Here is a 44508-nt window from a genome sequence, read left to right as displayed (position 1 = left end):
TGAAATACGGTATTCTGATGTGACAAAACCTGAATCCTGGTCGTTAAAGTGTTTGTTTGCACTCATATTTTAACTGTTAGGACTCAGGTTTTTTTATTTAAAGCAAACTATGGGACAGCAGTGGCCTGAAGATGCTTTTTTACAAGGGGAGAATTAACGACGACGTTTTTTCTTCCATTTACGTTCCTGGTAACGGTCGTATTCTTTATCTTTGGAAATCTTGTTACCCAGCGCTGCACCACCGGCTGCACCGAGCGCTGCACCAATATAACCACCATTCGTACCGCCCATGTTCTGACCCACGGTATAACCCGCACCGCCACCTAAGGCACCGCCAATGGCAGATTCAGTACGATGGCGTTTGTTACTGGCTACAGCTGCGCCACCTGCACCACCTAAAGCCGCACCAATGGTTGCACCCGTGGTACCGCCCATGTTTTTACCTAAGGCTGTACCTGCGACACTACCTAAGGCACTGGCTGCAGCTACACGGGTCGCATTGTCAGCATGTGCATTCACCGTCATGAAAGAAGTGGCAGCAAGCGTTGCACTTAATAAAACAGCATTGAGTTTCATATTCACTCCATGTCCAAGAGCGGACTTTTTAATGTCATTTGATGGCAGTAAATGTAACAAAAGGATTCCCTGCAAATATGGAGAGGCACCTTCATAATTCAGTGCTTTGGTTTCGGCTTTGTATAAGTTGTATTAAAACTGTCGATTTTATCGGCAGCCCAGACTTTAAATTGAAAGAGGCAGGATGCATCTCTTGCACGCTGTAGCGTATTTGCCGGATTTGGCCATCAACCACGCAGTTTCTGCTACGAATAAAGATGTTATTTGCTGGCCAGAATCGTTAAACTATGGCAATTTTTTGATTTCGCTGGCCTTATTGAATTAGGGCGACAGCCTGTATATTGAGATAATTTGCACAATGAAAGAATCGTTACGTTTACGATTAGATCAACTTTCTGACCGTCACGAAGAATTAACAGCACTCTTGGCCGATGCTGAAGTCATTTCCGATAACAAACGCTTTCGCCAGCTGTCGCGCGAACACAATGACCTGAGCGAAATTACCGAAGTCTGGGGCAAATATACCCAGGCCGAAGCCGATATTGAAACGGCTGAAGCAATGCTGTCCGATCCTGACTTTAAAGAGATGGCGCAGGAAGAGATCAAGGAAAACAAGGCACTGATTGAACAGCTGGAAGCGGATTTAAACATCCTGATGATTCCTAAAGATCCGAATGATGCCAACTCGGCCTATCTGGAAATTCGTGCCGGCACCGGTGGTGATGAAGCAGCAATTTTCTCCGGCGATTTATTCCGCATGTACAGCAAATATGCCGAATCTCAAGGCTGGCGTATTGAAGTGCTGTCAGAAAACGAAGGCGAACACGGCGGCTATAAAGAAGTGATTTGTCTGGTTAATGGTGACGGGGTCTATGGCCGCCTGAAATTTGAAAGTGGCGCACATCGTGTCCAGCGTGTTCCGGCAACTGAATCGCAAGGCCGTGTACATACGTCCGCCTGTACCGTGGCTATTTTGCCTGAAATTGATGTCGATACCACGGTGGATATTAACCCGGCAGATTTACGTATTGATACCTACCGCGCGTCGGGTGCCGGTGGTCAGCACGTCAACAAAACTGACTCTGCGGTGCGTATTACCCATATTCCAACCGGAACGGTAGTGGAATGTCAGGAAGAACGTTCGCAGCACAAGAACAAAGCCAAAGCCATGGCCTTATTGGCCTCACGTCTGGAAAATGCCAAACGTGCTGCAGCAGATGCTGCCACTTCGGAAATGCGTCGTGACTTGGTCGGTTCCGGTGACCGTTCCGAGCGTATTCGCACCTATAACTATCCGCAAGGGCGGATGACCGATCATCGTATTAACTTAACTTTATATAAGTTAGATGCAGTGATGGAAGGTGATTTAACCGAATTGCTGGACAGCCTGCACCGTGAATATCAGGCCGATCAGCTGGCTTTACTTGCCCAGCAAAATGGTGGCTAATGAAAATTGCCGATGCACTGACCATTCGTGGCGTAGCAGACAGCTACGAACGTCAGGAAAATCTCTGGCTACTGGAGCATATTCTAGGTTTATCTGCCTTGACGCTGAAATATCAGGCCGATCGTGAGCTAAGCCCAGAACAGGAACAGCAATATCTTGCGGGTATTGCCCGGATTGAAGCAGGTGAACCCTTGGCCTATGTCACCGGTTCACAGCCATTCTGGACACTGGATTTAAAAGTCACACCAGATACCCTGGTGCCAAGACCAGATACCGAAGTACTGGTAGAAAGCTGTTTGCAACTGGATTTACCGGCACAAGCGGCGATTATCGACTTGGGTACCGGCACCGGTGCGATTGCCTTGGCCTTGGCATCGGAACGTCCGGATTGGCAGGTGACTGCAACCGATATTTATCCGCCGACTCTGGCGGTTGCCAAAGAAAATGCGCAGACGCATAACTTGGAGCGGGTAGAGTTTAAGCTGGGCGCCTGGTTTGCTGCTTTAGGCGTTCCTGCCGAGCCGAGGTTTGATCTGATTGTGTCGAATCCACCGTATATTGCGGCTGATGATGTACATATGAAAGATTTGGCCACCGAACCTGAACGGGCCTTAGTGGCGGCCAAGCAGGGCTTATCTGATCTTGAGATTATTATTCAGCAAGGCAAGCACTGGTTAAAACCGCAAGGCTGGATTGCTGTAGAGCATGGTTATGATCAGGCAGTAGCTGTGCAAAATATCTTTAACGATGCCGGTTTTGTTGCGGTACGCACCATTCTGGATTATGGCGGTAATGATCGGGTGACTATCGGCCAACTCGGCGATTAAGTCAGGTTGTCTTTAATCGCCTGAATGGCCGGAGGTAATTCTTCACCCAAGGCACTCAGCATTTCCCGTTCGATTAGCCGGACCATGGCACTCAGTGGCAGGTCATTGTCTTGCAGGCCAAACGGTTCTTCCAGCTGTTCGCTTAAGGCATCCAAGCCCAAAAACAGATAGGCAATCAATCCCACCAAAATGGGGGTCCAGATACCTAAATTCGCCTCTAAACTAAAAGGCAGAATAAAGCAGAAACAGTACACGGTGCGGTGTAGCAATACCGAATACGAAAAAGGTAACGGCGTGGTCAGAATCCGGTCACAACCGGCCTGAATATCCCCTAAGCTGATAATGTGCTTGTTCAGGCCATGATAGACAATATCTGACAGTTCGCCGCTGTGCAGGGCCTTGACCAGATCTTTCTGAATCTGTTCCAGAATAAACTGGGCGGCATTAATATGCCCAAACAGCGCCTGATAATCGGCCGGGCTTAAATTGACCTTGTTATGATAAAAATCAATCGGCTCATTCTGGGTGCGCAGCCGGTTTTTCAGTAAATTGCTAAACAGCATTACTCGATACATCAGCACCTGACGTTCGGCGGGCGGCAACACATAGGAATCACGGGTAAGATGGCGTGAGGTGGCAATCAGCTGCCCCCATAATTTGCGGCCTTCCCACCAGCGTTCATAACTGGCAGTATTTCTGAAACTGAGGAAAATCGACAGGATAACCCCGAAAATGGTAAAGCCAATCGCGGGCACGGCCGGCGCCTGTACATAATGATGCGAGGACAGATAGACCAGCACGGTGGAAATGAACACCACCATCATTAAGGCCGGCATGACCTTGGGCAAGATGGTGCCTGACCATGCAAAAAGTAATGCGAAACTGTTGCTTTTATCCCGAATAATCATAGTGCTTCTGCGCGGATGCTCAGCCGTAGTGTTCCATAGCCGGACAAGGCAATGCAAGCCGTATACGTTGGGATGATTCAGTATAATCCAGTCAAAAAAAGTGACGCCGTAGCGTCACTTGAATAAGGCGTTGGGTAACTGCTCAAGATTTACATTGGATAATCTTGCAGACAGTCAGATACTTCCACTTGAGCCAGGCTATCGGTTTCTAAAGCCAGACACAGCGCTACAATTTTTGCCGTTTCGCTCAGGTTTTCATCTTTAAGTGCTAAGCCTGCTTGTAAGGCGTGCAGATCTTCCTGAGGAATATCTAAGGCTTGTGCCGCTTCTAGCGCATCTTCACGATCAAAAAATGCCGCCATCGCATTACGTAACTGATCTTCAGAGGTGTTGAGAATGCCTTGATTCAGCAATTCATCAAGTTGCTCTGAAGGAGTAGAAAGTGCGTGATTAAAATTTTGAACCAGATTTTGTGCAAGCACATCAATCATCTTAAGCATGGGAACCTCTAAAGATGGAGTACAACAAGGAGGAGGAGGGATTACAGCCAAAATTGCATAGAATCTATGCGATAAATTGAGTGAAAATTAATCTATTTTGGTGTGATTGGCAATGCTGTTACGATGAATGACCGGTTCAAATACTGCACTTGAAATGCCAAGTGCTTCATATTACAACTTATATTTAAAAGTTCTGAGTTAAAAATATCAGCATAAATAACGGCTAGCTTTGATTCTGCCGGTAGGCCCCCGGATTTAAGCCAGTCCACTTTTTAAAGGCTCGGTGAAAGGCACTTGGATCATGAAAATTCAGCCGTTCACTAATATCTTGTAGCGATAGCTCGGTTTTCGAGAGTAGTTCAATCGCGGTATCGCGGCGGATTTCATTTTTCAGTAGCTGATAGCTGGTACCTTCCTGTTTTAAACGGCGCTGAAAAGTGGCGCCTGACATATTCAGTTGTCGGGTCAGTTCATGCAGTTCCAGCCATTCACTTGGCGGACGCTGCATCAGTTGTTTGCGAATCATCGTGCTTAACGCATGCGGATTTTTAAAACGCACCAGCAGGTTATACGGGGTTTGCTGTAAAAAGCGTTTCCAGCTGCGCTCATCCTGCTTGATTTTTAGACCCAAAGCCTGCGCATCAAAATAGATTCGGTTGTCGGGTTGTTCATAGCGAATGTTTTCACAAAAGCGCACCCGATAATCTGCATCATCGCTTGGAGCCGGGCATTTTAGTTCGATTTTTTGAATGGCAATGCGCTGTCCACTGAGCCAGCAGATCAGGCTATGCACCAGCATTAAATAAGTCGCATAACTGAACATGGCTTTGGGCTGCGCCCGATCATGAAGGGTCAGCACAGCAGCATCTTTGTTGAGCTGCAGTTCCCCGCGCAGATCATCCAGAATCAGGTTGAAAAACTTTAGAATCTCTTTCAGTGCGGTTTCAATGGTATCGGCAGAGTAGACCCATTTGGACAATAAACGATAACTGCCACGGCGCAGCGGATGGCTGTCCATACCAAAAAACTCATCATTCATGGCATCGGCCAGGGCAATCCACAGCTGCCCATATTGCAGCACCGACACCCGCGCTTTGGCCGAATGCATCAGCTCCAGCGGAATACCGGCCCGGGTCAGAATGGAGTGAATTTCCACCCCTTGCTGCTGGGCGGCTTGCAGTGCTTCATGCACCAGTGCAATAGAAATGGTGCCTTTACTATAATGCAAATGGGATGGCGTCATCGCGTGTCTATTCAATTTAAAATTATGTTAAAAATGCTATTGTTCAAAGGCATCATGCAGGATGCTGTATTTGGAAATTGTACTCAAGCTGGAGTCTGATTACTCTGCATCTTAAGTCGAGTATGTGTCATTGATAACAAAACTATTTGGGAAAATAAAATGAAGATTCAAGGAAAAGTATGTGTGGTTACCGGTGGTGCATCTGGTTTGGGCGCTGCTACTGCACAGTATCTGGTGGAGCAGGGGGCCAATGTCATTCTGGTCGATATGAATCAGGAGCTGGGTACGCAAATGGCACAGCAATTGGGTGAAAAAGCCCAGTTTAAGGCGCTGGATGTGACCGATGAAGCCGCGGTAGAGCAATTCTTTGCCGAGATTGAGCAGCACTATGGCCAGTTAAATGGTCTGGTCAACTGTGCCGGCATCGCACCTTCAGCCAAAGTGCTGGGCAAAGAAGGCTTACATAGCTTAAGCATGTTCCAGAAAGTGCTGGACATTAATGTCAGTGGCAGCTTTAACATGATTCGTTTTGCTGCGCAGCTGATGGCCAAATATCAACTGCAAGCTGGTGAAGAAGAGCGCGGTGTAATTGTCAATACCGCTTCAGTGGCGGCGTATGAAGGACAGATTGGTCAGGCGGCCTATTCTGCGTCCAAAGGTGCGATTGTGGCGATGACCTTGCCGCTAGCGCGTGAACTGGCCCGTGAATCGATCCGCGTGATGACCATTGCACCGGGGATTATGGAAACACCAATGCTGAAAGCCTTTCCACAGCATGTGCAGGATGCTTTGGGGCAGATGGTGCCATATCCACCGCGTCTGGCTAAGCCACATGAGTTTGCCCAGTTGGTAGGACAGATTTTTGAAAATGGCTATTTGAATGGTGAGGTGATTCGTCTGGATGGTGCGATCCGGATGCAGCCTAAATAAGTACAATGCTTAAAAAAGCAGCCCTTTGCTGGGTTAAATAAATAGCCTAAGTAAATAAAAATAAGATAAACCCATCTGGTCTGGTTGTCGTGCTGATGCTGCAGCTAGACCATCCCCCAAGTTTTTAGATCAGCCAGCGTACTTCAGCCGAATCCAACGTAATGAGAACGAGAAAGCAATGATTTTAAATGAACAACAAAAAATGGTTCAGGACATGATGCGTAGCTATGCGCAGGAGAAATTGAAACCGACCGCAGCCGAACGCGATAAAACCGCACAGTTTCCGGCACAGGAACTGAAAGAGCTGGGCGCTTTAGGTGCACTGGGTATGACTGTATCGGAACAGTGGGGTGGTGCCGGTCTGGATTATATCTCGCTGGTGCTGGCTTTAGAGGAAATTGCCGCAGGAGATGGTGCGATTTCGACGATTGTGAGTGTGCAAAACTCTTTACCGTGCGGCATCATTCAGCGTTATGGCACTGAAGCGCAAAAACAGCATTATCTGACCAAACTGGCGACCGGTGAATGGTTAGGCTGTTTTTGCCTGACCGAACCGCAAGTCGGTTCCGATGCTAGTGCCATCGAATGCAAGGCTGAACGTGATGGTGACAGCTGGATATTAAATGGCACCAAGCAGTTTATTACCACCGGTAAACACGCCCAGCTGGCTTTGGTCTTTGCTGTGACCGATAAATCTGCTGGCAAAAAAGGCATTTCCTGCTTTTTGGTCCCGACCGAGAACCCCGGATATATCGTATCGCGTTTAGAAGACAAAATGGGGCAGCATTGTTCCGATACGGCGACTATTGTGCTGGATCAATGCCGTATTCCAGCTGATCATCTGCTCGGTCAGGAAGGCGAAGGCTATAAAATTGCTTTGTCCAATCTGGAGTCAGGCCGGATCGGGATTGCTGCCCAATCGGTGGGGATGGCGCGTGCTGCTTTAGATGCCGCCGTGGAATATGCCAATGAACGTAAAGCCTTTGGGGTTGAGATCGTGCAACATCAGGCAGTGGCTTTTCGTCTGGCCGATATGGCCACGCAAATTGAAGCGGCGCGTCAGTTGATTTTGCATGCAGCCAGCTTAAAAGATGCCGGTTTACCGTGTTTAAAAGAGGCTTCGATGGCCAAACTGTTTGCTTCAACCATGGCAGAGCGCGTCTGCTCCGATGCCATCCAGATTCATGGCGGTTATGGTTATGTGTCCGACTTCCCGGTAGAACGGATTTACCGCGATGTTCGGGTTAGCCAGATTTATGAAGGTGCTTCGGATATTCAGCGTTTGGTAATCGCCCGGGCTGTGACCCAGCCTTAAACCGGCGTTGATACAGCAATATGTCCAAACACGGCATCACGATTGAGGCCAATGGAAATTGCAGTCGCGCTGTCCTTATGCTGAACTGAAGCATAAGATGCTATTCATCATCTAACCCATCTCCCATGTGAAGACCACTTTGCATGGGTACAATCTAAAAATAGCCGTATAAGAAATAACCCTGCAGTCGGATGGACTGCAGACCATCAGCCCGATGGCATGAAAACAACAAGGAACACGTTCTGCAATACGGATGTTTTTGCAGATCAATCGCCCCGAAGGATAAGAGGTTGCCCCCATGAAAACGTTGCAAGACGCCTATCAAGATTTTAATTTGGAACAACTGATTGCTACCCAGTTACAGGGAACGGCACAGGCACTGAATGCCTATACCGAATGCTGTGGCCGATATTCTGGACAGCAGCACACCGCTTTGATCTGGGAAGGTAAGCAGGGTGAATCAGCTCGTTGGAGTTTTGATCAGCTGGCTGAGGCTTCAGGCAAGCTGGCCAATTATTTTCAGGCCATGGGTTTAAAAGCAGGCGACTGTATTGCCGGTCTGCTGCCAAGAACTCCGGAATTGCTGATTACCGTATTGGCCACCTGGCGGATGGGCGCGGTCTATCAGCCGCTATTTACAGCCTTTGAATCGAAAGCGATTGAACACCGGCTGGAGGCTGCCAATACCCGGTTTATTGTGACCCATACCGAGCAACGCGCCAAACTCAGTTCATTGCAGCAGATTGGTATATTAACCGTCGGTGCTGAAGCGGCTGGAACAGGTGATGCCGATTTCTGGCAGCAGCTGAATCTGCATTCTGCCAGTTTTGAGCCGGTACTGCGCAGCTTTGAAGATGACTTCCTGATGATGTTTACTTCCGGTACCACGGGTCTGGCAAAATCGGTGCCGGTGCCTTTAAAAGCCTTGCTGGCCTTTAAAGGTTATATGCAGTATGCGGTCGATTTACGTGCTGAAGATTCGTTCTGGAATCTGGCCGATCCGGGCTGGGCTTATGGGCTGTATTATGGCATTACCGGGCCGCTCAGTCTGGGGCATAGTATTATCATGGATGAACGACCATTTAGTGTCGATCATGCACTGGAAGTCATTCAAAAATATCAGGTCAGCAATTTGGCCGGTTCGCCAACAGCCTTTCGTATGTTCTTTGGCTTTAAAGAAAAATTTGCCGGTGTACCTAAAACCTTGCGCGTGGTCAGCAGTGCCGGTGAGCCACTAACCCCAGAAGTTATTCACTGGTTTAAACAGGATCTCGAGGTCAATGTTTACGATCAGTACGGACAAACTGAACTGGGCATGGTGATTGCCAATCATCATGCGCTGGAACATCACAAAAAAGTGGGCTCGGCCGGTTATGCCATTCCGGGACATCGTTTTGCGGTATTAAATGCACAGCATCAGGAAGTTGCCGCGGGTGAAATTGGCACGCTGGCGCTGGATGAATCACAATCTCCATTAATGTGGTTTAAAGGCTATGCCGGACATAACCGTAAATCCTTTGTGGGCCAGTACTATTTAACCGGTGATACGGTGCGTTTAAATGAGCTGGGCGGAATTGATTTTATTGGGCGTGCAGACGATGTCATTACAACTTCAGGTTATCGGGTCGGACCGTTTGATGTCGAAAGCACCTTGCTGGAATGTGAGGAAGTGCTGGAATCAGCGGTTGTCGGTAAACCGGACCCGGCGCGTACTGAAATCGTTAAAGCCTTTGTGGTGCTAAAAGCACAATTTGCTGCAAGTCCGGCACTGGAACAAAAACTACAGCATTATGTGCGTTCACGTTTATCCAAACATGCTTATCCGAAAGAGATTGAATTTGTCGAGGCTTTACCCAAAACCTCCAGCGGCAAGATTCAACGCAATATCCTTAAGCAGCAGGAAATTGATAAACAGATACTGTTGGAAAAAGTCAGTTAAGAGGAGATAGAAGACAATTAAAATTATTTAATTTATGTAATTTGTATGTCATTACATTTGGTTTCTTGATATTGATTTTTATCAGTTTTATTTTTATCTATAAAAAGTCACGCAAGAATCTGCAAAATACAGGTCAAAGCGTGACTTTTTTTATGGCTATTTCAAGGTGTATATGTGGCTGTTATAAATCCATTTTCTGGTGTTCAGAATTGGGTTCACCAGTTTTACCGGTCAGATTGCCTTTCAGTACTTTAAATAACTGGGTGACTTTATTGTCGGTGACATTCCAGTATTCGGCACTAATCGCTTCTGCCACCAGAACACGCACCGAAGGATCATCCTTGCCGTTAAACCAGTTTTCCGCCCATGGATTCCAGAGCTGATCAATCAGGGCACGATCTGTACTGATTTGCGCATGTGCACTCATCGACACATAAATCCCGTCTGAGGGTTTGGAAAACGCCAGACCAATCTGGTTACGGCCGCTGGTCACTGCTGTAACCAGATCATTGCTGTCACGCAAAATAAAATACAAATTCTGACGTTCATGCAGCTTTTCAGAATTGAGCATGGTCATTGGCTGTGCATGAATTTCTTGGGTTTCGGTGTGGTGACTGATCATGGTGAAGCGTACATCTTTAATCAGTTCCCATAATTTGTCGCGGTTATGTTGATCGTTCATGTGCTCTGCTCCTGATGTCAGTAAATGCGCTTTTACGCAAAAGAACTCATTCACAAGCAGAGTAAAACGATTTTTGTGCTTCGCGTAGCGCTCTCACCTAACTCATACAGATTCAGGGTAAAACAATATCTGCGCTCAACAAAAGCGCATCAGGCAAGACAGTTGTTTACATATCATCCAGACCAAGAGGTTATACATAAAACGAAGGGCGGCGAACACCGAAAAAACAGCGGGTAAGGCTGTTAAAAAAAATCAATCGAATTACACTATAGCCAGCAAAAAACAGGAAGATAAATGGTGACACTTGAGGATAACTGGCAGGAACTGAGCGATGCAGAAATGCATTTATATAGTCGCCAGATTTTGCTGGATGGCTGGGATATCGAAGCGCAGGAAAAATTAAAACTGGCCAATGTGCTGATTGTCGGCTGTGGCGGTATCGGCTGTAGCAGTGCTGAACTGTTGGCGCGCGCCGGGGTCGGAAAAATCACCCTTATTGATGCAGATACGATTGAAGTCAGTAACCTGCAACGTCAAATTGCCTATAGCGCAGAAGATTTAGGCTTCTATAAGGCCGACATTCTGGCCAAGCGTCTGCAAAAGATTAATCCGCATATTCAGGTACATGCCATCACAGCCAAACTGGATGACAGCAATGCCGCCGAACTGATTGCCCAGCAGGATCTGGTTTTAGATGGCTGTGATAATTTCAGTACCCGTTATCTGGTCAATCGTGTTTGTGTGCAGCATCAGGTGGCGCTGATTAGTGCCTCGGCCATTGGTTTTCAGGGCCAGTTGTTTATGGTAGAAGGTGATTCGGCCTGCTATGAATGCCTGTTTCCAAAAGAAGATCAGGCCAATGAAAGCCTGCGCTGCGCCGATTCCGGTGTGCTGGCCACGACTCCGAATGTGATGGCCAGTTTACAGGCGCATCATACCTTGATCTATTTAGGTCTGGGAATTGCTGCGTTAAAACAGAAGCTGCTGCTCTGGGATGGGCTGAGTTTAAAACAGCGCCTGCTGGCGTTTGAAAAAGACCGAAATTGCCCATGCTGTCAGGCAAGATAAATCTATCTGACATCAATTTTTTGCTACACTGACTCAAATTTAATTTCATCGAAGACATTATGAAAAACAATATCTGGTTAGATGGCCTTCGTTCCGTGGCGCGTATGGGCGAAACGGCGGTCGTGGCGGCCAAAGCCGGCCTGAAATATGCGACTGAAAAACCCAGCAATGCCAAACTGATGCGTGAAACCTTTGAATCGCTCGGTTCAACCTATATCAAGCTGGGACAGTTTATTGCCAGCACGCCATCTTTGTTTCCACGTGAGTATGTGGAAGAGTTTCAGGGCTGTTTAGATCAAACTCCATCATTGCCGTTTAGCTATGTACAGCAGGTGCTGGCTTCAGAATTCGCCGGGCGTGATTTAGGCGAAATTTTTGCCTCGATTGATGAAACCCCGCTGGCTTCGGCTTCTATTGCCCAAGTGCATGCTGCCAAGCTGGTCTCGGGCGAAGATGTGGTGATTAAAGTCCAGAAACCGGGTGTGGAAACCATTTTATATACTGACCTGAATGTGCTGCACTGGGCCACCAAGCTGCTGGAAAAAGCCGTACCAAAAGTAAAATTCGCCTCTCTGGCCGATATTGTCGAAGAAATTAAAGTCCGTATGGTGCGCGAAGTCGACTTTATTGAAGAAGCCAAAAACCTGGATGATTTTGTCAATTATCTGAACCTGACCCAGAATCAGGCTGCAACAGCGCCGAAGGTTTATCATCAGTATTCCACTCGCCGGGTGTTGACCATGCAGCGTCTTTTCGGGGTGCCTTTAACCGATTTTGAAGTGGTAAAACAGTATGCCAAAGACCCGTCGCAGGTGTTAATTACCGCCATGAATACCTGGTTTGGCAGCCTGATGATGTGTAACAGTTTCCATGCCGACCTGCATGCCGGCAACCTGATGCTGCTGGAAGATGGCCGCGTTGGTTTTATTGATTTTGGTATTGTCGGGCAGCTGAAGCCTGAAGTCTGGACGGCCTGTATCGCCTTTATGGATGCCTTGCAGAATACCGACTACACGCTGATGGCGGAAAACATGCTGAAAATGGGCATGACCGATACCCAGATTAACACCCAAGTGCTGGCGCAAGATTTGGAACGTCTGTTTAGTGGTGTACTGCTGGCCGATCCACAGGAAATCCTCAGTTCAAATCCGGCCGATTTAAATGACATCATGATGGATATGGTGGCGGTTGGTGAACGTCATGGCATCCGTTTCCCGCGTGATTTCGCGCTGCTGTTCAAGCAAATGCTGTACTTTGACCGTTTCATGCGTATCCTGGCGCCGTATACCGACATTTATGCCGACCAGCGCTTGCAGATGGTACAAAGTATGGACCCAAATCTGCTGCTCAAACATTAATTTATAGACATCGCCCAGCTTTTATATAACAAGCTGTTGCTGCTACATCGCAAAGCAACACACGTGATGCTGATGTAGCAAGCAGGTGATGATTCACGTTATACACGCCCGAGTAATCCGATGGACGCAATTATTATTGAAGGCTTAAAGGTCGAAACAGTGGTGGGCTGTTTTAACTGGGAGCGTCAGATTATCCAGCCTTTGCTGCTGGACTTAAGCATTCAGTGCAGTCTGGAGCAGGCTGCCTGTTCTGATGAACTGGAAGATACCCTGAACTATGCCGAAATTTGCGAAATTTCTGCGCAAGTGATTCAGGCCGCTCAGCCAAAATTGATTGAACATGCAGCAAAGCTGGTGCTGGATGCACTTTTTGCTCACTATCCTACAGTTGAATCGATTATGATTAGCATCCGCAAGCCTGCCATTATCCCGCAAGCCCAATCTGTAGGAATTCGTCTTGAGCGCCACCGAAACGATTTTCGCCCTAGCACTGGCGAGTAATTCTCATCCTGAACAGCATTTTCAACAGGCATTTGCTGCGCTGTCGCGTTTGGGGCGTTTACAGTGTTCCTCGATTTATCTGATTCCGTGCCGGGATGGGATTGGTGCGGATTACTGGAATGCCGCTTGTCTGCTCAAGAGTGAACACAGTGTCGAGCAGATTCTGGCCTTGCTAAAACAGTTAGAAGCAGATTCCGGGCGGGTACGACCTTCACATCAAATCAGTTTAGATGTGGATTTAATTGCTTGGGGGACAAGCCTGGAGCAAATGCAATTTAATCCAAAGAAATTACCGCTGGCGCTGGATGTAAAAATCCCGATGTTCGAGCTGTGGCACAATGCGGCATTTGCTCATCAGCCCCATCCATTTCCTGTAATTCAATGTTCAGCGTGAAGATGACATGACGCATCAGCAAGCCCGGTTTTTATACCGGGCTTTTTTATTTTACATAAGTTGGATTGGCGGGTACGTGGGTGTGCTATCTGAAATTTTTTCCCAAATTGCGCCTGTTGATAAATCGGCAGATTTGAGTTTGAACACTCCCATAAATCGGTACATTGCCCGGCTATTTAAATTATCCTTGACCCGTGCGAAGACAATGCGTTTTTGCTTGCCATTTTTCCATTCATTTATTTTAAGCTGAGTAATCTTTTCATCCGTAGATTTTTCTGTAATACACAAACCATCTGAAGAAATAGAGTTTATCCATTTATCATTAGGGTATAAGCGAGGAAACCAAATTAAAGTATCTGGTTCATGAGGATGATTAACCCCACCACGTTGCCAGCCTTTATAGGTATATCCAAAACAATTACAGGCATCAACTTGGTTTTTAAAAACCACATTGTCAGCCAAACTGATATAGCCTAAATTGATATAAGTTTGTGGTAAAAACTCCTTTTCAGGTTCCCATGGTTTAAAGGTGCCTTCAATCAGCATTTTCTTCTTTTGAGCTTTAATTTTTTCAACGACATCATCAATCTGAGCGTGAATATTATCTAAAGTAATTGATTGATTATCTGTACCTTTAAATACATTAATTCGTAAAATGAGGTGGCCTGTTACATTGATAATATCCTGCTCACGTATTGCATCATTTTCGGAGTGTTGAAGATGATACAAAGGTTGATCAGATACATGTGAGCTATAGTTTAAATTCTTTCTCGTAATAAAATGATGACCTTCATCGACTTCAACATGAATGCCTAATTGAGGGAAATATAGATCGGTTAGGGCAATTTGAGTATCCGTACGTCTTACATATTGCTGTGTGACAAATTTTAAGCTGAAGTCATCTAATAAATGGATAATACGGCTGATGACATATGCTTCGTAACGTTTATTTTTGGTTTTACCAAGCTGGCGAATGACGTAATCGCTAAGATCAAATTTTTCTGTAGTTTCGGTCAGTTTTTGCAGTTGTTTAATTGCCGTAAAGACATAGTTTTGTTTCAGATGATCATCAAGTAAACCATCCATAAATCTGTCCATACGGATGGTATAGGTTAGATACGCGAGTATCTCATCAATATTAAAGGTTTTAATCAGGCTGATACTAAAATCATCAACTTCGAAGATACTTCTATGATAATCAGAGATCATATGTTCGCGCATTGCCAGACTAAAATCTTTAGTCAGTTGCCATACAGATGCATCATCAAGATTTTGAAAGTTTTCTAAATTTGGAATGAGTTTGAACAGTGAATTATATGAAGTCATTATAAAGTACCGTGTATTTCTTAGATCATAAATCTATATGAAAATTAACGGTTTATCATTAGCTTGGAGAGCAAGATTGAATTTATTGCGACAGATTTTGTCGTGGTGAGTTTCTTTATAAGAAAGCCCACAATAATGTGGGCTTTTAACTCAAGTCCTTTAAATATAATAACTAGTCTTGGTCATCAGTTTTGAAATACCGGTCATAGCAATACGTACAGGCGCAGGGAGATCAACCCCGCCTGCATTTAGCGCCGTATCACGATGATGCAGCTCATCCTCGTTCATTTGTTCCAGAATTTTGCGCGAGCGTTCATCATGTGCTGGCAATTGACGAATATGATCTTCTAAATGCAGGCTGACCTGACGCTCAGTTTCAGCGACAAAACCTAAACTGTATTTGTCCCCGGCAATTCCGGCAATAGCGCCCATGCCAAAAGATAGTCCGTACCAGACCGGATTGAGCAGGCTGGTATGGCTATCCAGTTCTTTTAAACGGTCTTCACACCAGGCCAAATGATCCTGTTCTTCAATGGCGGCCTGTTCCATTTCGCGGCGTACATTGGGGAGTTTCGCTGTCAGTGCCTGACCATGATACAGCGCCTGCGCACAGACTTCACCGCTATGATTGACCCGCATTAATCCCGCCACATGACGCGCTTCACTCACTGCTAATTGAGTTGGAGCATTTTGCCCAGGATTATCGCGCTGAGCCGAAGTGACGCCCGGAACCAGGCTGCGTAAGGCCTGATCAAATGAATGAATAAACTTGTCGAGACCGGTGTAATGACGCATGAATTTAATCCTCCAGAGAGTCTGCTGCAGTATCAAGCATAGACTTGAGTTTAAACAAGAGCCAGATGGTGAATATGGCGCTTAAAACAGCAGTAATGCAAAACAGAATTTTAAGGTCAATTTGCAGCACGCTTAAAATAATAATCGAGAAGATGGCCGAAGAAACCATAAAAATCGCATTTAAAATGTTATTGGCTGCCACCACCCGGGCACGATGCGAGCGCGGTGAATAGGCCTGCATCATGGCATATAGGGGCACAATATAAAAACCGCCACTAATACCGAGCAAGGTCACGGCCAGTATCACATGATAATAACTCCAGCCTTGCTGAAAGACTTCACTTAAGCCCAGCAGTTCGCCAGTTTGTGGTGGTACAAAGGCCAGGGCGGCGGCCAGATAAAATGCAAATACGGTTAAACCGACTGCACCAATCGGCACCATCTTGATATTTACCTCGGTGCCGCCAATTTTACGACAGAGTAATGAACCGACACCAATCCCGACCGAGAAGAAAGTTAGCAATAAGCTGACCACATTTTCAGAAGCATGCAGATTTTGCTGGGTCAGCTGCGGAATTTGGGTCAGATACGTCGCGCCATAAAACCAGTACCAGGAATTACCGAGTAAAATCAGAAAAATCAGCGGCAGGTTTTTGGCATATTTTAAGGTTTGAATACTGGTACGGAAAAAGTTCCAGTCCACCTGTAACTGCGGTGCAGCAATCGGCTGTTTTAAAATAAAACGGCTGGCAAGATAACCGACCATGGCAATAGCCAGCACGGTCAGGCTGATCCAGAGTAAATTACCAGCGGAGAGGGAAATCACCGCGCCGCCTAGAATCATCCCGACCAGAATGGCAATTGAGGTGCCGGACTGGAACAGCGCATTTCCCGACATCAACTCATTCGGTTTCAGGATTTCTGGCAAAATCGCATATTTGATGGGACCAAAAAAGGTCGACTGGGTGCCCATTAAAAACAGGGCAAACATCAGCAGCCATAAGTTGCCAATCAGGAAGCCGACGGTGGCCAGTAACATCACCGCAATTTCCAGCAGTTTTAAATAACGCACCAGCTGCGAGCGTTCATATTTATCGGCAATTTGTCCGGCTGTGGCCGAGAAAATAAAATAGGGCAAAATGAACAGCAGTGCTGCCAGATTATTCAGGGTGCTGATACTGCCAGATTGCTGACTGATCCAGCCATAGGTAATCACCAGCAGCAAAGCCTGCTTAAACACGTTGTCATTCAGCGCGCCCAGAAACTGGGTACAGAACATGGGCAAGAAGCGTCGTGTGGCTAGCAAATTTTCATTTTTTTCCATAAGAAGTGGACTTCATTAGTTTTATTAAGAAATGTGACCAATTGATATAATTGCCCGAAAATCATGTATGATATTTTGCAGTGTTTTCACTGTTGAAAAAATCCAATAAATTAGAGTCTGTTAGCGAACATTTCATTGCGGATTTTTCCATTAAAAAGATTAAATTTAGAGTTTTCTATGCTTGTGAACCGAACTTTTAAAAAGTCTGCGCTGTCTAACAGTCTGCATGCCATAATTCAGTGGAGGCATTCCAGACAACTTTGTCTGAGCATCTTTTTAAGTTTAGTCGCACAGCAGGGCTTTAGTCAAAATCCTCCCGCAGTGACAGAACCTGCGAGCGATCCGGTCGCATCGGCCGACATGAAACAGGAAATTCGCGATCTGGCGCTTAGCCAGGGTAAAGATACCCCTGAAGAATTAGAAAAAATTGAAAATTTTCAGGCGTCCAGCACTGAGCCGGACAGTCTGGAGATGTTGCAACAGCAGCAAAATAGCAGTGAACCGATAGCCGCGTTTCAGCCAATTGAACTGGAAAATCTGGATGATTTACCGGTAATGCCGGTCGATGCCAATATGGCCGCAGAAATTTTCCAGATCGCTGAACAGGCCAAACAGGAAGCACGCCAGTATCGCGCCGAGCAGAATACTGAAGTACTAATTAATGATGCCACCCAGCAGGAACTGGCTGAAATTAACCAGTCTCCGGTCAATGTCGACCAGCTCATGGACAGTATCCGCGCTGATAGCCAGATTGTGGTGGAAGCCAATACCTCCGGCAGAACCCTGACGGAGTTGGGCCTGAATACAGAAGTGGCCGATGCCGATAAACCGGGCTTTTTCCGGCGCTTGCTGTATAAGGTACGTCCACCGCGTGAGTTAAATACTGCACGGGTGCCCCGGATTAGTGCCGATGTGGTGATTACCGGCGCCGAAAATAGTGGTGAAGTTTCCGCAGAGGCCTATGCCACGGCACTGGAAAATCTGCGTGCCAATGTGCGCGGCAAACTGTCCAGTTTTACCCAGGAATCTTTTGCCGATTTTCCCTCGGCTTTACCACAGCTGCGTTCTTTATCTAATCAGGCGGCACAGGCCGTCGGCTTTTATCATGCCGAATTCAAGTTTGAAAAGCTGAATGACAGCCGGGTGCGGGTTCTGGTCACACCAAATACACCGGTGCGTGTGCAGGAGCAGAATATTGAATTTAGCGGCCCAGGTGAGAATCTGGCACAGTTCCAGGTAATTCGCGTCCTGCCCGATCAGGATGTGGGCGATGTGTTTCACCACGGTCTGTATGAAGAGACCAAAACCCGGATTAATGATGCTGCCTCCAATAACGGTTTCTTTGATGGCTATTGGCGCCTGCATGACGTGAAAGTGGCGCAGCCGCAAAATACTGCCGATATTAATCTGCGCTATGAAACCGGCGAGCGTTATACGTTGGGGCCGGCCCAGTTCCGGATGAGCGATCCGAGCAAAGAATTTCCTCTGGATATGGATATTCTGGAAAGCATGGTGCCGTGGGAAGATGGCGCCGATTATACTTTCTGGCGGGTCAACGGTCTGGCCAATAACCTGACCAACTCACGTTATTTTAACTATACGTTGGTCGATACCATGCGTCCCGATCCGCTGGAACGCCCAACAGAGTTGCCACCGGATATTCAGGCCCTGGTTGATCAGCGCAAACTTTCCGCTGAAGACTTCCAGCCGGTTCAGGACCAGAAAGATTTAAGCTCGACTGAAGAAGTGACCCAGTCAGTGGTGGATGAAGACCAGTTTGCCGGCACTCAGGAAGCCGAGCAGAATGAAAACATCCGTCAGCTGCGGGTCGAACAGGAAACCCAGCAATCAGAAGAAGAGCGGCTAAAAGAACAGGCACGTCTGGAAAAGAAAATTCCGGTGATTGTGACTTTGAACGCCGACAAGCTGAACAGTGCAGAAGTCGGTGCCGGTTATGGCACAGATACCGGAATGCGTGTACGTGGCCAGTATCGCCGGGCCATTGTTAACCGTCGTGGTCATTCCTTCGATGCCAACCTGGAACTATCTGAAATCCGCCAGTCTTTAGATGGCCGCTATAGCATTCCCTATAATCATCCACTGAATGACTATATTACTTTGGTGGCCGGTTATGAGCGTGAAGAGCGTAGCGATGTTTCTGCCGGCAATGACCTGTTAATTGAATCGGCAGTGGCCGGCGCCGACCGGATTATTAAAAACCCGCGTGGCAGCTGGCAACATGCTTATGGTCTGCGTTACCGTCTGGACCGTTTAACCCAGAACGGTGTGGTCGATATTGACAGGATTCCTGACGCCTTTATTGGTAATGGTTCCACCGAACAGCAGTCTTTACTGTTCGGTTATGAACTGTCGCGCACCGACAGCAGCCCGCGTGTCAATCCGACCCGTGGTTTCAAGCAGATTTATAAAGTTGAACTTGGCAGTGAAAGTCTGTTGTCCGATGCTGATATGGCAATTTTGAATGCCGGCTGGCGTTTTATTTATTCTCTGGGTGAAAATAACGATCATCAGTTTGTCGGTCGTGCCGATTTGGGTTATATCGTGACCGAAGATTTTAGCAAAGTGCCTTATAATCTGCGTTACTTTGCTGGTGGGGATCAGACCATTCGCGGTTTTGACTTTAAGAGCCTGTCTCCGCAAATTGATGGCTTTAAAATTGGTGGACAAGCACTTGGGGTGGGCTCGCTGGAATATAACTATCAATTCAGGGAAGGCTGGCGCGCCGCAATTTTTAGCGATTTTGGTAATGCCTATGATGCCGATTTTAGCAATCCGACCGAATACAGTGTCGGTTTAGGGGTACGCTGGGCATCACCGATTGGCCCAATTCGGGTCGATGTTGCTTCGGGCATTTCGGATGAGAATCATCCAATTCGTCTGCATTTCTTTATTGGCTCGCAATTATAAAATTAAGATTTAGAGAGAACTATGGCTGAAGTTGAACAGCAACCAAATACACCCGCGCCTGTACCCAAAAAGCGCAGAATAGTCAGAAGTGCCTTGTTGTCACTGCTGTTTATGGTGGTGTTGCTGGTATCGGCTTTGGCAATCATGTTCTCGACCGACCGTGGCAGTAAATTCCTGCTCGACCGGGTGCTGGAACGTCAGCAGATCATTCAGTATGAATATGAAGGCGGAAACTTATTACGCGGTATTATCCTGCGCAATATTCTGGTTACGCTAAAATCAGTCGATGTCAAAATTGACCGCGCTGATGTCATGCTGGGCTGGCGCGCCGTGCTGAATAAGGAAATCCATTTTACCCATGCCGATGTGCGTAATCTGCAAATTACCACCAAAGGACCGCCAAGTGATGGACCATTCAAGTTTAATGAAATCCGTCTGCCTTTTGTACTCCGGCTTGATCATGCCGATCTGGACCGTTTGCTGATTCAGACTTCAGGTGGCAGCAAAGTCAATTTTTATGATGTGATCCTGAACGATGCGCTGTGGTCGGGCACCAAACTGGAATTTGAAGATTCCAGTATGCGTATGGATTATCTGTCGGTCAAAAATGCCAGCGGCGATATGGATTTTTATGGCAAATATCCGCTGAATGCCATTGGTGATGTGAATTTACCTTCGTTAAACAACAGCCTGAATATTCATGATATTAAAGTCGTCGCCAAAGGGTCTTTAGATACCGTTCAGGCCGGGGTGGCGACCTATACGCCCGATTTGCTCACCGGTTGGGTGGTGCTGCATCCAATGCGTAAAAATGTGCCGATGTTTGGCGAGCTGCAGTTCAATCAATACCATTGGCCGCTGTTACAAGACTGGGAGCTGTATACAGAAGACGGCACAGCCAAGTTTAAGGGTGATATCAAGCGTCTGGATTTAGATGTCGCTACCGATCTGACAGGTAAAGATATTCCAAAAGGACAATATACCGCGCTCATGCATACCGATCTGGTCAATCAGCTGAACATCAGCAACTTAAATGGCCAGCTGATGCAGGGCGCCGTGAATGTGGCTGGTGTGGTCGGCTGGAACGAGCGCGTCAGCTGGGATATTACCGGTCGCCTGGACAAGATTAATCCGAAAGACCCACTCATTCCGCAAGTGGTGCAGGATTTTCTGCCGCCAAGTCTGGATGCTCAAATTGCCTCTAAAGGCCATTTAGAAAATGGAACTCATCTGACGGCGCAGGTCGATTTCGACCGCTATGAAACCTGGAACCTGAAACTGGATCAGAATGCGCCGAAAAACCGCCAGCCAAACCCCATGGTACTGGATGTGCGCTGGAACAATATTGACCGCGCGATGCCTTATATTGGCTGGTTATCCAGTGAATCGGGTGATGTGCAGATGGCCCTGGTCGAAGGCCAGCAAAAGATTTTTGTCGCAACCCAGGTGGCGCAGCATGAGCAGGGTGCTTTACCAGCGGGCATGTATAAGGCTGAGCTGAATCTGAAGAACAATAATCTGGATGTACCAAGCTTTAGCTATAACGCCGGCGCCAGCACCTTGACGGGCCGTGCGCTGATTGAACTGCCAACCGACAAACGCCAGCTCAAATGGAATGCTACCTTAAACGCGGACAATTTTAATCCGAAAATCATTGCTGATGCTGCTCCGGTCAATCTGCTGAATGGCCGTTTGCAGGCCAATGGTTTTGCCCGTCCAAACCAGCAGATTATTCATTTAAACAATATTGATTTACGCGGTCGTCTGGCCGAGCAGGATGAAACGGTGCATCTGACCGGGAACAGTACCGTGGCCTTGCTGTTTCATGATGAGCGTGCGGGTGGCGGCTTCAAGAGCTTTGCGGTCAATTATGATGGCGCACTCAACAGCAGTCTGCTGCAAGCCAGTCAGGGCAGTTTAAAGCTGAAACTGTCCGGTACACCGGAGCTGATCAAGATTTCAGACCTGCGTCATGACGGTGTGGCCGGGCAGATTCTGGCCAATGGTATGCTGAACCTGAAAAATAGCATTGGCTGGAACCTGAACGCCTCTTTAATCCGCTTTAAACCGCATTATTTTGTCTCGAGTGTGCGCGGCGAGCTGTCGGGCAATGTACGTACCCAAGGGGTTTGGTCAGATCAGCTTAAACGCATCAATATTGAAAAGCTCAATCTGGCCGGCATGATCAACAATAAACCGGTACGTGGTACCGGTAATCTGGCCCTGTTGATGGATGCCAATCAGCAAGGTTTCCTGCCGCAGCAGTTTGAGGCCAATAATTTATATCTGGCCTATGCCAAGAACCAGATTCAGGCTACTGGTAATGCACAAAACCTGAGAATCAAACTGAATGCACCAGCACTGTATGAACTGTATGCCGGTTTGCGTGGCCGTGCTTATGGCTATTTAAATGTGCAGTCGCAACCACGTTTGCAGGCCACCGCCAATCTGGTGGTCGATGATTTTGGTTTAAATAACCTGTTTAGCGTGCGTAAAATGCGTTTACGCGGTGAATTGCCGACCTCGGAAAATACCCCAACCTTGCTTACGGCCAGTCTGGAAAATTTACGTAGCGGCAACCGTGAAATTCAAAAAGGCGAGATTTCACTGGCCGGTACCCGCCAGGCGCATCTGCTGAAAGTGAAAGCGGAAAACCGTTTAAGTAGCTTCTATGTGCAGCTGGCCGGCGGCTTTAATGCTGAAAATAACTGGCTGGGTCAAATCCAGAAAGGTGATTTTGACTCCTTAAGAACCCGTCTGGTGCAGCGTCAGAATGCCTCGGTCATCTTCCAGACCAAAACCAGCGATCTGTTTGTGGGTGCGCATTGCTGGATGAGCCAGCAAAGCCAGTTGTGTTTTGACCAGCCAATTCGGGTCAATAAAAACCGAGGCAATCTGTCCTTTGTAACCCGCAATGTCGACCTGAACGATTTTGCCGCCTTTATGCCGGAAGGTCTGGCGATTACCGGTAAAGTCAATGGACATGCCAAAGCCTCCTGGGCACAAGGCCAACGTCCAAAAATTGATGCACGTCTGGTAACCCGTAATGGGGTCATTGGTCTGGCAGGTGATGACCCGCAAGAGCTGGGCTCGACCTTAAGCTATGATCAGGTGGCTGTGGTGGCTAAAAGTATTGCCGAAGGTCTGCAAATTCGACTGGATGTGAAAACCCCGGAAATTGGTGCCGGTTATGCCAATGTTATTATTGATCCATATACCGAGCGTAAGCCGATGCGCGGTGAAATTGCCTTTAATGAAGTGCAGTTAAAAGTCTTTAAGCCGTTTATTGCCGATGTGCGTTCTATGGCCGGGGTATTGTCCTTTGCCGGTAAGGTCGGTGGTACGTTAACCCAGCCATTACTGACCGGTGAAATGCGTCTGAAAGATGGTGCCATCAGCATGATTTCCCTGCCGGTGAACCTGACCAATGTGCAGCTGTATTCCTCGATTCGACAGGATTCGGCCACAATTAATGGAGCATTTAACAGTGGTCAGGGCGTGGGACATTTAACCGGTCATGTTGACTGGAAAGGCGTACCGAAAATTCAGCTGAACTTAAAAGGGGATAATCTGCTGGTGCGTCAGGCGCCGCTAATTACTGCCATTGTGACGCCGGATTTATCCATGGAGGTTTTCCCGACCCAGAAACGTTTAAGCTTAAATGGCAAGGTCGATGTGCCGCGTGCGTTAATTTCCATGCCTGAGGCTTCCGATCCGGTGGTGAATCTGTCTTCGGATGTGCGTGTGGTGCATGAAGGGCAAGACCAGCTGGCGGTATTACGCTCTGCGCGTCCTTGGGATATTCGTGCCGATCTGGAACTGAATCTGGGCGATCAGGTCATCTTCCAGGGCTTTGACAGCCGTATTCCACTGGTGGGCCGTCTGTATCTGAGTCAGCGTGGTCTGGAAACCGCCATGCGCGCCAATGGTGCAATTGGGGTTAGCCAGCGCGTCAAGATTGAAGCCTATGGCCAAAGTCTGGATTTAAACCGTGCCATCGCCCGTTTTAATGGACCATTAGCCAACCCGAGTCTAGATATTGATGCCAACAAGAGCGTACAGGGCAGCGTAGTCGGGGTGCGGGTGACCGGAACGGCTTCTGGTCCGAATATTCAGGTCTATAACGATGCCGGCTTGTCCGAGCAGGAAGCACTAAATGCCCTGATTACCGGCCGGATTAACGAAGGTGCCAGCGGTTTAAGCCAGACCGACAGTTTCCGTTCCGATGTCAACAATACCATTGCGGCGGCAGGTATCAGTCTTGGTTTAGGCGGCACGCGAGCCCTGACCAACCAGATTGGGCGTACCTTTGGTTTAAGTGGGTTGGCTTTAGATGCACAGGGTACGGGGGATGATACCCAGGTCAGCCTGACCGGTTATATCACTCCGGATCTGTTTATCCGTTATGGCGTGGGCGTGTTTACCCCGGTGAACAAGCTGACTTTGCGTTATCAGATGAACAAACGTTTGTATCTGGAAGCCAGCCAGTCGCTGGAACGTGCCGTGGATATTTTCTATAACTGGCGTTTCTAAGCCGTCTAATCTGGACTATAAAATGCGCTCAACCCGGGCGCATTTTTTCTGGCCGATTTCTCATTCACGATAACTTTGATTATCATAGCGGAAATAGGAGAGTATGCATGAACAAACTATTCGCTTTGGCTGCCGTAATTGCATTGGCTGGCTGTGCAGAGAAAAAGCCCTTAACCCCGGAAGAGCAATGGAAAGGTTACTGTACCAGTGTTGGCAATGCAGCACGAACCATCATGCTGGATCGTCAAAATGCCATTGAAAAAGATCAGGCACTGGCTCATGCGGACAAAGTGGAAGATGAAACCACACGTAAATTTATTTTTGAGATTATTGAAACGGTCTATGCCATGCCTGAACAGGAAGTGAAGGGCGATGTAGATGCCGCGCGTGAGAAAATTAAAACGCAATATACAGAAAAATGTCTGGCTACGCCGTATGACGAAATGCCGGATTATCGACGTTTTTAAGTCATGAACCCAAAATGCCAGATGACATATTTGTAATCTGGCATTTTTTTGTGCTTAATATTTCTGCACATGAATAACAATAATCAAAATTCACTGCGATGATCTATATTTTAAGCGGATATTGAACTTACTTTTCCTTCCTCTACTTACTCCTAAATAGCCTAAGCAATATAAATATATATTGTGACACTTTTCTTTAGCACCAATATAGAAAAGCTTATCTTTTTAATGAATAATGGATTTAACAATAGCCAGAATAAAGGAGCGCATCATGGACGTGATTGGTTATCTGCATCATGCAGATTTGCTCTTGGAAGATGAACAGGGCGTGACCATTATTGGCAATAGCAACTATGTGCTCAGTATTGGAGATAAAGTCTATTTTCAACAACTTATTGATGCTGACAGCAAGCGTTATCAGGTCAATATCTCCTTTGCCAGTGCCGGGCATAGTACCCTGCATGAAGATCAAATTCAGGTCAAATTTGAGGGCAGTCGCGAACATCTGCAGCAATATTTAAACAGTACAACGGTACACTAAGGTTGAATAGTAATTGGAACCCGGAAAAGGCAGCATAGTGTTGCCTTTTTTCTATTTAGAATTCGGTTAAAGTGGATTAAAAGCAGCAATGACGGGTCTAAACGTGCTCCGCTTGATTATTGTATAAACAATATGAACATCATTTAGTTATAAAATAATGAGCATCACAAAGAAACACCTTCCTTGCATTAACTTTTAACTGGAATTTTAGTAAAATTTTGCAGTCCATATTACTTGTGAAGCTTTGAACAAGCTGGAATTCACAGGTAATTTTTTAAAAAAGAGGAATAACACCGTGCTAGAAGCTTACCGCCAACACGTTGAAGAACGTGCCGCACTCGGAGTCCCACCGAAGCCACTTGATGATGCTCAAACCGCTGCATTAGTTGAATTATTAAAAAACCCGCCAGCTGGTGAAGAAGCTTTCTTGGTTGATTTGCTTGAAAACCGTGTTCCAGCGGGTGTAGACCAAGCTGCTTATGTAAAAGCTGCTTTCCTGTCTGCTGTTGCAAAAGGCGAAGCGACTTCTCCATTAGTTTCTAAAGAACGTGCGGTTTACTTACTAGGTACTATGCTTGGTGGTTATAACGTAGCGCCTTTAGTTGAACTTCTGGAAAATGCTGAACTTGGTGGTTTAGCGGCTGACGCTCTGAAGAAAACCCTGCTTGTATTTGATGCATTCCACGACGTTGCTGAAAAAGCAAAAGCGGGTAATGACAATGCGAAAGCAGTACTTCAATCATGGGCTGAAGCTGAATGGTTCACTAGCCGTCCAGACGTTCCAGAAGAAATCAAACTGACTGTTTTCAAAGTAACAGGCGAAACGAATACTGACGACTTGTCACCTGCACAAGACGCGTGGAGCCGTCCAGACATTCCATTGCACGCAAATGCAATGCTGAAAAACGTTCGTGATGGTATCAACCCAGAAGTTCCTGGTGAAGTTGGTCCATTAAACCAAATTAAAGAACTGATCGCGAAAGGCAACCAGGTTGCTTACGTTGGTGACGTTGTTGGTACAGGTTCTTCTCGTAAATCTGCAACGAACTCTGTGCTTTGGTTCTTCGGTGACGAACTTCCACACATTCCAAACAAAAAAGACGGCGGTTACTGCTTAGGCGGTAAAATTGCTCCGATTTTCTTCAACACCATGGAAGATGCGGGTGCATTACCAGTTGAGATCGATGTTTCTAACATGAACATGGGTGATGAAATCACTCTGAAAATCGATCACGCTGCTGCAAAAGTAACTGCGTTCAAAAACGGCGAACAAATTGCTGAATCTGAACTGAAAACTCCAGTGCTTCTAGATGAAGTACGTGCCGGTGGCCGTATTAACCTGATCATTGGTCGTGGTTTAACTGGTAAAGCACGTGAAGCTTTAGGTCTTGAGCCATCTTCTTTATTCCGTACTCCAGTACAACCTGCTGACTCTGGCAAAGGCTTCACTTTAGCGCAGAAGATGGTTGGTCGTGCATGTGGTCTTCCAGAAGGTCAAGGCGTTCGCCCTGGTACTTACTGCGAACCTAAGATGACCACTGTTGGTTCTCAAGATACAACTGGTCCTATGACTCGTGACGAGTTAAAAGACCTGGCGTGCTTGGGCTTCTCTGCTGACCTGGTAATGCAATCTTTCTGTCACACAGCTGCGTATCCAAAACCAGTTGACGTGCAAATGCAACACACACTACCTGACTTCATCATGAACCGTGGTGGTGTATCTTTACGTCCAGGCGACGGTATTATCCACTCTTGGTTAAACCGTATGCTTCTTCCAGATACAGTTGGTACTGGTGGTGACTCGCATACTCGTTTCCCAATTGGTATTTCATTCCCGGCAGGTTCTGGTCTGGTAGCGTTCGCTGCTGCGACTGGTGTTATGCCACTGGATATGCCTGAATCTGTACTTGTGAAGTTCAAAGGTAAAATGCAGCCTGGTATCACTCTACGTGACCTGGTACACGCGATTCCTTACTACGCAATTAAAGAAGGTGACCTGACTGTAGAGAAGAAAGGTAAGAAAAACATCTTCTCTGGTCGTATCTTAGAGATCGACTTAACAGAAATGGAAACAGACTTAACTGTTGAGCAAGCATTCGAATTGTCTGATGCTTCTGCTGAACGTTCTGCTGCAGGCTGTGCGATCACGCTTTCTGAAGAGAAAGTTGCTGAATACCTACGTTCTAACATCACCATGCTGAAGTGGATGATTTCACAAGGTTATGGCGATGCTCGTACTATGGCGCGCCGTGTTGAGAACATGGAAAAATGGTTAGCAAACCCATCACTGCTGAAAGCTGATGCTGACGCTGAATACACTAAAGTGTATGAAATTGACCTTGCCGACATCAACGAACCTATCCTGTGCTGCCCGAACGATCCAGATGATGCGAAACTGCTTTCTGACGTTCAAGGCGACAAGATTGATGAAGTATTCATCGGTTCTTGTATGACGAACATCGGTCACTTCCGTGCAGCTGGTAAACTTCTAGACAAAGTTCCTGGTGGTTCTTTATCTACTCGTCTATGGTTGGCTCCTCCAACGCGTATGGACGAACACCAGTTAATGGAAGAAGGTTTCTTCAACATTTATGGTAAAGCTGGCGCGCGTACTGAAATGCCAGGTTGTTCATTATGTATGGGTAACCAAGCACGTGTTGCTCCGAACACGACTGTAGTGTCTACCTCTACACGTAACTTCCCGAACCGTTTAGGTCAAGGCGCGAATGTATACTTGGCTTCTGCTGAGCTTGCATCTGTTGCTGCGGTTCTTGGTAAATTACCAACTCCAGAAGAGTATCAACAATACGCTTCTCAAATCGACAGCATGTCTGCTGACATTTACAAGTACTTGAACTTTGATCAAATGTCTGAATACACAGATGCTGCTGAAAATGTAGATACGAAGAAAATTGCTGCTGCTCAATTAACCTAATTTATTGAAAAATAAATTAAATTGAGTTAGAAATAAGGGCCGAGAAATCGGCCCTTATCTTTTTAGTTATATAGACAAAATGCACCTAAATTTCTAAAATCATTTAATTTTATAAAAGATTTATCTGTATCAGATATATCTTTTACAATACCTTCAAAAGCAGGGTGTAAAGCTTTTAAAGTTTCAAAAATAACTGCGTTATCTAGTTTTAATGTATTTAAAGTACTATGATAAACTTCTCGTAAATCATCATTATTGTGTAAATTAAATATTAAAAGAATTCCTAGAATTACTGCATATTCGGAAGAAATTGGCCATAAATTTGAAAAAACTACGAACTGATTTTTTAATAAATTTGATGCGATACCCTTATGGAAAAAGTTTAAATTAATTCCTTGATGTGCCCCTGAACATGCATTTAGGATAATAATGCGCTGATATTCGCTCGCATTATCAAGATTGTCAAAAACTGAGACAGGTATTATATTTCCTTGGTTGAATTCTAAGCTATCTATTTGTCTTGATGAGTGTTCATAGTTTCCATGTGCAGATATATATATATGTGTAAAGCTAATATCATTAAGAATTTCTTTTATTTTGGATTCTGATGGGTTTTCAATGATGAGTATGTCTTCCTTAAAATAATTTTTAATAAAGTTTTTTTCAAAATCTGGCATTAAAGAGTTCTCACTTAACAAAAATGCAAATTTCTTACTGTGATGGAAATCCTTCATTTCCTTTAAAGAATAATTTATGATTGGGGCTAACTTGCCGAGATGGTTGAGAGAAGCTTGAAGTGGATGACTATGAGAAGGTACTATCGTTAAATAGTTGAGCTGCTCGTAAATATCTGAATTAAGAGAGTAACAATCAATAGTCGAATCTAAAAATTTAGAGAAATCAAATTCGTTATTAGGAAAACCATATGGTTTTCCTTTATTTTGATATAGTACATTTAAAGGACTGTCTTTTAAAATGGTAGATAAAGTTAAAGCTTGATTTTCTATATCTATAATTTTTTGGTACTTAGGGTATTGATCTAAAGAAAAATAATTAAGCTGTTCATTATTTGTCAATAAAGAAAATTTTTGATAATTTGGAATCAAGATTCCATGCTGGCTACTAAATGAAGCTAGATTTTCATTTTGATTAATTAAATTTAATAATGTTAAACATTTAGGATAATCTCCTTTTTTAAAAATTGTTGCGAAAATATTTTTAAGAAACTCTGTATTTCCTGATTTAATTGTATTAATTATATCCTCTTCAGTTAAAATTTTGGTTAGCTCCTGATAAGAGTATTCGTAGTATTGTTCATGGAAGAATAATTTGAGTAAAATTTGAATTTTTCCTTCATGAGTGAAATTTTCAGATTCTTCGTCGTATATAGTTTTAATGCTCTGAATATTTTTTATTCGTATGTCATTATTTTCTTTAGTATTTGGTTTTTGAGATAAAATAAGATCCTGTGTAAGTAAAATAGGTAGTTCCCATTCTAATTTATTTTCAGACTCTTCCTCACTGGGAAAGTATTTAATAAGAATCATATGAGCTACATCTAGAAGTGGATCTTCATACTGAATTAGATAATGAATCACGGATTGTAATGTGTGTAATTGATAAAGAAAGGTAATAGTTCTAGAAGGCTTAAGAAAATGTTGAATTAATGGGAAAATTAAAGACCCTAATTTGCACATAGGATCATAAGTTGTCCAATAATAGTAACAAGCACGTAACCATTTATAGAAAGGTTCCTGATTTTTTCTTATAAAATGTACAAAATTTTCATGTGTTAGGAAATAGAAAAGGTGTCCTTCTGATAAAAGAGTTGGGTTATATTTATCAAAATGCTCTTTGGTTAGTTCCTGTCCACTGAAGAAACTGTAAATTGGGTCTCTTAATAAAAATAAGTTAGATGTTTTATTGTTATAAATATCCAAGGCATTTTTTATCTGATTTGTATAAAATAAAAAATTATTAAAAGTAATTTCATATTCAACAGTTTGATTCATTTTTTTCTCGCTAATTTCGAAAGTATGGTTCTATGAATTGAATTTATAATAACTTATTTAAGCTTGGGTTTAATGATTATAGTCTGTGGTATAAGATATATATTATTTATATTATAAATTTATTGAATGCCCAAACAATCCCGATTCCTCTGTATTGGTGGTTTCCTTAATGGAACACAAGTCAAAGACCAAGGCGACAGCTTTGTCTGCGTCGAAAATGGTAAACAGGTGAATTACCATAAAAAGGAAATCTTCCATCAAGATGCTTGGGATCATGATTATTATGTTTGTGAAAGTACGACAGACCAGCAAGCACACAATTGGGTTTATGATATTCCATCGTATTAATTGAATCTATTTAGGACATAAATTAAACAATTACTAGAAACAATAACTTGCATAACATTTCTAAAATTGATTTTTCATACTGTTTTCCTAAAACTGTATGAAAATAAAGCTAATAGGGAATGTTATGAATTATGAAATCGATGCCTTTGGCACCTTGGTGATTGCAGTATTTTTTCTTTTTATTGGGCGGTATCTTGTTAGTAAAATTGGCTTCTTTAGAAACTATAACTTACCTGAACCTGTAATCGGCGGTCTAATCGCAGCGATTACAGCTTTTATTCTCTATAAATTTTTTAATATCAGTGCCACATTTGACTCAGAAATTCAAACCATTCTGATGCTGATGTTCTTTACCTCTGTTGGTTTAAGTGCAGACTTTACCAAGCTCAAAGAAGGTGGGAAATCACTGCTGATCTTTCTGGTCTGTGTCATTCTATTTGTAGTTGTACAAAATGCGGTTGGCATGAGTTTAGCCACAGCACTTGGGCTTGATCCATTGATTGGTCTGATTGTCGGTTCTGTTACCTTAACGGGTGGACATGGTACTGCCGGTGCTTGGGGTGAAGTGCTTGAAACTCAATATGGAATACAGGGGGCAATTGTCCTCGGAATGGCAAGTGCTACTTTTGGTTTGATTATTGGTGGGCTTGTGGGTGGTCCGGTTGCCAAATTCTTGATTAAGCGAAATCAGTTGGCAGAGACAGTAGCGCAAGAGACCAATGAACAACAACTCGATACTAGCATCAACACCGCACCCTTCGAATATCCAAAGAAAACCCGGTTGATTACAGCCAGTAATGCAGTGTCGACTTTGGGGATGTTTGCGCTATGTATTTTTGTTGCGAATGAAATGACAGAGATCAGTCAGGGAAGATGGTTTGAACTGCCGACCTTTGTCTGGGCTTTAGGTACAGGAGTAATTGTACGTAACTTTCTGGAGCATGTTCTGAAAGTCGATATTTTCGACCGTGCCATTGATGTATTTGGCAACGCGTCATTGTCCCTGTATTTATCTATGGCTTTACTGTCACTGCAACTCTGGTTGCTGGCCGATTTGGCAGGCCCGCTCATTACCATTTTGTTTGCGCAGACAGCGGTACTGATTTTATTTACCGCAATTGTGACCTTTAGAATCATGGGAAAAAATTACGATGCAGCCGTATTGGTAGCAGGGCATTGTGGTTTTGGTATGGGAGCAACCCCGACTGCGATTGCCAATATTCAGGCGGTCACCAATAGCTATGGTCCATCACATAAAGCCTTTTTAATCGTACCGCTGTGTGGTGCATTTTTTATTGATATTGTGAATGCTGTGGTGATTCAGAGTATCATTGCATTTTTCGGTTAAATTTTAATACGACTTCAAAATCATATAGACATTAAAAAGCCCCATGGTTAGGGGCTAGTCGTACCACTCACGTGATACTCATATAAGGCTCATCTCATACTGAGCGTATTAAAGCACACTCTTTTACTTAAACCTACGAAAGTTTTTCTGATCTGTTAGTCATAAATGGAAGGTCATAGTCAAAAGTGAGGGAGGAGCAAGTTTTATCGCTCAAAATTAAGCATTTTTTATCTGAAATTTGGATGTTTTAAATTTCTCATTTCATCGTTAAATGGTTACAAAAATTTTCCAATAAGACGGAAAATATTACACGGGAATAAAAGAATTTAATCATTTACCAAGTTAATTAAAGTAAAAGTTATATAACTATTCATCTTTTTAGTCATGCAAAATAGCTTGAAATTAAATCAGATATTCAGAAGCAGAATTTGGTTTTTATCCCTGATTTTGGTGATTTTTTAAAACAGCCCATAAAACAATAAATAACAATAATGACAATAGTTGTTGTCAAATTATCTTTATGCTCATGAATGAAGTTATACATATAAAAACTTCAGAAAAATAATAATTTATGGATGAGCGTATGAAAGGAAAACTGGTATTCAATAGCCTCAATATTGCGGTGTGTAGTGTCATATTGTATGGCTGTGGTGGCGGAGGTGGAGATTCTTCCGGTTCAGGAACATCTTCAAAAGTAGAACGGGAAATGGTGGAGGTGTTATCCACCCGGCCAGATTTAATTACAGACTCGGATGTATTGCTGAAACTGGATCTGCCCGATGATATTCAAACTACGGCGTTGAAAGTGTCCCTGAATGGACAAAATATTAGTGATGCATTTGCCAATGAGCAGCGCCAAGCCTTAGTTGAAGGACTTAAACTGGGAGATAATCAACTCAAGGTTGAAGCAGGGCGTTATTATCAGAATTTAAGCCTGATCAATCATCCTTCGAGTGGACCATTACTGTCTGGCCCGCAGTTAAAGCCCTGGACCTGTACTAATGCGTCGACCGATCAGTTCTGTCAAAAGGCTGTGCAATATAACTATTACTATAAAGATCGTTTGGGACTCATTAAAAGTTATGACCCGGCACAACCGCCGGCCAGTCAGAATATTGCCACCACCACTACCGATGAAGGACTAACGGTGCCATTTATTGTGCGTGAGGAAGTGGGCTATCAGAACCGCGATGAATACCGTTTTGCGGTGTTGTATGATCCGAACCAGCCGTGGACCGCCTTAAAGCCACAAGCGCAATTTAACCATAAACTGGTGGTCACGCATGGCCAAAGCTGTGGTAATGATTACCAGTCTGCCTCTGCGCCAACGGTCATTGCCACTTCAAGTTCCATTTTGCCTGATGTCACCATTTTGGCTTTAGGCCGCGGCTTTGGGGTGATGTCGACTGCACTGTCTCATAGCGGTCATAACTGTAATCTGGCGATTCAGGCAGAATCGCTGATTATGGCCAAAGAGCGTTTTATTGAGCAGTATGGCACCTTGCGCTATACCATCGGGCAGGGCTGTTCAGGTGGTGCGCTGGCAGCACAATGGGTGGCCAATGCCTATCCGGGAATTTATCAGGGGATTTTACCCACTTGCTCATTCCCTGATGCCTGGAGTACCGCTTCACAGTTCGCCGATTATCACCTGATGATTAATTATTTCCAGACTCCAGAAGGCCGTTTAAGCTTCTTGCCGCATCAGATTGCGCATGTTCAGGGACATATTTCTGAAATTAATGGCTATGTCAGTGAGCTGGCCCAGTTTGATGTGGCGCGGCCAAATACCATCTGCAAGGGAATTTCATCGGCGCAGTTATATCATGCCACCAATAATCCTCAAGGCATTCGTTGCTCGATTCAGGATGCTGCAATTAATTTGCTGGCCCCACGTCCAACGGAGCTGTGGACCGAAACTGAAAAACGGATTGGTCGCGGTTTTGCCGGCCTGCCGATGGATAATGTCGGGGTACAATATGGCCTAGACAGCTTGATGAAAAATATCATCACCCCAGAACAGTTTGTACAGTTAAACGAAAAAATAGGCGGTGTGGATATTGATATTCAGGCGGTGCCTGAACGTCTAGAAGCCAATTATACGGCGCTGAACAATGCCTATCGTAGTGGCTTAATTAATGTTGGGAACAACCTGAATAAAGTGGCGATTATTGACTGTCGAGGTCCGGACCCGGCGCTGTTCCATGATTCCTATCGTGCCTTTGCCATTCGGGCGCGACTGGAAAAAGCGCATGGCAATTATAATAACCATGTGATTTATGGCGGTGATCTGGTCATGATTGCCGATGCCAAATGTCTGGAAATCAGCTTTAATGATATGGACCGCTGGTTAAGCAATGTCGAAAAAGACTTAAGTGATTTGCCTATTGCTGCCAAACTGACCCAAAACAAACCGGCAGATGTAAAAGATGCCTGTATTACTGCAGGCATCATTAACCGCGAGAATCTGTGCAGCACGCTCAGATTACCGGTATATGGCACACCGCGTATGGTGGCCGGGGACAGCCTGACCACCTATGCCAACAAGTGTCAGTTGAAACCTTTAAGTGTGTCGGATTATGGCAATACGGTCCGCTTTAGCAATGAACAGCTCCAGCGATTGCATCGGGTTTTCCCGCAAGGCGTGTGTGACTATAGCCAAGCCCCAGTTGGCTTTGCTGACACCATTGGCTGGATGAGTTATCAGGATCGGCAGGGCAGCGTAGTTTATGGAGGACAACCTTTGCCTGCGGTCAGTTCATCGGCTGCACGCGGCTGGGCATCTAAAGCTTTCCAGTTGTTTTAATTCTTCACACATTTTTTGTTTCACAAAAACCAGTGATTTTTCACTGGTTTTTTTATGATTCATTTTGATTTTTAGTTGAAAATTCAGTAATATAACGACGGTTATTTCGCCGTTGTGTAGATGGCAGGCAGATAACCTTTGGTCGAATTAAAATGTTAACCAGATCTCATTAATTCGCTGAATTATCAGGTTTTTTAGCGAGAAAGCCCAGATAAGCGTTGTAAAATCATTAGATTAAATTTACTCACAATTATTTTGATTAATATGAATTATTTCATATAATTACAATGATTTATCACAAAATGGACAAATCCAGGAAAATAGTGATAACTGATTCCGGGTTGTGACACTAAAATGAGTCTGAAAAATTAAAACAATCATAGGGTGAAGGATTATGGATATCACTGAGACGGTGTTTGACTTCAAAGCCTTATCCACACAACAACAAGATTATTTTTTTGAAAAAATTGCCGAGTTTGATCAGCAGGTGTTTACGTTAACCTGTGAAAAGGAGCTAAAGAAATATCTGTATGACCCGCAGGCAATTTCGGTCACTATTATTCAATATCATCATCGTGGCAAACTGGTCGGGCAGACCATTATTCCACTGTTGGCCTTAACCCTGTTACATCAGCCAATTCTGGTGGTCAACTCACGCGCCAGTTTTTTAAAAAGCTATCGCCATCAATACAACCATAAAATCATCAACAGTGCGCTCAAAGCCATGCTGAACCAGCGCTTTAAATATCCTTTAACGCCCATGTGGTTTATTGCCACCATCAACCAGCCGAAGCTTTATGCACATTTTGTATCACGTGTTCGGGGCTTTTATCCACGCAGTGATATCCGGATGCCGGAGGATTATTTAAGCGTGTTGCAGGTGATGGCCAGCCGGCAACACGACATCCAGAAGCGTGATGAAGATATTTATGTGCACCAGACCTGTGTGCCGCTGCGCAGTGAAGAAGAACTGCAACAGTTAAGAGTGCATGCCAATCCGCATTGCGATTTTTTTCTGCAACACGCACCGGACTATTTTGATGGCATCGGCCTGATGTGTATTTGCCGTTTAGACAGTAAAACCCTGACCGAAACGGCACTCAACTTTGCTTTGGACTGGAAGGTGTCTTAAGGCGCCAGAAATTTTAAATCGGCATGTTCACGGATGGTGTCCGCATCCAGACTGAAAATTGCATCTATAAACGCCACATTAAAACTGCCAACCTGTGAACTTTGCGCGTGGGCCAGTTTTCCGGCAATGGCAAAATGGACATGCGCGGCAATGGTGGCAATGGTCACCGGACTGACCGCGGCATACGCTGCAATTAAAGCGCCTAGGGCACAGCCGGTTGCGGTGACTTTGGGCTGTAATTCCGAGCCACCATTCACCTGCACCACCTGTTCAAGCTGTCTGGACAGAATAAAATCGGATTCACCGGAAATGGCAATACATTCGGCATGCGCCAAGAGGCTTTTGGCCTGTGCATATACCGCGGTGCTGTCCAGGGTCGAATCAACACCTTTGGATTCTACCTGTGCGCCGGCCAAGCCGCCAATTTCCGACGCATTGCCGCGAATCACACTCGGTTGAAAGGCCAATAGCGCATCAACCATATCTGAGCGCCATTTTAAGACGGGCCCATAACCGACCGGGTCCAGCACCCACGGTTTGGCAAGACGCTGGGCCGTTTCTGCCGAAATCTGCATGGCCTGCATCTGTTCGCTGGTCGGTGTGCCCAAATTAATACTTAAGGCGCTGCAAATACTGCTAAAGCTTTCTGCTTCAAAAGGATTATCAATCATGGCCGGTGATGCACCGGCAGCCAGCAGAATATTGGCGGTGTAATTGGTGGCGACACTGTTGGTGATACATTGCACCAGTGGTTGCCGGGTTTTAAGCAGGCTCCAGGCTTCAATAATTTTTTCAATCATTGCCGCGGTTTCATCGGGCAGGCTGCTGTCAAGAGTGGAAAGCTGTTCTGGATAATTCATCAGTTACCCCTTTATTGGGTAAAGTAGTGGTCTTGCTGTTTACAGCGACGGCAGAACAAGGACACATAATGCTGGGCATCATAATCGACATCCAGTTCATCCGAGCCGCAGTGCATACAGCGTTTTAAGGCATAAAATTTTAAGCGCGGTTCAATCTTTTCCCAGATTTTCCAGATCGGTTGTACAAAGATCATTTCATCATAATTGAGAAAACGGAAAAATAGAATTTCCACCATTTTGCTCATCGGTAGTTGTGGTGGATGTGGCAGCGTGGTGGTCATCCATTTTTCTTGCAGGCCACGTTCACGGTACTGTTCTACGGTTTTTTTCAGCAGATTGGTATTAATGAATTTTTCATTGCGCGGCTGTAATAATTTCTGGCCATGCAGATAATCCAGCGCGGTTTGTACCAGATAAAAAATCTGACCCGCTGCCAGGCTGTCCAGCAGGCGAAAACACAGGCTTTTAAAACTGTTATTGCCAGAAATTTGCACCTGCCAGATGCGGCAATAAAACTGCATGAACTGCACCACTTTTTCATACATCAGTTCATAGATGGCATCTTTGACTTCATCTGAACTGTGAAAGGGCACGCCCTGACTCAAATTCTGGTAAAACCATTGTCGAAGCTGATGGGTAATACTGAACAGGCTCGGCTCCGAATAACCGTCCAGCCGCACATTCACATAATACTGGCCGGCTTCATCGGCAAATTCCTTGGCCACCAGAATCTGCTGGTCAAGCAGCTGTTTGATCAGCTGTTTCTGATATAAATAGTTGGGTGAAAAAGGCTGGAATTTAATTCGCTCCCAGTAAATATATTCATCATGCTGGGTATTTTCATGTACCTGATCGTCCAGCATCGACAATAAAAACAGTTTCTGGATAAAGCTTAACTGATTCAGCTTGTGCTCAATCATGTCTTTATCTTTGCCTTTATTTTTGAGCTTGCGGTTTTCCTGTACCAGCGCTTCTTTAATCAGCTGTTTGCGTTTTTTTTCACAGGCCGGGCAATGACAACTGTGCAAATTGCCCGGATACACTTTATGTTCGCAGTAACTGCACTCGTGATAGCTCAGCTCCTGATCGTACTGTTCGGCTTCCACCCAATACATGGCAGCGCGGCACAGCGGACACGAGGTGCTTTCATCTAACTGTTTTTGCAGAATCTGGAGCATATTCAGGTGCAGTCATCATTTTAGAAATAGGATGTCTGGATTATACATGGCTGGGCCGCATTGGTTTGCTCAAAAAAACATAAAGCAGAAAACTTGGACACTATGCTGAATTTAAACGCCCTGACTTGAACAGCTCTTTTTCATAAAAAATACGGCAGGACGCCGTATTTTAAATGGAAGTTAGAGGAGAGAAGATTATACCGGACACGGTAGCGAATCATCCTCCTCACCAAGTTGCTTGGCCTGAATTAGCGCCTGTACTTTTTTGCTTGGGATTTTCTTGCTGCCCAGGGCATCATAGGTATTCAAAATAGAGGTAACTTCATTGGTCTGCATGGGAATGCCTTCACAGCTCATAAAGAGGGCAATCACTTTATGGTCGATGTTGGCCTGATCGAGGGTTTGCAGGGTTTTAATATTTTCTACACGGACGATATGCTCTTTTAAATACATCTCACACCTCTTCTCGTTTTTTCATCATTGTTATCATGCGCTCGGCGCCTTTAAATACAAGCAAGAAGCGTGCACAAAATGTAGCCGATTTGAAAATAATGTAATGACCTACGCTGAAATGGCGATCCATCCAACTGAAAGCGTCATTTAGCCGATAACTGTTTGACTCTAGAAGCGAAATTGAAAAGCTAAATTTGAATAAATCTCCCTTCGCAAATGCTGGCGAATTGTCACCGGATTTATCTTGACGAAGTCTAAATAAGCCTCTGTTTAGACTTGGGAAATTATCCGGTTTTATCTCGCAGTATATTTTTAGCTGCACATATCACAGGTCTTTGATTACAGAATGTAGTCAAGTGGCAGCTTTATGTAGGAACTTGTATCTCAATAGCGCAGAATTTCAGGTCAGATGGGCAGAACAGCACCAGCATGGCGCAACACCAGCGCGAGAAGATTTTAGCGGGCAGATTAAGCTGTTGGATTCGCTGCATAATTCAGCATCTCTGTATTTTTAAACAGATTTAGTTGAATGATGAATTGAAAAGTTGTGGCCGGATGCCCATATTAGAACAGAAGCGCATTCAGCAGACAGACTGAAAAAGTTGGCGTATGATCAAGACATCATCCGCATAATGCCCCGGCGTATAAACAATTAGGACATGATATGAATATCGCAGCAAATCCAGTGGTTGAAGCAGACCAAACTATTTATTTAAAAGATTATCAAAAACCTGCATTTCTGGTGGATTCAATTAATCTGGATATTCAGGTGTATGCAGACCACACCATCGTCAATGCTATTTTGGAGATGCAGCGCCAGACCGAAGGTGATCTGGTGCTGCTGGGCCGTGACCTTGAGCTGAAATCTATTCATTTGAACAGTCAGCAACTGACCGAAAATGACTATCAGCTTGATGCTGAACAGCTGGTAATTCAGAATGCGCCAGATCGTGCACGTATTGAAACCCAGGTGGTGATTCATCCGGAAAGCAACACCATGCTGGAAGGTCTGTATCAGGCTGGTGATCTGTTTGTGACCCAGAATGAGCCGGAAGGTTTCCGTAAAATTACCTTCTATCCGGACCGTCCGGATGTGCTGTCGGTATTTACTACCCGGGTGGAAGCCGATAAAAAATATCCGGTGCTGCTGGCCAATGGTAACCTGATTGAAAAAGGCGAGGTCGATGCCCAGCGTCATTATGCGATCTGGCAGGACCCGACCAAAAAGCCAAGTTATCTGTTTGCCTGTGTGGTCGGCGATTTAGCGGTGCTGAAAGACAGCTATGTGACTTCTGAAGGCCGTAATGTGGCACTGGAAATTTATGCGGTAGAAAAAGATATTCCTAAATGTCACATCGCCATGGAAGCGTTAAAACATTCCATGCGCTGGGATGAAGAACATTATGGTCTGCCGTATGACCTCGACAACTATATGATTGTGGCGGTTAGCCAGTTCAATATGGGCGCGATGGAAAACAAGGGCCTGAACATCTTTAACACCTCTTGCGTGCTGGCCGATGAAGAATACACCACCGATGCGGCAATTATGCGGGTTCAGTCGGTCATCGCACACGAATATTTCCATAACTGGACCGGTAACCGGATTACCTGTCGTGACTGGTTCCAGCTGTGTCTAAAAGAAGGCTTGACCGTTTTCCGTGACCAGTCGTTTTCAGAAGATTTACAATCGGCCGCAGTACAACGGATTGATGATGTCGCTGTATTAAAAGCGCATCAGTTCCCGGAAGATTCTGGCCCATTGTCGCATCCGCCACGTCCAGATCATTTTGTTGAAATTAATAACTTTTATACCGCCACGGTGTATGAAAAAGGGGCGGAAATTAACCGCATGATGTCGACCTTGCTCGGCAAGGAAAAATTCCGCGCGGGTACCGATGAGTATTTCCGCCGTCATGATGGTCAGGCGGTGACGGTCGAAGACTGGGTTGCGGCACTGACTGCGGGTTCAGGCGTTGATTTATCGGCATTTTTAACTTGGTATAACCAGCCGGGTACTCCAAAACTGCAGGCACATGGCGAGTATGATGCTTCGACTCAAACCTATCGTTTAAGCTTTAAACAGAGCCTGAAAGCGCATCCGAAATATCCAGACCTGAAAGCCGTGCCAATTCCGGTGGCTTTGGCGCTGTTTAATGCTGAAACCGGCGAGCAATATGCGCTGCAATCTGAGGCCCTGTTTGAAAATGGCGTAAAAGATGGCGTGTATCTGTTTGATCAGGATGAGGCAACCATCGAATTTAGCGGCATTAATGCCAAACCGGTGGTGTCGCTGTTACGTAATTTCTCGGCGCCGGTAAATCTGGAATTTGATGCCAGTGATGCCGAGTTGGCCTTCCTGATGCAGTATGAAACCAACGGCTTTAACCAGTGGCAGGCGACCCAGACCTTGCTGGAGCGCATTTTGCTAAATGGTCATGCGGTAGAAAGTTATCTTCAGGCCATGAAAAACACGGTGCCGGCACTGGTCAATCAGGACCCGTTACTGGCCTCACGAATTTTTGATGTACCAAGTGAAGGTTATTTGGGCAGCCGGATTGATCAGCACTATAGTCCGGTGGACATTCAGGAAAAACGTGAAGCCTTGTTAAATACGCTGGCGCGTGAATTGGGTGCTTTCTGTAAGGAAACTTACTTAAGTCTGGACCCGGACCTGCAAAAAGAGTTTTCACAGGCCATGGGCGTGCGTGCGCTGAAGAATATTATGCTCAGTCTGATGGCACGTCAGGGCGATACCGAAGCCTTTGATCTGGCGCATCAGCAGTATCAGAATACTGGCAATATGTCAGAACGTTTAGGCGCGCTACGTGTACTGGTCTGGAATGATGCACCGCAAGCCGAATCCTGCCTGCAGGATTTCTATGACCGCTTTAAAGATGAAGCGCTGTCTTTAGACCAGTGGTTTACTGTACAGGCCTCCCATCCAAATGCAACGGCTGAAACCATTCATACCTTAACCCAGCATCCGGACTATGATCTGGGTACGCCAAACCGCATTCGTTCGGTCAGTGGTGGTCTGAATATGAATCCGGTAAATACCTGGAGTTTTGGGGTGCAGCATTATATCCATCTGGCCAAATACCTCGATGAAAAGAACCCGATTTTAGGTTCACGTTTGCTGCAGGTGCTGTCACGCTGGTATACGCTGGATGAACCACAGCGCAGTCAGGTACAGGTGGCCCTGGAAACCTTGAAGCCCTTGGTGAAATCGAAAAACGTGGTTGAAACTTTAAACAGTATGCTGAATGTCTAAACCGGTGCAGCTTTCGCTCGAAAAAATAGAATAATGAAGATTTATTTTATTTTCTCGGTATTTAGCTGTAACTTTATGTGAACTTTCCCGCATATTCGCGGGGAGTATGCTAAATTAAGGCTGAAACGTGTTTAGATAATTTAAATAAAAAAGCTCATCATTGTGGTGGGCTTTTTTATTTTTAGCCTGGAAAGGTTCAGGTGAAAAAGCCGGGTTCTGGCGTGAACAAGAGGTTGAGTGATGCTGGTTAAAATTGAAGATGGTTTTTACTTGAATTCACGACATATTATTGCGTTAAGAGTGAACAGAATATTGAATGAAGAGCGTTTTATGGTGTCTATTGAATATACACCACACTCGATGCAGGACAAGGGGCTGTATCAGCGCATCTTTCCGAATAAAATTGAAGCAGAACTGTTTTTACAGGCATTGCATCAGGAAATTTCCAAACCCTGACCGCTGTTCAGCAGATTTAAAAAAAACTCCTCACGTTGAGGAGTTTTTTTATGGCAGCTTTAGATTTACTTTAGACTTTCACAATTAGCACCGGAATAGGCGATTGGGTCAGCACGTTTTGCGCTACGCTACCCAGCATCATTTTCTTGAAACCGGTCCGGCCATGTGAGCCCATAATAATCAGATCGGCACCGACTTCATCGGCAATCTGCATAATGCCATCTGAGGGTGAAACGCCGTGTGCCAGTTTCTGATCGACCTGCACGCCTTCACGCTGGAAAGAATCAAGAATTTCCTGCAAGCGCAGTTTGGCATTTTTTTCGGCCTGCATGAAATAGTCGGTAATGGCCGGAGCAACTTTATAAAAATCGACGCCGACAAATGGGTCAACCGCAATCACGCTCATTACCGTGACCTGGCAGCCTAAATCTTTGGCCAGACTTAAAGCCTGTTCTACAGCAGCATAAGAAATCGGGGATTCATCCACTGGAACAAGAATATGTTTATAGCTGGTCATGACAGTTTTCCTTATTTTTACATATGAATATCGCGGGCTTTATTGAAACTGACAGTGAATGAAAGTACATCAAAAGCATTCAGGATTCTGAGCTGTAGTAGGGCAATTAGGCCTTAATGACCAGCACCGGCAATTCAGAACTGCGCAGTACATCCTGAGCAAAACTACCGAGCAGGAATTTCTGGAAGCCTTTACGACCGTGTGAACCCATCACAATCAGGTCAACGCCCATTTCTTGTGCAGCTTCAACCACATGCTTGGCCGATACTTCACCTTCCACAATTTTAGTACTTACAGTAACGCCTGCAGCTTCGGCAATTTGCTGGCCTTCTTTCAGGGCTTTTTGTGCATTACCGTGTGCCTGCACAAAGTATTCTTTCATGATGGCAGATGAATAATAGAAATCGGCATCAGTGAACGGGTCTTCCGCCACCAGACTCACCAGACTCAGCTGACTGTTAAAGGCACGGGCAATTTCAGCTGCATGTTGCACCGCAGAATAGGAAATTTGAGAACCATCGACCGGAACGAGAATATGCTGATACGCCATGGAGAAACTCCTTATTGATATAATGAACTTAATGTTTAGCTATACTCTATAGATAGCACATCACCGGGGGGCATTCAATTTATTCCGGTGTTCTGTCTGCAAAAAAGATACAGATTTTCAATCACAATACCACTTAAGTAGGTCTTTGATTTAACAAATAATTCTGACTGGAATACTCTACATTGTCAGATCGCATTGTCGTGAAAAACCGGGTTCCATCTGCGCGGCGGCTGCTTTATAGTGAAGAAAAATAAAACAGCTGTATAAACAGGAAGATGGGTGAAATGAAGTATCTGATGTTAAGTCTGTGCATGAGCTTGCTGCTGGTGCTGAGTGGCTGCCAAAGCACAGCCGGTAATAGCCGTATTATTGCTGGCGCATTTAATCTGACCACCCAATTGCAACAGAAACTGATGGATCGGGATGCACCGCAGCAGGTGCGGGTGCTGGAAAATATCCAGTATCAGCAAGATCCGGATTTAAGCCTGGATGTCTATTTGCCAGCACAGACACCTGATGATACCGGATTACGCCCGGCCGTGGTCTGGATTCATGGCGGTGGCTGGATTTCCGGTTCCAAAGCCCATGCGCGCGGTTATTTTAAACGGCTGGCAGATGCCGGTTATCCGGTGTTTTCACTGCAATATCAACTGGCGCCAGCGGCGACTTATCCCACCCAGTTACACCAGATTAATCAGGCACTGGCCTATATTCAGGAACATGGCGCGCTGTTTGGTGTTGATGCCGAGCAACTATTTCTGGCTGGAGATTCTGCCGGTGCCAATCTGGCCAGCCATTATGCAGCCTTGTTGAGTAATCCGGAATTTGCCGCGCATTCGGAATTTGTGCCGGTTCTGGCCTTAACACAGCTGAAAGGGGTGATTTTGCACTGCGGGATTTATGATTTACCGTATTTTCTCTGTACACGACAAATTTCACAGAACCCTTATCCTATCAGGATTCTGCTTTCTTAAAATTGCCAAAATTTCCTTAAACTCTTCTTTTTTCCCAAAACCAATTAAACGCTGAATCGCCATTTG

Annotated in this window: 34 protein-coding genes and 1 pseudogene; 21 read left to right on the top strand and 14 right to left on the bottom strand. The window is 45.2% G+C overall.

Annotated elements, in window-relative coordinates:
* Nucleotides 1-153 precede the first annotated feature (153 nt).
* On the bottom strand, nt 154-576 hold the full coding sequence (locus FTU86_RS11885) for a glycine zipper domain-containing protein (RefSeq protein WP_005178713.1): 423 nt from the start codon (nt 574-576) through the stop codon (nt 154-156).
* 358 nt (nt 577-934) lie between these two features.
* On the opposite strand from FTU86_RS11885, the gene prfA reads away from it, so the two are divergent.
* Together prfA and prmC are read left to right on the top strand one after the other, a co-directional pair.
* Nucleotides 935-2023: a peptide chain release factor 1 gene (gene prfA, locus FTU86_RS11880; protein ID WP_005178710.1), complete on the top strand. Its 1089-nt coding sequence runs from the start codon at nt 935-937 to the stop codon at nt 2021-2023.
* Nucleotides 2023-2850, top strand: coding sequence for a peptide chain release factor N(5)-glutamine methyltransferase (prmC, locus tag FTU86_RS11875; protein ID WP_180036869.1), 828 nt, complete (start codon nt 2023-2025; stop codon nt 2848-2850). The genes prfA and prmC overlap by 1 nt, the downstream gene beginning before the upstream one ends.
* Here prmC and FTU86_RS11870 read toward each other — a convergent pair.
* The 3 genes from FTU86_RS11870 to FTU86_RS11860 form a co-directional block, all read right to left on the bottom strand.
* Nucleotides 2847-3758 carry a bestrophin family protein gene (locus tag FTU86_RS11870; RefSeq protein WP_180036870.1) on the bottom strand — a complete coding sequence of 304 codons (912 nt, stop codon included), beginning with the start codon at nt 3756-3758 and terminating at the stop codon, nt 2847-2849. The genes prmC and FTU86_RS11870 overlap by 4 nt on opposite strands.
* A gap of 149 nt (nt 3759-3907) precedes the next feature.
* Entirely contained in the window at nt 3908-4258 is a 351-nt protein-coding gene (locus FTU86_RS11865; protein WP_005178707.1) for a hypothetical protein, read from the bottom strand.
* Between the two features lie 223 nt (nt 4259-4481).
* Complete coding sequence (locus tag FTU86_RS11860; protein ID WP_104491604.1) at nt 4482-5501, bottom strand: AraC family transcriptional regulator; 1020 nt, start codon at nt 5499-5501, stop codon at nt 4482-4484.
* Between the two features lie 159 nt (nt 5502-5660).
* Here FTU86_RS11860 and FTU86_RS11855 point away from each other — a divergent pair, with 159 nt between their 5' ends.
* The 3 genes from FTU86_RS11855 (at nt 5661) to FTU86_RS11845 (ending at nt 9685) form a co-directional block, all read left to right on the top strand.
* The gene (locus tag FTU86_RS11855; protein WP_005178702.1) at nt 5661-6431 is read left to right on the top strand and encodes a 3-hydroxyacyl-CoA dehydrogenase; all 771 of its coding nucleotides are present in this window, start codon (nt 5661-5663) and stop codon (nt 6429-6431) included.
* 178 nt (nt 6432-6609) lie between these two features.
* Nucleotides 6610-7746 carry an acyl-CoA dehydrogenase family protein gene (locus FTU86_RS11850; protein ID WP_016659090.1) on the top strand — a complete coding sequence of 379 codons (1137 nt, stop codon included), beginning with the start codon at nt 6610-6612 and terminating at the stop codon, nt 7744-7746.
* A gap of 298 nt (nt 7747-8044) precedes the next feature.
* Nucleotides 8045-9685, top strand: coding sequence for an AMP-binding protein (locus FTU86_RS11845; protein ID WP_180036871.1), 1641 nt, complete (start codon nt 8045-8047; stop codon nt 9683-9685).
* Nucleotides 9686-9866: 181 nt separating this feature from the next.
* Here the strand turns inward: FTU86_RS11845 and FTU86_RS11840 are convergent, their stop codons facing one another.
* Complete coding sequence (locus FTU86_RS11840) at nt 9867-10367, bottom strand: pyridoxamine 5'-phosphate oxidase family protein (protein WP_005178694.1); 501 nt, start codon at nt 10365-10367, stop codon at nt 9867-9869.
* Nucleotides 10368-10661: 294 nt separating this feature from the next.
* On the opposite strand from FTU86_RS11840, the gene FTU86_RS11835 reads away from it, so the two are divergent.
* The 4 genes from FTU86_RS11835 to FTU86_RS11820 all read left to right on the top strand — a co-directional run bounded on the left by FTU86_RS11835 (nt 10662) and on the right by FTU86_RS11820 (nt 13688).
* Complete coding sequence (locus tag FTU86_RS11835) at nt 10662-11435, top strand: HesA/MoeB/ThiF family protein (protein ID WP_180036873.1); 774 nt, start codon at nt 10662-10664, stop codon at nt 11433-11435.
* A gap of 59 nt (nt 11436-11494) precedes the next feature.
* The gene (locus FTU86_RS11830; protein ID WP_016659087.1) at nt 11495-12793 is read left to right on the top strand and encodes an AarF/ABC1/UbiB kinase family protein; all 1299 of its coding nucleotides are present in this window, start codon (nt 11495-11497) and stop codon (nt 12791-12793) included.
* 120 nt (nt 12794-12913) lie between these two features.
* Nucleotides 12914-13294, top strand: coding sequence for a dihydroneopterin aldolase (gene folB, locus FTU86_RS11825; protein ID WP_016659086.1), 381 nt, complete (start codon nt 12914-12916; stop codon nt 13292-13294).
* Nucleotides 13251-13688 carry a 2-amino-4-hydroxy-6-hydroxymethyldihydropteridine diphosphokinase gene (locus FTU86_RS11820; protein WP_180036874.1) on the top strand — a complete coding sequence of 146 codons (438 nt, stop codon included), beginning with the start codon at nt 13251-13253 and terminating at the stop codon, nt 13686-13688. Before folB ends, FTU86_RS11820 begins: the two co-directional genes overlap by 44 nt.
* 51 nt (nt 13689-13739) lie before the next feature.
* Here FTU86_RS11820 and FTU86_RS11815 read toward each other — a convergent pair whose 3' ends face one another.
* The 3 genes from FTU86_RS11815 to FTU86_RS11805 all read right to left on the bottom strand — a co-directional run bounded on the left by FTU86_RS11815 (nt 13740) and on the right by FTU86_RS11805 (nt 17133).
* Complete coding sequence (locus FTU86_RS11815) at nt 13740-14705, bottom strand: AbaSI family restriction endonuclease (protein ID WP_306669339.1); 966 nt, start codon at nt 14703-14705, stop codon at nt 13740-13742.
* A 468-nt stretch (nt 14706-15173) separates the two neighbouring features.
* On the bottom strand, nt 15174-15809 hold the full coding sequence (coq7, locus tag FTU86_RS11810) for a 2-polyprenyl-3-methyl-6-methoxy-1,4-benzoquinone monooxygenase (RefSeq protein WP_075166868.1): 636 nt from the start codon (nt 15807-15809) through the stop codon (nt 15174-15176).
* A gap of 4 nt (nt 15810-15813) precedes the next feature.
* Nucleotides 15814-17133, bottom strand: a complete 1320-nt coding sequence (locus FTU86_RS11805; RefSeq protein WP_180036875.1) for an MFS transporter — start codon at nt 17131-17133, stop codon at nt 15814-15816.
* A gap of 177 nt (nt 17134-17310) precedes the next feature.
* Between FTU86_RS11805 and FTU86_RS11800 the strand changes: the two genes are divergently transcribed.
* The 5 genes from FTU86_RS11800 to FTU86_RS11780 all read left to right on the top strand — a co-directional run bounded on the left by FTU86_RS11800 (nt 17311) and on the right by FTU86_RS11780 (nt 28537).
* Nucleotides 17311-20061, top strand: coding sequence for an autotransporter assembly complex family protein (locus FTU86_RS11800; RefSeq protein WP_180036876.1), 2751 nt, complete (start codon nt 17311-17313; stop codon nt 20059-20061).
* Nucleotides 20062-20082: 21 nt separating this feature from the next.
* Nucleotides 20083-24594: a translocation/assembly module TamB domain-containing protein gene (locus FTU86_RS11795; RefSeq protein WP_180036877.1), complete on the top strand. Its 4512-nt coding sequence runs from the start codon at nt 20083-20085 to the stop codon at nt 24592-24594.
* Nucleotides 24595-24701: 107 nt separating this feature from the next.
* Nucleotides 24702-25061: a hypothetical protein gene (locus FTU86_RS11790; protein WP_016659081.1), complete on the top strand. Its 360-nt coding sequence runs from the start codon at nt 24702-24704 to the stop codon at nt 25059-25061.
* A gap of 271 nt (nt 25062-25332) precedes the next feature.
* Nucleotides 25333-25602 carry a hypothetical protein gene (locus tag FTU86_RS11785; RefSeq protein WP_075166864.1) on the top strand — a complete coding sequence of 90 codons (270 nt, stop codon included), beginning with the start codon at nt 25333-25335 and terminating at the stop codon, nt 25600-25602.
* Nucleotides 25603-25897: 295 nt separating this feature from the next.
* Complete coding sequence (locus FTU86_RS11780) at nt 25898-28537, top strand: bifunctional aconitate hydratase 2/2-methylisocitrate dehydratase (protein ID WP_005178661.1); 2640 nt, start codon at nt 25898-25900, stop codon at nt 28535-28537.
* Nucleotides 28538-28599: 62 nt separating this feature from the next.
* On the opposite strand, the gene FTU86_RS11775 is transcribed toward FTU86_RS11780, so the two are convergent.
* The gene (locus FTU86_RS11775; RefSeq protein WP_104484058.1) at nt 28600-30549 is read right to left on the bottom strand and encodes a hypothetical protein; all 1950 of its coding nucleotides are present in this window, start codon (nt 30547-30549) and stop codon (nt 28600-28602) included.
* A 126-nt stretch (nt 30550-30675) separates the two neighbouring features.
* Between FTU86_RS11775 and FTU86_RS11770 the strand changes: the two genes are divergently transcribed.
* From FTU86_RS11770 to FTU86_RS11755, 4 genes are all read left to right on the top strand, one after another.
* Nucleotides 30676-30897 carry a hypothetical protein gene (locus FTU86_RS11770; protein ID WP_104484059.1) on the top strand — a complete coding sequence of 74 codons (222 nt, stop codon included), beginning with the start codon at nt 30676-30678 and terminating at the stop codon, nt 30895-30897.
* 124 nt (nt 30898-31021) lie between these two features.
* The gene (gltS, locus tag FTU86_RS11765) at nt 31022-32245 is read left to right on the top strand and encodes a sodium/glutamate symporter (RefSeq protein ID WP_104484060.1); all 1224 of its coding nucleotides are present in this window, start codon (nt 31022-31024) and stop codon (nt 32243-32245) included.
* A 583-nt stretch (nt 32246-32828) separates the two neighbouring features.
* Nucleotides 32829-35051, top strand: a complete 2223-nt coding sequence (locus FTU86_RS11760) for a DUF6351 family protein (protein ID WP_180036879.1) — start codon at nt 32829-32831, stop codon at nt 35049-35051.
* A 394-nt stretch (nt 35052-35445) separates the two neighbouring features.
* Nucleotides 35446-36183: a hypothetical protein gene (locus FTU86_RS11755; protein ID WP_005178643.1), complete on the top strand. Its 738-nt coding sequence runs from the start codon at nt 35446-35448 to the stop codon at nt 36181-36183.
* Here the strand turns inward: FTU86_RS11755 and thiM are convergent.
* The 3 genes from thiM to FTU86_RS11740 all read right to left on the bottom strand — a co-directional run bounded on the left by thiM (nt 36180) and on the right by FTU86_RS11740 (nt 38674).
* Nucleotides 36180-37043, bottom strand: a complete 864-nt coding sequence (thiM, locus tag FTU86_RS11750) for a hydroxyethylthiazole kinase (protein ID WP_016659073.1) — start codon at nt 37041-37043, stop codon at nt 36180-36182. The genes FTU86_RS11755 and thiM overlap by 4 nt on opposite strands.
* A gap of 11 nt (nt 37044-37054) precedes the next feature.
* The gene (locus FTU86_RS11745) at nt 37055-38221 is read right to left on the bottom strand and encodes a hypothetical protein (RefSeq protein WP_005178640.1); all 1167 of its coding nucleotides are present in this window, start codon (nt 38219-38221) and stop codon (nt 37055-37057) included.
* A 195-nt stretch (nt 38222-38416) separates the two neighbouring features.
* A complete protein-coding gene (locus tag FTU86_RS11740) occupies nt 38417-38674 on the bottom strand; it encodes a hypothetical protein (protein WP_005178638.1) in 258 nt (85 codons plus the stop codon).
* 664 nt (nt 38675-39338) lie between these two features.
* Between FTU86_RS11740 and pepN the strand changes: the two genes are divergently transcribed.
* Together pepN and FTU86_RS11730 are read left to right on the top strand one after the other, a co-directional pair.
* Nucleotides 39339-41945: an aminopeptidase N gene (pepN, locus tag FTU86_RS11735; RefSeq protein WP_104505379.1), complete on the top strand. Its 2607-nt coding sequence runs from the start codon at nt 39339-39341 to the stop codon at nt 41943-41945.
* A 240-nt stretch (nt 41946-42185) separates the two neighbouring features.
* Nucleotides 42186-42401: a hypothetical protein gene (locus FTU86_RS11730; protein WP_005178631.1), complete on the top strand. Its 216-nt coding sequence runs from the start codon at nt 42186-42188 to the stop codon at nt 42399-42401.
* A 70-nt stretch (nt 42402-42471) separates the two neighbouring features.
* Here FTU86_RS11730 and FTU86_RS11725 read toward each other — a convergent pair whose 3' ends face one another.
* Together FTU86_RS11725 and FTU86_RS11720 are read right to left on the bottom strand one after the other, a co-directional pair.
* Entirely contained in the window at nt 42472-42918 is a 447-nt protein-coding gene (locus tag FTU86_RS11725) for a universal stress protein (protein WP_005178630.1), read from the bottom strand.
* Nucleotides 42919-43024: 106 nt separating this feature from the next.
* Entirely contained in the window at nt 43025-43468 is a 444-nt protein-coding gene (locus FTU86_RS11720; RefSeq protein ID WP_005178628.1) for a universal stress protein, read from the bottom strand.
* Nucleotides 43469-43752: 284 nt separating this feature from the next.
* Here FTU86_RS11720 and FTU86_RS11715 point away from each other — a divergent pair.
* Nucleotides 43753-44394, top strand: a pseudogene (locus FTU86_RS11715) (alpha/beta hydrolase); the annotation flags it as partial.
* Nucleotides 44395-44508: the final 114 nt, after the last annotated feature.

This window comes from Acinetobacter sp. YH12155, from assembly GCF_013418255.1.
Classification (GTDB): Bacteria; Pseudomonadota; Gammaproteobacteria; order Pseudomonadales; family Moraxellaceae; genus Acinetobacter; species Acinetobacter indicus.
The sequence above is the reverse complement of the archived record's forward strand: the minus strand, read 5'-3'. Positions and strand labels throughout refer to the sequence as shown.

Bases quoted from the DNA above. Each gene is read 5' to 3' on its own strand.
- FTU86_RS11785 (WP_075166864.1), top strand. From the start codon at position 25,333: ATGGACGTGATTGGTTATCTGCATCATGCAGATTTGCTCTTGGAAGAT.
- FTU86_RS11770 (WP_104484059.1), top strand. From the start codon at position 30,676: ATGCCCAAACAATCCCGATTCCTCTGTATTGGTGGTTTCCTTAATGGA.
- FTU86_RS11790 (WP_016659081.1), top strand. From the start codon at position 24,702: ATGAACAAACTATTCGCTTTGGCTGCCGTAATTGCATTGGCTGGCTGT.
- coq7 (WP_075166868.1), bottom strand. From the start codon at position 15,809: ATGCGTCATTACACCGGTCTCGACAAGTTTATTCATTCATTTGATCAG.
- FTU86_RS11850 (WP_016659090.1), top strand. From the start codon at position 6,610: ATGATTTTAAATGAACAACAAAAAATGGTTCAGGACATGATGCGTAGC.
- FTU86_RS11720 (WP_005178628.1), bottom strand. From the start codon at position 43,468: ATGGCGTATCAGCATATTCTCGTTCCGGTCGATGGTTCTCAAATTTCC.
- gltS (WP_104484060.1), top strand. From the start codon at position 31,022: ATGAATTATGAAATCGATGCCTTTGGCACCTTGGTGATTGCAGTATTT.
- FTU86_RS11870 (WP_180036870.1), bottom strand. From the start codon at position 3,758: ATGATTATTCGGGATAAAAGCAACAGTTTCGCATTACTTTTTGCATGG.
- FTU86_RS11845 (WP_180036871.1), top strand. From the start codon at position 8,045: ATGAAAACGTTGCAAGACGCCTATCAAGATTTTAATTTGGAACAACTG.
- FTU86_RS11740 (WP_005178638.1), bottom strand. From the start codon at position 38,674: ATGTATTTAAAAGAGCATATCGTCCGTGTAGAAAATATTAAAACCCTG.
- thiM (WP_016659073.1), bottom strand. From the start codon at position 37,043: ATGAATTATCCAGAACAGCTTTCCACTCTTGACAGCAGCCTGCCCGAT.
- FTU86_RS11745 (WP_005178640.1), bottom strand. From the start codon at position 38,221: ATGCTCCAGATTCTGCAAAAACAGTTAGATGAAAGCACCTCGTGTCCG.
- FTU86_RS11800 (WP_180036876.1), top strand. From the start codon at position 17,311: ATGCTTGTGAACCGAACTTTTAAAAAGTCTGCGCTGTCTAACAGTCTG.
- FTU86_RS11775 (WP_104484058.1), bottom strand. From the start codon at position 30,549: ATGAATCAAACTGTTGAATATGAAATTACTTTTAATAATTTTTTATTT.
- FTU86_RS11885 (WP_005178713.1), bottom strand. From the start codon at position 576: ATGAAACTCAATGCTGTTTTATTAAGTGCAACGCTTGCTGCCACTTCT.
- folB (WP_016659086.1), top strand. From the start codon at position 12,914: ATGGACGCAATTATTATTGAAGGCTTAAAGGTCGAAACAGTGGTGGGC.
- prmC (WP_180036869.1), top strand. From the start codon at position 2,023: ATGAAAATTGCCGATGCACTGACCATTCGTGGCGTAGCAGACAGCTAC.
- FTU86_RS11865 (WP_005178707.1), bottom strand. From the start codon at position 4,258: ATGCTTAAGATGATTGATGTGCTTGCACAAAATCTGGTTCAAAATTTT.
- pepN (WP_104505379.1), top strand. From the start codon at position 39,339: ATGAATATCGCAGCAAATCCAGTGGTTGAAGCAGACCAAACTATTTAT.
- FTU86_RS11725 (WP_005178630.1), bottom strand. From the start codon at position 42,918: ATGACCAGCTATAAACATATTCTTGTTCCAGTGGATGAATCCCCGATT.
- FTU86_RS11805 (WP_180036875.1), bottom strand. From the start codon at position 17,133: ATGGAAAAAAATGAAAATTTGCTAGCCACACGACGCTTCTTGCCCATG.
- FTU86_RS11860 (WP_104491604.1), bottom strand. From the start codon at position 5,501: ATGACGCCATCCCATTTGCATTATAGTAAAGGCACCATTTCTATTGCA.
- FTU86_RS11840 (WP_005178694.1), bottom strand. From the start codon at position 10,367: ATGAACGATCAACATAACCGCGACAAATTATGGGAACTGATTAAAGAT.
- FTU86_RS11760 (WP_180036879.1), top strand. From the start codon at position 32,829: ATGAAAGGAAAACTGGTATTCAATAGCCTCAATATTGCGGTGTGTAGT.
- FTU86_RS11795 (WP_180036877.1), top strand. From the start codon at position 20,083: ATGGCTGAAGTTGAACAGCAACCAAATACACCCGCGCCTGTACCCAAA.
- FTU86_RS11755 (WP_005178643.1), top strand. From the start codon at position 35,446: ATGGATATCACTGAGACGGTGTTTGACTTCAAAGCCTTATCCACACAA.
- FTU86_RS11730 (WP_005178631.1), top strand. From the start codon at position 42,186: ATGCTGGTTAAAATTGAAGATGGTTTTTACTTGAATTCACGACATATT.
- FTU86_RS11835 (WP_180036873.1), top strand. From the start codon at position 10,662: ATGGTGACACTTGAGGATAACTGGCAGGAACTGAGCGATGCAGAAATG.
- FTU86_RS11855 (WP_005178702.1), top strand. From the start codon at position 5,661: ATGAAGATTCAAGGAAAAGTATGTGTGGTTACCGGTGGTGCATCTGGT.
- FTU86_RS11830 (WP_016659087.1), top strand. From the start codon at position 11,495: ATGAAAAACAATATCTGGTTAGATGGCCTTCGTTCCGTGGCGCGTATG.
- prfA (WP_005178710.1), top strand. From the start codon at position 935: ATGAAAGAATCGTTACGTTTACGATTAGATCAACTTTCTGACCGTCAC.